This window comes from Bacteroides sp. (assembly GCF_028690125.1).
Lineage (GTDB): Bacteria > Bacteroidota > Bacteroidia > Bacteroidales > Bacteroidaceae > Bacteroides.
Map to the genome: position 1 here is coordinate 173,015 of NZ_JAQVBV010000005.1, position 43,886 is coordinate 216,900.

The 43,886-nt window shown below is 36.5% G+C and carries 34 protein-coding genes and 1 pseudogene (1 of these 35 cut by a window edge); 1 reads left to right on the forward strand and 34 read right to left on the reverse strand.

What is annotated here, in order from left to right; translation table 11 throughout:
- The 34 genes from PHO71_RS05205 to glmS all read right to left on the reverse strand — a co-directional run.
- Window positions 1-571, reverse strand: partial view of a mannose-1-phosphate guanylyltransferase gene (locus PHO71_RS05205; protein ID WP_300199919.1) — the 5' portion only. It extends 485 nt beyond the left edge of the window; 571 of the gene's 1,056 nt are visible here — the first part of the coding sequence; the start codon lies at window positions 569-571; the stop codon falls past the left edge of the window.
- An 81-nt stretch (window positions 572-652) separates the two neighbouring features.
- Complete coding sequence (locus PHO71_RS05210; RefSeq protein ID WP_300199922.1) at window positions 653-871, reverse strand: hypothetical protein; 219 nt, start codon at window positions 869-871, stop codon at window positions 653-655.
- 1,677 nt (window positions 872-2,548) lie between these two features.
- Complete coding sequence (locus PHO71_RS05215) at window positions 2,549-3,667, reverse strand: MraY family glycosyltransferase (protein WP_300199924.1); 1,119 nt, start codon at window positions 3,665-3,667, stop codon at window positions 2,549-2,551.
- A 171-nt stretch (window positions 3,668-3,838) separates the two neighbouring features.
- Entirely contained in the window at window positions 3,839-4,936 is a 1,098-nt protein-coding gene (locus PHO71_RS05220) for a GDP-L-fucose synthase (protein ID WP_300199927.1), read from the reverse strand.
- A 7-nt stretch (window positions 4,937-4,943) separates the two neighbouring features.
- Window positions 4,944-6,032 (reverse strand): GDP-mannose 4,6-dehydratase, encoded by a 1,089-nt coding sequence (gmd, locus tag PHO71_RS05225; protein WP_300199929.1) that lies wholly within the window; start codon window positions 6,030-6,032, stop codon window positions 4,944-4,946.
- 13 nt (window positions 6,033-6,045) lie between these two features.
- Entirely contained in the window at window positions 6,046-6,837 is a 792-nt protein-coding gene (locus PHO71_RS05230; protein ID WP_300199931.1) for a glycosyltransferase family 2 protein, read from the reverse strand.
- Window positions 6,838-6,869: 32 nt separating this feature from the next.
- Entirely contained in the window at window positions 6,870-7,967 is a 1,098-nt protein-coding gene (locus tag PHO71_RS05235; protein WP_300199934.1) for a glycosyltransferase family 1 protein, read from the reverse strand.
- Window positions 7,964-9,322 carry a hypothetical protein gene (locus PHO71_RS05240; RefSeq protein ID WP_300199937.1) on the reverse strand — a complete coding sequence of 453 codons (1,359 nt, stop codon included), beginning with the start codon at window positions 9,320-9,322 and terminating at the stop codon, window positions 7,964-7,966. The genes PHO71_RS05235 and PHO71_RS05240 overlap by 4 nt, the downstream gene beginning before the upstream one ends.
- Window positions 9,306-10,430, reverse strand: a complete 1,125-nt coding sequence (locus tag PHO71_RS05245; RefSeq protein ID WP_300199940.1) for a glycosyltransferase — start codon at window positions 10,428-10,430, stop codon at window positions 9,306-9,308. The genes PHO71_RS05240 and PHO71_RS05245 overlap by 17 nt, the downstream gene beginning before the upstream one ends.
- Entirely contained in the window at window positions 10,427-11,215 is a 789-nt protein-coding gene (locus tag PHO71_RS05250) for a glycosyltransferase family 2 protein (protein ID WP_300199943.1), read from the reverse strand. The genes PHO71_RS05245 and PHO71_RS05250 overlap by 4 nt, the downstream gene beginning before the upstream one ends.
- A gap of 25 nt (window positions 11,216-11,240) precedes the next feature.
- A complete protein-coding gene (locus PHO71_RS05255) occupies window positions 11,241-12,491 on the reverse strand; it encodes a glycosyltransferase (protein WP_300199946.1) in 1,251 nt (416 codons plus the stop codon).
- A 7-nt stretch (window positions 12,492-12,498) separates the two neighbouring features.
- Window positions 12,499-13,638 (reverse strand): polysaccharide pyruvyl transferase family protein, encoded by a 1,140-nt coding sequence (locus PHO71_RS05260; RefSeq protein WP_300199949.1) that lies wholly within the window; start codon window positions 13,636-13,638, stop codon window positions 12,499-12,501.
- Window positions 13,632-14,735 carry a radical SAM protein gene (locus PHO71_RS05265; RefSeq protein ID WP_300199952.1) on the reverse strand — a complete coding sequence of 368 codons (1,104 nt, stop codon included), beginning with the start codon at window positions 14,733-14,735 and terminating at the stop codon, window positions 13,632-13,634. Before PHO71_RS05265 ends, PHO71_RS05260 begins: the two co-directional genes overlap by 7 nt.
- The gene (locus PHO71_RS05270; RefSeq protein ID WP_300199955.1) at window positions 14,704-16,173 is read right to left on the reverse strand and encodes a lipopolysaccharide biosynthesis protein; all 1,470 of its coding nucleotides are present in this window, start codon (window positions 16,171-16,173) and stop codon (window positions 14,704-14,706) included. Before PHO71_RS05270 ends, PHO71_RS05265 begins: the two co-directional genes overlap by 32 nt.
- Window positions 16,173-17,585: an FAD-dependent oxidoreductase gene (locus PHO71_RS05275; RefSeq protein ID WP_300199958.1), complete on the reverse strand. Its 1,413-nt coding sequence runs from the start codon at window positions 17,583-17,585 to the stop codon at window positions 16,173-16,175. Before PHO71_RS05275 ends, PHO71_RS05270 begins: the two co-directional genes overlap by 1 nt.
- A 7-nt stretch (window positions 17,586-17,592) precedes the next feature.
- Complete coding sequence (locus PHO71_RS05280; protein ID WP_300199961.1) at window positions 17,593-18,651, reverse strand: glycosyltransferase family 2 protein; 1,059 nt, start codon at window positions 18,649-18,651, stop codon at window positions 17,593-17,595.
- Between the two features lie 26 nt (window positions 18,652-18,677).
- Window positions 18,678-19,943 carry an NAD(P)-binding protein gene (locus PHO71_RS05285; protein WP_300199964.1) on the reverse strand — a complete coding sequence of 422 codons (1,266 nt, stop codon included), beginning with the start codon at window positions 19,941-19,943 and terminating at the stop codon, window positions 18,678-18,680.
- 30 nt (window positions 19,944-19,973) lie between these two features.
- Window positions 19,974-20,837, reverse strand: a complete 864-nt coding sequence (locus PHO71_RS05290; RefSeq protein ID WP_300199967.1) for an NAD(P)-dependent oxidoreductase — start codon at window positions 20,835-20,837, stop codon at window positions 19,974-19,976.
- 67 nt (window positions 20,838-20,904) lie between these two features.
- Window positions 20,905-21,984 (reverse strand): CDP-glucose 4,6-dehydratase, encoded by a 1,080-nt coding sequence (gene rfbG / locus PHO71_RS05295; RefSeq protein ID WP_300199969.1) that lies wholly within the window; start codon window positions 21,982-21,984, stop codon window positions 20,905-20,907.
- Between the two features lie 2 nt (window positions 21,985-21,986).
- The gene (gene rfbF / locus PHO71_RS05300; RefSeq protein ID WP_300199972.1) at window positions 21,987-22,763 is read right to left on the reverse strand and encodes a glucose-1-phosphate cytidylyltransferase; all 777 of its coding nucleotides are present in this window, start codon (window positions 22,761-22,763) and stop codon (window positions 21,987-21,989) included.
- Entirely contained in the window at window positions 22,760-24,097 is a 1,338-nt protein-coding gene (gene rfbH, locus PHO71_RS05305) for a lipopolysaccharide biosynthesis protein RfbH (protein ID WP_300199975.1), read from the reverse strand. The genes rfbF and rfbH overlap by 4 nt, the downstream gene beginning before the upstream one ends.
- Before the next feature lies 1 nt (window position 24,098).
- A complete protein-coding gene (locus tag PHO71_RS05310; protein ID WP_300199978.1) occupies window positions 24,099-25,232 on the reverse strand; it encodes a chain-length determining protein in 1,134 nt (377 codons plus the stop codon).
- 7 nt (window positions 25,233-25,239) lie between these two features.
- Complete coding sequence (locus PHO71_RS05315) at window positions 25,240-27,654, reverse strand: SLBB domain-containing protein (RefSeq protein WP_300199980.1); 2,415 nt, start codon at window positions 27,652-27,654, stop codon at window positions 25,240-25,242.
- 7 nt (window positions 27,655-27,661) lie between these two features.
- Entirely contained in the window at window positions 27,662-28,039 is a 378-nt protein-coding gene (locus PHO71_RS05320) for a UpxZ family transcription anti-terminator antagonist (protein ID WP_300199983.1), read from the reverse strand.
- Window positions 28,040-28,042: 3 nt separating this feature from the next.
- Window positions 28,043-28,624 carry a UpxY family transcription antiterminator gene (locus tag PHO71_RS05325; RefSeq protein ID WP_300199986.1) on the reverse strand — a complete coding sequence of 194 codons (582 nt, stop codon included), beginning with the start codon at window positions 28,622-28,624 and terminating at the stop codon, window positions 28,043-28,045.
- A 352-nt stretch (window positions 28,625-28,976) separates the two neighbouring features.
- Window positions 28,977-29,924 (reverse strand): tyrosine-type DNA invertase cluster 3b, encoded by a 948-nt coding sequence (locus tag PHO71_RS05330; protein WP_300200045.1) that lies wholly within the window; start codon window positions 29,922-29,924, stop codon window positions 28,977-28,979.
- Between the two features lie 113 nt (window positions 29,925-30,037).
- A complete protein-coding gene (locus tag PHO71_RS05335) occupies window positions 30,038-31,135 on the reverse strand; it encodes a metallophosphoesterase (protein WP_300199989.1) in 1,098 nt (365 codons plus the stop codon).
- A gap of 10 nt (window positions 31,136-31,145) precedes the next feature.
- A complete protein-coding gene (locus PHO71_RS05340; RefSeq protein WP_300199992.1) occupies window positions 31,146-32,612 on the reverse strand; it encodes a lamin tail domain-containing protein in 1,467 nt (488 codons plus the stop codon).
- A 25-nt stretch (window positions 32,613-32,637) separates the two neighbouring features.
- Window positions 32,638-34,008, reverse strand: a complete 1,371-nt coding sequence (locus PHO71_RS05345) for a porin (protein ID WP_300199996.1) — start codon at window positions 34,006-34,008, stop codon at window positions 32,638-32,640.
- Window positions 34,009-34,108: 100 nt separating this feature from the next.
- Window positions 34,109-34,435: an aldo/keto reductase gene (locus tag PHO71_RS05350; protein WP_367279880.1), complete on the reverse strand. Its 327-nt coding sequence runs from the start codon at window positions 34,433-34,435 to the stop codon at window positions 34,109-34,111.
- A gap of 291 nt (window positions 34,436-34,726) precedes the next feature.
- Complete coding sequence (carB, locus tag PHO71_RS05355) at window positions 34,727-37,954, reverse strand: carbamoyl-phosphate synthase (glutamine-hydrolyzing) large subunit (protein WP_300200002.1); 3,228 nt, start codon at window positions 37,952-37,954, stop codon at window positions 34,727-34,729.
- 81 nt (window positions 37,955-38,035) lie between these two features.
- The gene (gene carA / locus PHO71_RS05360; RefSeq protein ID WP_300200005.1) at window positions 38,036-39,199 is read right to left on the reverse strand and encodes a glutamine-hydrolyzing carbamoyl-phosphate synthase small subunit; all 1,164 of its coding nucleotides are present in this window, start codon (window positions 39,197-39,199) and stop codon (window positions 38,036-38,038) included.
- Between the two features lie 28 nt (window positions 39,200-39,227).
- The gene (locus PHO71_RS05365) at window positions 39,228-41,111 is read right to left on the reverse strand and encodes an amidophosphoribosyltransferase (protein ID WP_300200008.1); all 1,884 of its coding nucleotides are present in this window, start codon (window positions 41,109-41,111) and stop codon (window positions 39,228-39,230) included.
- A gap of 33 nt (window positions 41,112-41,144) precedes the next feature.
- Window positions 41,145-42,989 carry a glutamine--fructose-6-phosphate transaminase (isomerizing) gene (gene glmS, locus PHO71_RS05370; protein ID WP_300200011.1) on the reverse strand — a complete coding sequence of 615 codons (1,845 nt, stop codon included), beginning with the start codon at window positions 42,987-42,989 and terminating at the stop codon, window positions 41,145-41,147.
- Window positions 42,990-43,353: 364 nt separating this feature from the next.
- Between glmS and PHO71_RS05375 the strand changes: the two are divergent.
- Window positions 43,354-43,886 (forward strand): annotated as a pseudogene (locus PHO71_RS05375) (glutamate synthase subunit alpha); the annotation flags it as partial.

The window sequence follows — 43,886 nt, forward strand, 5'->3', positions numbered from 1 at the left end:
CTTCTGCCAGATATACTTCGGCGATTTCTTTATCCGGTTTCTCCTTAAAAGCATCAACTGTAAAAATCTCCTTATCAGTCTGGAGCATATTTCCGGCAGCAATATACCCATATCCGGTTTCCGCACGAGTGGGCTTAATTCCCAATGTTACAATCGCACTACTTTTATCTGTATACCGTAATGCTTTCTCTACCACCCGATGAAACTCTGTCGTATTAATTACCAGTGCATCCGAAGGAGTCACCACCATATTAGCATTCGGATGATTCTTCTTTATTTTCCAACAGGCATATGCAATACAAGGTGCAGTGTTACGCGCGCAAGGTTCTGCCAGAATATTACTTTCCGGAATTTCCGGCAATTGCTCCCGGACAATATCAATATATTTTTCGGAAGTCACCACCCACATATTTTCTTGTGGACAGATACCGCTAAAGCGATCAACCGTCAGTTGAATCAACGTTCTTCCACATCCCATCACGTCTATGAATTGTTTCGGACATTCTGGTGTGCTCATCGGCCAAAAGCGGCTACCAATACCGCCTGCCATAATAACAACATGGTTATCCATATCTATTTTTCTCTTTAATATAATATTTATGCAAGGTACGGCAAATAATGCAATTACACAACTTATAAATCAAAATTCTTTTTATGCCGTATTTCCTCCCAACTGGGAACTTCCCCCCCAATCATACACAACACACTTCCCATTTACATGGTGAAGGATTATTCCAATAATTAAATCCCTATTCTCCGTCAATACTTTCCTCGGTTGTTTAAGTTGTCTATTCAAATCAATTTTCAAGTCAATCATCTCCATCGCATATTGATAAGTAACAGATAATGATACATTATTAAATCTCGACATCGTTTCGTAGCACTCAAAAATTCATAATTCATTGGTTCCATTTTCTTTTTATTTATTAATAATATTAGTCCATATATACAATAATGTAATCACCTAATGGTTACATCGGGAGTCTATATCATGCACATTCGGGCTCTGTGATATTTCTTCCTGTTTCGGACCAAATACTAAGAATTTCGGAAACCTATCTAATAATATTGTTCCTAAGAATACTATAGCAAAAGTATCTGAAGAAAAAAAACAAGCAAATCTAATCGTCCTATATTTTCTTAAATCTGCTAATGAATGGACAACGATATACCAACCTCTTCAAACTTGCTTGTGAAACTTGCCGAAAAGGGTAAACGCATGAAAGCATATTACGCGAAGCCAAACCCTTTATCGAGCAAAAAAAATTCCTTATAAAAGAATCAAAAAAAACATTATTATTTGGTTATCAAAAAGTTACATCCAAATCATCTGAACCAAAAACAACTTCTACTTCCTCTTTACAAACTGACAAACTGACAAAAATGCTATATAGTACTTTTTATAAAGACGATGAAGTAAATAAATACTATTGCCAAGGGGAATAATTTCGAAAATAACCCCCTTATTTTGAAAGTTATATGTACTAAAATATTCTCAATATATTAAACGAATGTATATTAGAAGAAGCAGAGAACACTGAAAATATATATCTTTGTAAACCGGACATTATCTGTTGTAAGATATCCAACACTGAATTACCTCTATGATCACTCGAAAAAAGCTTTTCGGATGGCTTGAACCGCACCTTTACTCAGTTATTATTTTCAGTCAGCCAGTAAGGTGAAAATGATTCGCAGACAGTGGTAAAAAGCGACACTTCCCTTGTCATGTGCATGAGTATGATCTAAACACATATCAGGCAGTTATTTTGAAGAGAACAACTTATTATAAGAAATTTATTGTAAAGATACAAATATTGAACATTCCATAAAAATAGTTCTCTGTTACTATGGGCATAGCCGATTACTATTATCTTTTATCACTGCTCCACCATTAATCTATCAAAATATAATAACACACAGCATCATTTAACAGAAGAATTCTGGAAAACTTTCAGTATGTAAGAAGCTATCAAGATCGGCGAAAAAAAGATCTTAGTAATTGCAAGGTATATAGGTCGCTAAATTCTATCAACATATTGAAAATCAACAATATAATTCATGCTTCTACACCAAGGTTCCAGAATAAAAGTACTATATAGCATTTTTGTCAGTTTGTCAGTTTGAAAACCCACTAAAATCATTGGGAAGTTTAAAAAAAACGTCCCAATGATTGAATCCAAACATTGAGAAGATTCAATACAAACTCCCCAATGTTTTTACTCCTCTCCAGTGTGCCCATATGCATCATTATAGCTCGTACTACTTCCATCGTCTTTTTATCTGATAATCGGTGCTTCGCATTAATCGATATTATAATCCTGAATATAGTCCTAAAAAAATAAGAGACACAGCGAAAGTACTGCCTCCCGTATTTATTTAAACATGACTCTCGTTATTCGTTTTAAGAAGCACAAACACTTTTATCAGGAAAATACATTTGCGAAAGTTCTTGTTTATTGCAGCATTTCACTACAAAATCAGATTGGTTCATTGTGTCTTTATATTTAAATTATATGCTATAAAGCACACAAAACAAATCATTAATTTACAATTTATTAGGCGACATTTTATTACATATTTTCTTCTGCCTCACCCTACTCCACCAATAGTTAAGCCCAATCCAAATCATGATATCTCCTACCAACATCAGTGTGTTATTAACATAAGGCATAAATAATATGTTTACGCCACTAAACACACATGATATTAAAAGAATCAGAAGCATAGCCTTACGTGTAGTAAACCCCATCGCAAGAAACTGATGATGAATGTGATTCTTGTCAGGTTCAAAAGGACTTTTACCATTACAAATACGAACAATGACAACGCGAACCACATCAAAGGCCGGAACAATAAGTGTACTGAAAGCTATCACAAATGCCCCTTGTGTTACAGGAATAAATTCTGTATTCTGACTATATTTGATAGCAAGGAAACTCAATATATATCCCAGAGTCAGACTTCCGGTATCTCCCATAAATATCTTTCGGGCATGTTCAGCACTACCAAAAACATTATAATAAAAGAAAGGAACAAGCACCCCAAAGGTACTAAAAGCGAGCATACTGTAAATCCACATTCCTTTTTCAATAAATAAAAAGCCAAAGACCAAAAGAGAAACACTACTTAATCCTGAGGCAAGACCATCTATTCCATCAATTAAGTTAATCGCATTTGTTATAAAAACAACAATCAGTATAGTAAAAGGCATACCAAACCACGGAGATAATAAACCAATACCAAATAAACCGTAAAAATCATTAATCCAAAGCCCGGAAACAGGTAATAAACCGGCACAAATAAGCTGAATGACAAATTTTTGACGATAACGAACCCCCACCAAATCATCAGCAATACCAGTTAGGTACAAAAGAACCATTCCACAAATTAATACTAGAAATTCTGGCAAAATAAAAGATGCCGGTAAAAAAGATATTCCATAACCAGTCAAAGTTCGAATCGTAAGAACCGAACAACATGATAGCAATATTGTCGGAAAGAAAGAGACTCCACCTAAACGGGGAATCGCACGTTTATGTATTTTCCTGTCATCAGGAATATCAAACAGTTTTTTACGAAATGATATTAATAGGATACGTGGAATGATAATCCTAGCGATATAAGCAGAAATAGTGAAAGCTATTATAATAAAAACAATATTCATAATAATATTCTGTGTACGATTCTAACATCTCCTTAGCAAAAAACATTTGATAACACCTCTTACTAAGGATATTTACGTCAATGACTGTTATGTATTAAAATCAATTATTATTTAATTCCGGTAATATTAGATAGCAAGTTAATGATAACTGGCTTTCATTATAAGTCAAAGCTAGACCGTTTGATGATTAATACAAATTCCTTTCAAATACCACTCATACAAACAATGAATCCCCCTATCTATCTCAATTTTATGATGCCAACCCAAAGAATGAAGTTTAGAAGGATCAGTGAGTTTACGTAAAGTTCCATCCGGTTTCGATCTATCCCAACCAATCTCTCCTTTAAATTGAATCTCTTTCATTATTAACTCAGCCACCTCACGAATACTAACTTCCTTACCGGTCCCCACATTAATATGACAGTTACGAACTTCTTTACCACCTTCAGAATACGTATCCTTAAAATCGACTTTCAATAAAATATGTACACTGGCGTCAGCCATCTCCTCACTCCACAAAAATTCACGCATTGGAGTACCGGTTCCCCAAAGTATTACAGATTCAGGAGTAATACCAAATTTCATCAATTTAGCTAGAATGTCACCTTTCGGGCTATTACCATTTACTCCTTCAACAGGGCGAAGATTGATATCTTTACAGACGGCTTCCCAATTATTTTCGTTCAAACATTTTGCCAAGTGTATTTTACGAATCATCGCAGGCAATACATGACTATTTTCCAAATGAAAATTATCATTCGGACCATACAAATTCGTCGGCATCACAGCAATGTAATTGGTTTTATATTGGAGATTGAAGCTCTCACACATTTTCAAACCGGCTATTTTAGCTATGGCATACGGCTCATTCGTATACTCCAAAGGAGATGTCAATAAAGAGTCTTCTTTCATCGGTTGAAGAGCCTCACGAGGATAAATACAAGTACTGCCAAGAAAAAGAAGTTTTTTCACACCATGCCGGAAACTCTCTCCTATCACATTCTGCTGAATCTGTAAATTCTGATAGATAAAGTCAGCACGGTATTGTAAGTTAGCCATAATACCACCAACATGAGCAGCAGCAAGAACTACAGCATCAGGGCATTCTTCATCAAAAAACTGCTTTACAGCTAAACTATCTAATAGATCCAGTTCTTTATGCGAACGACCCACCAAATTCGTATAGCCACGCTCCAACAGATTATTCCAAATTGCAGAACCCACTAAACCACGATGTCCTGCTATATAAATCTTTGAGTTTTTATCCATTCTTTATTTAGCCTTCTTTACTCATTAACTCTTTCATATGAAGTTTCTTCACAAACTTCATATCGTGTACTACCATAATCTTAACTAATTCTGCAAAAGAAGTCTTGGTAGGGTTCCAACCTAGCAAAGTTCTTGCCTTAGTAGGATCTCCCAGGAGTTGTTCCACTTCAGATGGTCGGAAATATTTGGGATCGACTTCTACTAATACATTTCCAGTAGCTACATCTATGCCTTTCTCGTCAACGCCTTCTCCCTCCCAATGAAGTTCAATTCCTATTTCTTTGAAAGCAAGAGTAGTAAATTCCCGAACTGTATGATATTCACCGGTAGCAATCACAAAATCTTCGGGTGTTTCATGTTGGAGAATTAACCACATACACTCTACATAATCCTTAGCATATCCCCAGTCACGAAGTGAATTCAAATTACCAAGATAAAGTTTATCTTGCAATCCTTGAGCTATACGTGCTGCCGCCAATGTAATTTTACGGGTAACAAAGTTTTCACCCCGACGTTCACTCTCATGATTAAACAAAATACCATTGACAGTATACATTCCATAACTTTCACGGTAATTCTTAGTGATCCAGAACCCGTATTGTTTAGCTACCCCGTATGGAGAACGAGGATAGAAAGGGGTTGTTTCTTTTTGAGGAACTTCCTGTACCAAACCGAACAATTCAGAAGTAGAAGCTTGATAAATACGGGTTTTCTTCTCCAAGCCTAAAATGCGGACAGCTTCAAGTACACGCAGTGTACCAATCGCATCGGCTTCAGCGGTATATTCAGGAACATCAAAGCTTACTTTTACATGACTTTGTGCAGCCAGATTATATATTTCATCCGGCTGAATTTGCTGAATAACACGAATGAGTGAACTGGAATCTGTCATATCTCCATAATGAAGATTCACCAAACGATTTTTTTTCATGTCACGTACCCACTCATCCAGATACAAATGCTCAATACGTGCAGTATTAAATGACGAAGAACGACGAAGTATCCCATGTACTTCATATCCTTTTTCTATTAAAAACTCAGCGAGAAACGAACCGTCCTGACCCGTTATTCCAGATATTAATGCTACTTTTTTCATCCTAATTATTTAATTAACTAAAAATCCCAATTTTATTTTTCACAATATGTAAGAATTTGCCATGAAGCAACTCTCCAATTTTCCATCCGTATTTTAACATTATCATTAGAGTATTAGTATAGATACCATATCTTCGACAAGCAAGTACATCTTCTTTATTTATTAATATTCGAGCTGACCAACTCTCCGTGCTAACACCTCCTGTACGCATCACAACTAATGGTGACGAAATATATCCAGTTCGTAATTTGTATCTATATAAGAAACGAACCAGCAAATCAAAATCTGATGCTATTTCGTAATTTAAAGAATAGCCCCCTAACTGTTCATAATAATGACGACGAACATAGAACGTTGGATGAGCCGGCATCAGTCCGAATCTAAATAATGAAGGTCTAAATATTCGCGACGAATAATATCGGACTAATTTGTCTTTCTTTTCAGCATTCACAAATATCACATCCCCATATACCCCATCTATAGCAGATGACAGAAAATGTCGGGCTATCTGATCTACAACTGATTCATTGATAAAAAAGTCATCTGAATTCAAAAAGCCCACAACATCACCAGTAGCAAGAGAAATTCCCTTATTCATAGCATCATAAATTCCACCATCGGGTTCCGAAACGACGCGAGAGATACGATTACCATATTCAGCTATAATAGACAACGTACTATCAGTACTAGCGCCGTCTATAATTATATATTCAATATCATCATAAGTCTGATTAAATACACTGAGAATGGTATCTCTTAGAGTTTTCTCGCTATTGTAGGTTACCGTAATAATTGATATTTTCATAAAAATATTCTTTCCACATTTAATAATCTACTTCAGAAAGATTTTTTTTTTGATGAGAGGGAAGAAACTTCATCATAGATTTCCCTTATATTTGTATACATATTATCCCATGAAAAATGACTGGAATTATGCAATCCTTCATTAATAACAGACTCACGAAAAGAACTATTCTCCAATAATTTAAGCTTTTGAGTAAGCTCTTTAACCGTTAAATGATTCATCAATAGCCGGTCTGTACCAATAATTTCCGGTATTGATGAAGATCGATAAGCAACTACCGGACAACCAGCGCTTTGAGCTTCCAGAACAGGTAACCCAAAACCCTCATAAGCTGAAGGATATAACAAAGCATACGCATTGTTATATAATACATTCAATTCATCATTTGTTATATTACCTGTATAGTAATATCTTTCTTTACCGAGATATTGCAATAACATATGTTGTTCATTATCGGTTAAAGGTGAACCTACGATAACAAGACATAGATCCAAATCAGCTAGCCCCTGAACTACTAAATCAAATTTTTTATAAGAATCACGCGCTCCAACATATAGTACAAAAGATCCTTTTGAATAAGGACACGATAAATACCCCAAACCGGGAAGTAATACTTTATAACTATCTGATATACCATTATAAACTACCCGTATACGTTCCGGTGGATAATCAGGTACAAAACGCAATAAATCCTGCCGGGTATTCTCCGATATACAAATGGCTAACTCTGATTGTCGTATAGCCTGGTATTTCTGCTGACAATGTAAAGTCTTACGCCAACCTTTACAATAATATTCATAAGTAAAATCATGGACAGTGGTAATATTGCGCGCACATCGATTACCACAAACACGGTAATACGAAGAGTGAAAAAGAAAATCCTCTGATCCGGAAACCTGCAAATCAAAATATCGGTCTATAAAAGGTGGCAAGATGCTTGCCGAAAACGAGACCTCATTTGGTATTTCCAATAACTTACGCAGCATATTTTTATTTGACCACCGACTTTCTATAATCCGATATTGTTCAACCCCATGACTAGCAATATACCGCTTTAATAGCTCATACCAAACAACAGATATACCACCTGTACGTTGCAAAGAAAAAATAATGTTATCAAAATAAATCATGACAGAGTATATGTTTCATTAGAATTCATACGCGGCTCATTGTATAAAAAAGAAAATAGAATTCCCATTGCAAAAGCTGAGACTGGCGTTAAATTTGAATAGTAGCATACCGGTATAGCCGATATAATCATAAAAAACTTAGGAAGACTCCACTTCATAGACTTGAAATGATAATAAATTGATGCCAAAAAACCAAGACATCCCACATTTAGTAAACAGCGACCTAATGGAAACGACCAAAATTGATACCGAAACTTTTCACCAACTTCTTTTCCAAATGACATAAAATGATCTAATACAGATGGAAGATTAATAATCTCATATTTTCCAAAAGGAGATATACCGAAAATAAACTCAAGAAAATTATGATTATAGATATAAGATATACTATCTACTGCCACATTTGCCAGTGTGCTGTATTCGCTAAAAGCAATTAAAAGCAATGGATCAGAAAATAAATAGTCAATATAATAAAGAAATAAAAACATAATAAATGTATAAGCGACATAGTATAATTTCAGAAAAAAACTCCCCAAACGATATTCCCGATAATGGAACCAAATCAATAAGAAAAATGATATAAAAATGGGAATACCTCCCTTTCGTTGTGCTATAAGTGTCAATATAAAGATAAATAAAAGTACCTTCATCATTTTTTTCACATCTAAATTTCTCCCTTTTATACACATTATTATAGCAAAAAAGAAGGGAAGAGTCATGTATTCATCCCCGGCAAAAAAGATAATTCCATCTAAACCCAAAATGGTACGATATAGTGGATGCGCATGAGGAATTAGAATAGCTAAAAACATTTTCAATGTCCATGAGAGAATCACTAACTTCGAAAGTTCCAGGTATTGTTTTTTACTAAAATCAATTGTCTGAATAAAAAGTACAAAAAAGAGTAGATAACTTCTCGCAATGAACATGAACTGATCTTTAGCAAAAGTTTCTCTATTCAGAAAAAATATCCCAATTAATGAAGTTAATAGAAAAAAAGACGGCATCCCTTTTATATACAATAACCGTAAAATATTACTCTTAAAAAATTTAGGCAATGATATGGTAAATAAAAAAACGACCAATAAATCCAGTATCTTTAAGCTGCCATACGCTCGTGTATATATACTGGGATATAATGCTCCATCTTCTCTGAATATAGAATCTGGAATTGCATAATGATGTGTACACAATATTGTAGCAAGTAACATTACTACCTGATAATCAATTTTCTTTCTTTTAAAAGTATAGCTGACAAGAAGAAACAACTGAAGCTCAGGTATAAAAGGAATTCTCAGCGAACTACAAAGAGCAAATAAAAATGCGACAATAAAGAAATTAATTCTTAAAATCATTACAGTAAAAATCAATTGCTTTACTAAATTCTCTACAGAAGCAGGTCATTGAATAGAGATTTCTATCTAAATAACTTGCCCCAATCCGTTTATTCCATATTCCCAATAATCTATTTAAAAGCTGATCATAGCACCCAAAAGTAAACAGATGCTCTGAAGATAGTAAATCTCTCACTCCATCTATGTCCGATGCAATCACCGGACATCCTAAATATAATGCTTCCAATATAGTTAATGGCACTCCCTCAAAACGAGAAGGTAGAATTAACGCATTAATCAATGCATAAATTTCTGAAATATTCTGGCTCCAAGGTATAACATAAACATTCTTATATCTTTCTACTTGTTGTAAAAGTAATTCCTTATCACTACCATCACCGACAAATACAAAACCAATATTAGCTGGCAATTCAGAATGATAGCGATCTAGAAAATTAAGAAAAAAATCAAGTCCTTTATGCCAATATTCAAATCTTCCTACGATTCCAAATAAAAACAGTTTTTCCGGAAGTTCGTATTTTTGCCGCATTTCTTTTGGAGAATAAGATGTGTAACGATCATATTTTAGTCCATTGTGCACAATAAGTACTTTCTTTTTCGAAAACCTCTCCTGTATCTGTCGTTTCACCGCCTCATTTAAAGTTATATACCCATTTGGAGCAGAATAATATAAATATTGTATTCTATCTTTCAGCCAACCTATTTGCGGATGTTTTGAAACTCTTGCCAACTTGAAAGCAAAAGGTAAATAAGAGATGGTTTTAATTTTTAAAAATCGGCCAACTAATATCGCTAGAAAACTGGTATCAATAGTTCCCTGTACACTAACAATTAATTCCGGAGACATTCTTCTTATTTGATTATAAAGTAAAAAAAATGTTTTAAGTGAAAAGAAATTCCGAATTATTTGCCGTGAATTTGAAGCATAATGAATCATATTAACCTCAACACCTGATATTTTTTGTAAAATCCGGCACAATTCTGTATTGTAATCTGACACAATCACTGCAACAGAATGTTTGGTAGACAGACTGATAATAGCTTCAATCATCAATTTTTCATGCCCCCCTATTTGTCGAGCATCATTATAAAAAAGCAATTGGCTCATAGCTGAGTGATATGATTACCTTTAAGTAATCTGCTAAAAAGAATACGCTGACGTATACGAATTGGAACTAAAGATTTACACAATTCAATTATAGTCCGTTTTAGTGTAAAAATTAAATATTTAATTTTCCATCCATTCTTTATATACTCACCGTTTATTTGTGACACTTCACGAAATGTAGTTAGAAATTGTCGAGATGAAATACCAGTTTCAGCTTCAAACACAGATACACTCACCGGTATATATTTAAATTGTATACCTTTCTTGTATAACTGATAGAATAGATTGTAATCACTTACTATTTTATATTTCAAATCAAACTTATGACTTCTTAATAAATTTCCTTGCACAAATGATGCGGGATGTGAAAATGGGAAAAAATGCTCGAATTCTTCCAAAGGGAATGGTTTGGCTACAACTCTACCATATACATAAGCTAAAATTACATCACCATACAGTACACCTATCGACTCTGAGTAAAACTGACTAAATATCTTTTCTAAAACCTCTTCATTCGCTAAAGTATCTCCACTATTAATAAACATAATCCAATCGCCATGCGAAAACTCGATTCCCTTATTCATTGCATCATAAATGCCTTTATCAGGTTCGGATATCCACTTGGTAATACGAGTAGAATATTTACGTATAACCTCAACCGTCCCATCCGTTGATCCACCATCAATAAGAATGTATTCAACATCAGAGTAACTCTGATTAATTACCGAACAAATTGTTTCTTCAATACTCTTTACTGCATTATAGCAAACAGTTATTACTGTCACTAAAGGGTACTTATTACTTTTATATTTATACTCTCGTAAACAACTCATATATATCTTTATGGTTTTCAGAAATACTATTATATGATGATTCAGTTTCTATCTTCAATCGAGCATTCGCTTTTAGTTTACTAATATCTGCAGTAAATAATATCCAATTAATTCCGGTACACAAATCGGAACTATCCTCTTTATTTGCCAAATAACCCGTTACTTGATGTTCAACCAATTCTGGTATTCCACCTGTATTGAATCCAACCACAGGTAGTCCGCAAGCCATAGCTTCTAAAATTACATTGGGATAATTATCGGCTAAAGAAGGGGCCACCAGCACATCAGCAGCATTATAAAGTAACATCAACGAATAGTCATCATGAAGTCGCCCCATAAAGTGCAAAGATGCCTTTGTCTCCATTTCTACAGCATTCGAATCGCATCCTCCAAATACCACGTATTCTATAGTATCGGACATATTATGAATAGCTTCTTTTAAATAACTCCATCCTTTATAGGGACTATTTATCGCATCTGCCCCAAACAGAACAAGCTTTTTATTTTCCGGCAAACCCAGTAAATTACGAGCTATAGATTGAGGAACAGAACGATAGCGATTAGTATCAATTACGTTGCGGCTAAGTTGAATTTTCTTATCTCCAAACAAACGACTCTCTTCCACACAATGTCCTAACCATTCACTAGGAGTTAAGATTGTCAAGTTTGAATATGAACTCCATTTTCTCTTTTTCCTTTCAAATTGTTTATAAGATAAATCATATTCACACCGACTACCCATCTTTGCATAAAACATAGGACAAGCCCCACAATGAGTTTTATAACGTTCACAGTCAAAAGCATAGTGGCAACCACCGGTAAAAGGCCACATATCATGCATAAACCAATAAATAGGTTTTCCTGTATTCAATAATTCTTGTATTCCTTGCACAGACAACAAACCAAAATTAGTCCAATGAAGATAAATCACGTCCGCTTCCTGTACAACTTTTTCCTTAGCCAGTTGAAATCCGGTATTAGCATAGGACCATGCCCCGAATGCCTTAATTCTATTAACAGACCAATCTGTCCAATAACGTTTAAATAGCGTCTTCATTTTAATCAATCTCTGCTCAGGTGTAACCACATACTGATTCCCGAAATCTGTTTTATCAGCCACAAGCAGAGTCGAACTCATACCAGCCAAATTCATAGCCTCATTCAGCCGATAGGCAGCAATAGCAGCTCCGCCCATTCGGTCAGAGTAATTTATGTGTACGATTTTCATGCTTGTTTTAGATTGATATCAAACGAATTTTTTCTTTATAGCATCTTAAATAATTACTAAAAGTCCTTTCATTAAATGTAAATCGTTGAATATTTGAATCAATATGAAACATCTGTTCTCGTGATTGTAATGAACAATATCTTTTATGATAAAATGGTAATAATTGAAGTTCATCCAGCATACCGACAATCTTTCCAGTCACCGGATCAGTATAATCGAGTAAATAGTTTTTTCCATTTAGAACTGTTTGAAGTACAATTGAATGAAATCGCATACCCACACACAATAATGAATGATAATAAATATTCATCGTTTCTTCTAAACTCAATGGGTCATGCTGAACAAGTATTTGTTCATTTCCCATTTGTTTCTGTATTTTATCCAATATAATCCGGTCATCTCCACCAATTGTAAATGTATGCATTGGAATTAGTTTAATTGGTACTGATGTCTTTTCAACAAGTTCACTTAACAGCAATTTAAACTGCTTTTCATATACAAGAGAGTCTCCTTTATATTGATCTAGTGCAATATCTCTAAAATTAACTGAAACAAAAGCCTCTTGTCTAAGTACATCTATATTTTTTTGAAGATAATAATCCGCTGCCAGAAAAGCAGGGTCAATTAAATAAGTAGTCTTACTATCTTCTTTACTTAAATAAAGTCTACATTCCTTTTCTGATTGCGAATCTCGAAATATATTCAAATCAGACATTTGAATAATTTTATTTACACAAGATATATATTCTTTTTGATGTAAAGGTCCCCAACCACATCCCAATAAGGCACATTTAACACAATACTTCTGAGCTATCTGGAAAGCATATTCTAACATATATAGAAGTGGCATATCCATCAATGGGCCACCCCCAACAATCAACAAATCAGATGAATATATTTCTTTTTTCAGGATGCGATGATTCAAAGAAGGAAAAACTGACATTGATGAGAGATGTTGTCTTGAGCAACTTTTAAAAAAGTGACCATCTTCAAGCAAAGTTCTCTCTGATAGTACAGGAAAAAGAGATCCTAACTTAATTTCAAAATCATCATACAGTTCTCCAAATATACGTATCAATCCTGCTAAGATAGCACGATCTCCAATTGTTTCTGTTCCGTACCAACCAATAACAGTAATAGTCACCATTTTGATAAAAATTTATATTTATTTCCCCACGACCAACGATAGTTCAATATTTCACACATAAACAACACAACTCCTTTTAGATTTGGTAAATCAACATAATGAATGCAAGTGTTACAATATTGCGATGTCTGACGTTGCATTTCATCAAAACTGCCCTGTTTATATAGCTCCGCAGGAGTCTTTTTCTGCAAATTTTCAATTCGATCACTAGCAGTAGCACACAAAAAGATATCTAAATTTTCATCTATTGTCACATCCCTATTTAGATAGGAACATTGACTTAGTCTGCCATACCCTTTCTTTTTCAAAAAATAATAATTTGCAAAATACCGAAACTTAATTCTCGCCTGCTTCGAAAAAGAGGTCTTTAAAAATTTCCCATAAAAAAATTCTGTAGCCAACAAATTACTACGTTCATCCTCCAATACATAATAATCATAACGGTCAAACGTATAAATACGTTTATTGGGCACAGCCAGATGATAAGTAATAGTAAATGGATAACCACTGAAAAAAGAATCCGTTTGTTGTACATAAGGTATATTATATCTGGATAAAGTACAACCAATATCCATTACATCACAGTAACATTTGGAATTTTGTGCCAGCTCGTCCATCAACTTCTTTGTCCGTTCAAAACAATTTTTAATTCCACGCACTTCATCATGAACACTCCCTACCCCATCAACAGAAAGAGTTAATCCGAGTTTTACATTATGTTTCACCGTTATCTGCTTTATTTTTTCCAACAACGACAACAAACGGTCTGGTAAAAGACCATTTGAAATGATATGTATATAGTCTAATTTCTTTAATACCAAAAGAGCATTAATAATTTCTTCTGGGTGTTTGATTAATGTCAATTCTCCACCATTAATTCCAACACTTCGTACTTCTGAAAAATAGTCATCTTGTAAGACTTTTCTTAAAGTATCGGGATCAATATCACTTTTTTCCTTAATTTCCCAGATATTACATGTTTTACAACGTGAATTACAGCGTGAAGTCACAGGCATTTGAATCACTACCGGCTTTCGGCGAATATGAAACAGACGACAAAGAGTGTCAATTAAAAGACTTTTTATAAGATATAACATTTCGAATAATTTGTATAATAGAAGGCAAATCACGAACTATCCCCAAGGTTTGTAAACCAATAAAACAACCAATGCTTAAAATCAGTTTTAAAAATAAATTCAAAACAACACTTTGTATATCAACAAAATAAGTATAAACCCACAAAATTACAGCTATAATAAGCGCTACTATAAAAGGACGTAATAAAGAATAAAAGAAATGGGACAACGAACTCTTCAATACTAATTGAATTAAAATTTTATGATACACATAAAATGATACATAAAATGCACTTACCAAATATATAGCTAACCTTTCCAGATCTTTACTATATAATCCTGCAATAATAGCAATAACGGTCACAATGAAAGCTATCCCCCCTGCAACAAAGAGTTTTCGCATTTCATTTGTAGCCTGAAACACAGCCCCAACGGCAGATTGAATCAACTGAATACCAATACTTAATGAAAATATTTTAAATACTGGCACTGATTGCATCCATTGTGAACCAAAAAGAATAAATATAATTTCAGTTGAACAAAAATAAAAAACGACAGATAACGTAAAACCTATATAAGCGAAAAAAAGCATCAGTCTTATATATTTTTGATATACAAAAGCCAAATCATTCTGATATTCACACAATAAAGGATGTAAAACCGGCGTAATAACGTTGGATATATTTTCAAGTGGAAGCATCATCAAACGATATGATTTCTCATAATATCCTAATAAACTTATGCTCATAAATTTTCCTATCAACAGCTTATCAAGATTTCGATAAGTAAAATTCATTAAATTAAAAACCACTTGATAGGCAGAATAAGGAAGAATACGTTTAACGGGCTTCCAATCAATTTTAAAACGAAACGACAGATTATAACATCGATAACTAATAATAAAGAGCAGTAATGTTCCTATTATCGGATTAATGAGTAATGCGTAAATCCCAAAACCGGATATAGCAGCAATTACAGAAAAAATGCCCAACAAAAGCTGAACAATGATTGTTCTAATAGCAATAAACCGGAAGCGCTTCTGCTTAAACAGCAAAGCATTTGGAACAATATTAACTATTGAAAAAACAACATTCAAAGAAAGAAAAGCGCAAATATTAAACAATCGTTTATCTGCAAATATTTGAGCAATCAAGGGTGACAAAAACAAGAAAAAGATTCCTGATATAAGGCTTAAATATAGAGTAAATGAAAAAATATGATTCAAATCATTCTTATCTAACTCCTGATTCTGTATAATAGCCGGACTCATTCCCGAGCCTGTCAGTAAAGTTATCATTCCTATAAAGACTGTAGCTATGGCTACAGTACCGAAATCTGAAGGGGTTAAGATTCGGGATAGTACGGCTGTTACTAATATGGAGATTCCAATACTCAAATACTTAGCAACAGCCGTATAAAAAGTTCCAGAGAAAAGTTCAGTTGAAAAACGTTCGTTCATTACTTCATAATTCGTTCCAGTTCAGCCACACTTCCAACAAAATCCGTATATTGAGGTAATTGTAATTGCCTTGCATCAATCTTACGAAAATCATTTTTGGACAAATCACTTAAAAATAGCAAAGATGCCTTGCCGGCAGCCCAACCTAATTGCATTATATCTTTATTAAGCCGAAACGAAGCGGCAGCAATATGAGTAAACCCGGCTCCTCTGGAAGCGACCAAAACATTAGTAAAACATTTAGGCACTAGGCATCCATAAGGTACTCCATAAGGTTTCATGCGACTGTTGATAGATTGCGCATCTATATTAGAACCTGCATCACCATGTATATCCACAGAATGATTACCAACCGCAATTGGAGTATCAAGATTTGATTTTCCCGCTAGCCGTTGAGATGAGATTTGCTCATAAAAATGATTTTCATTCAGCATTCGTTCACAAGATGTCCGATAAGTTTCCCGAATTCCCAACATAGAAGCCGCGCCTATGAATCGCTTTTCTCTTAAATGAAAAAATTGGCAGCGCAGATTATCTCCTTCTTTAATAGTTGCCCAATGTAAATGAACTCGCCGCAACAATTCATCATATGTCTGTTTTTTATCTTTCATAACATCTAGACCAGTCATGCCTAAATATGATATAGTATTAACATATACATATTTACAATTATCTTCGTAGAGCAATGCGTCATTGATAAAAGCCGATACTGGCAATGTTTCGTCGGCGCCTTTAGCGACTCGATACATCAATGTTGGATAATTTAATGCTCTTTCATTATTTTCCAAATTCTTATTACTTTCTTCAATAAAGCCATATTCTGTAAAATACTTATCACGAGCATCTAACCCAATATATCGCTTTCCACCACAATCGCCAATTAAAACAGAATCCGCAGAACAATCAATAAACACATCAGCCTCCAGCACCTCAGTCTTATTAGTCAATAAATCAACAACTTGAATAGATTGTACTTGTCCCTCTCGAAATGAAACAACTTTCTGAAATAAAGTATTATTTCGTATCTGAATACCTCCTTGTTTGAGATCTGCCCGATAAAGTTCAGCTTGTTTTTCAGGTACAAAACAAATATTTACTTCTTTGCCCGATTTCTGATATTTAGAATGAAGTAGCGACATATCGTAACAAATGGATTCATTAGGTTGAAAATCATGATAGTCTGCATTAATATATTTAGCGATATTACTCTGTAACATTCTACTAATTATTGGCTTCAAGAATGGAGGAGCTGGTGTAGAAGCATGTACATTTACCCATCCATTAATATGCGTTCCACCAATTTCCGGGTTACAATCAATCATTAAAACACTAAGACCCGAATGAATAAGAGCATAAGCTGAACCAATTCCTCCAGCACCTGCACCGATAATAACTACATTATATTTTGACATATGATTGTTATTTAAAATTATACAATATATAACCAAGAATCCCTTCAATCTTTTTACCCCAACGATATAATTTTGAAATCATCCGAAAACTCATCTGAGAAAAAAGTCCAAGAGATGTAATGTTCAACTTCGACAAATCATATGTAAAAGATGGTAATAAATCTCGTCTTATTTCATTATAATAATCAAGAGCAGCATAATCTGCATATCTACGTAAAAACAAGAATCTTAACCGAAAATATTTCAACAAATAAGCAACAACAGAATAACGACTATCAATACATTTTATAATTACATCAATATTCAATGAAACATTTTGTCCAATTCGCCTGGCCCCTAATACTTTACAATACAATAACACTTTATACTGCATGGCCATGCGAAGCATAAACATCGTATCAGCACTCGGATACACAGATGGATTGAATCCTCCTTGATCTAAAACTACTTTTCTCAGAAAGATACATCCGGTCGGACTACCAAAATAATTTCCCAAGAAAATATAGTCACGAGGTCGAAGCGGAATTATTGATAAAATCGGAAGTTTTGAACGATAATTTCTTTTTTTAAACGGCATTCCATCATCTAACCAATTCTCCATTTCAGGTTTAAGTACAGCTATGTCACAACTATTATTTTGATGTAAAAAAGCCATTGCTTCCAACAAGAAATTGTCAAACAAGAAGTCGTCATCATGCAAAAGTACAACCCATTTAGAATGGGCTAGTTCAAAACAACGATTCCAATTTCCATATAATCCCAAGTTCTCTCGATTTTTGTAATAACAGATATGACTATATTGTTTATATTCAGTAGTCATCAGTTTCTCAGTCTCACAATTACGCTGCGGATCATTATCGACGACTATGACTCCAAATTTCTCTGTTGGGTAATTCTGTTGTAAAGCACTATCTATCGCTTCACGTATCATATTGCCTCTTCGAAAAGTAGGTATAACAATCGTTACTTCTAAATCGTATTCTAAATGACCAAAAATCAAGTTAGAATCGACAGAATGCTGTTGCGCAAAACAATCATTATACTCAAATCCTTTTATAACATTCATAATCCCTCAATCTTTCTAATTACCAATTAGGCAATGTCCATACCACTTTTTAAACTTTGATCACTCCAAAAATAATCCCATTCACCAAATCGTCCTATAGTTTCTATTCCTATAGAAAATAAATAATCACGAATCACTTTTCTTGAATTATATATATTATGATCAAATACCACGTTGGCATACTTTTCAAATCGAATATCAACAAAAAGGATATCCATTTCTTCAATTATATTTAATTCAACAAGTCTGGTTACCGTTTTATTAAATAGTTCTTCATATGTATATGCGTCTTGCTTGACATAAACTTCTAATTGCAAAGAAGAACAGCCTTCCGGTACATTGTAAGGTGATTTTAAAGAAGGAGAATAAACACGAGAAGCAAGAATATCTTCGTCATAAACATACCACCACAAATAGGGAGGTATGTTTTTTGTTTTCAGTGCTATGGAAATTAAATAGCCTGAAGTATACCTTAACTGTTCACCTGCACTAATAACGTCATCAGGCAAGTCCTTTAGCATACTCAAGATTTCAGGTAAAGGCAAGCTACTAATTAATCTGTCATAGTAATAAACATCTCCCTTTTGAGTCCGAACAGATCTGCCTATTGGAGAAATTTCTACAATTTCCGAATTATACTTTATGTCCAATCCTTCTGTCAAAACTCTCAAAAAAGCTTTGTATCCTCCCTTTTGGGGATAACACATTTCCTGAGCATAATATGTTACAGGAGTATCGGCTGTTTCACATCCTCTAATAACCTCTTCAATTGAAGGCTGATATAATCTGTTACCAATCCATTTCGTTTCTAGCTCCCGAGCCTGACACATCCAATATTTCTGAGTATAAATCATAGGAAAATGTTCAGCAAAATAATCTCCATACTGAGCTCGTAACCATTCTTCATAATTCTGGATCTGGTTTATATCAGACACGATTGGCCGCTTTCTAAAATCAGTTATTATCTGTTGCTTTTCATATGAAGACAACGGATATAAATTGTTCTGAGCCGGATGTTTAATCCATTTCTTGTTATAAATATTATAAGGATTGGGGGTATGTCTTATAATATTGGGAGCAGAAAGTTGAAAGAGACGTTTAACCTCACCATCATTAGTAAAAGAGAAATGAACAAAATGATCAAAATAAAAACCTTTTATTTCAAAGTTATCACATAATCCTCCATATGTAGGATTCTTTTCCAATAAAATGGGATCACAACCATTCTTACGAAATGAATAGCCAGCACCAAGTCCTGATATGCCAGCGCCTAATATAATTATTTTACTCATTTACACAGCATTGAGATAAAACTCCATAATTTACAATTTATCTTCCAATCTATATGTAGATTCCCAACCTATATGAATCAATCTGCCGATAGGGGCAACTGCATACATCACATCACTTTCCCGATAAGGTAATGCTCCCCATGCTATATTGCATTTTCTTTTATATTTATTCTCTACAATTTTGGCAAGATCACGGATAGATGTACCCTTACCAGTACCCAAATGATAATCAATAAAAGGCTGTTCCATAATTAAAGGCATATGATTCATTACGTAATTAATAAAAGATACAACATCGTCAATATGTATAAAATCTAATACCTGTTCACCACCTGACATTTTCACAGGTTCCTGACTATCTAAAGACTCTTTTATATAATCCATTACTTTTTTTTGAGAATCTGCTTCACCATAAATTGTGTATGGAATGATATTTATGTATCTATAATTACTTGATTCAGAATAATATTTCAGAAGTTGTCGAAAGGCAGTTTTAGTCGCTGAATAAAGATAAGCGCTAGAAACATCCATAGGACCCAATCTGTATTCAGTGCAAGTACCAAAATTGATAAAGAGCCGTAGATTTGTACATTTTTTCAAACTGTTTAGTAATAATGTGCCAAACAAAATATTCGTATCTACTAATGTTTTCAGCGTTTCAGGATCATCTTTACTGGAAAGATATGAAGCCAAATGAATAACACAATCTGGAGCATAACTCTCTATTTCATCTAAATTATCTGTTGAAATATAAGTTATATTATTATGTCCAAATAGTTCTATAGCTTTCTCCCTATTCCGAACTACAAATATTAAATGGTTATTTTCTTTTTGTAACTCAGGAATTAAATGACGACCAACAAAACCAGTCGCACCTGTTACCAAAATATTCATCAGTAAATCTCCTTATAATTATGCACAAGTATGGATAAAATATAAGAGAATATGAATTTCACATCTTTCATTTATACAAATATTCTTTTATTTGTTCAATACAAACATTATAAATAGATTCTTCCTTGTATCGTTTATACCAATCAACTGTTAGTTTCACTGTTTGATCAATATTCATCCGTGGCTCCCACCCTAACTGATATTTTGCTTTAGAAATATCCAGCATTAACAGTTTAGCTTCATGCAATGCATTAGTATCGGAAAGATCTCTTAGGTCTCCTTTCCCATAATTGGCTATTACTTTTTCAGCTACATCCCAAACCGTAGAAATAGATTCTGTTCGTGGACCAAAATTCCAACCTTCACTATATCTTGTTGGTTCCACCCACATTTTCTGCGCAAGAAGCATATAACCACTTAAAGGTTCGAGTACGTGCTGCCAAGGACGGATAGCTTTTGGACTACGAATATCTATTGTTTTATCTGATTCCAGGGCTTTTATACAATCGGGTATAATACGGTCCAATGCCCAGTCACCACCACCAATAACATTACCGGCTCTTACACTAGCGATGGATTTCCCATTTTTCTCATACCATTCCGGATTAAAAAAAGAACGCCTCCAAGAAGCGATGGCGATTTCGGTGGCTCCTTTACTACTGGAGTAAGGATCATAACCACCCATCGGTTCATTCTCCCGATACCCCCAAAGTTGTTCTTTATTCTCATAACATTTATCCGTAGTGATCATCACACCAACCTTTACACTTTCTGTAAAACGAATTGCCTCTAAGATATGAATAGTACCCATCACATTCGTTTCATAAGTTTCAACCGGAATGTCATAGCTCAATCGAACTAAAGGTTGGGCGGCAAGGTGAAAGACAATCTCCGGTTGATATTCCTGAAATATAGCTTTCATTCGTTCACGGTCACGAATATCTGCACGGATATCTGACTTTATTTTTTCACCAATACCGGATAGGATGTAGTTATCTCTTTGTGTAAACGGATCTTGGGAAACACCTATAACTTCGGCACCTAATTCATGCAACCAAATCGTAAGCCAGCTACCTTTAAAGCCTGTATGACCGGTTACTAATACACGTTTACCCCGATAAAAGTTATTAAAAATATCTATATCCATATTTACCAAACTTTCCAGGGAGCAATCCCTTTATCCCACATCTCATTCAGTTCTACATTATCTCTCAAAGTATCCATCGGTTTCCAGAATCCGGTATGACGGATAGCATGCATTTTACCATCCTTTGCAATATTCTCCAAAGGTTGCCGTTCAAAAATGGTAGAATCGCCATCTTGGATATAATCAAAAATTTCAGGTTCACAGACAAAATAACCGGCATTAATCCAATTACGGTCTCCATCAGGTTTCTCCTGAAAGGAAAGTACTTTATTAGTATCTAAGTCTATTTGTAAAGCTCCAAATTTGCCACCAGGCTTGTAAGCGGTCAAAGAGAGTAAACAGCCGGATGATTCATGAGAATGAATAGTCTCAGAAATATTCAGATCAGTTACTCCGTCACCATATGTCAATAGGAAATGTTCATTACCAATATATTTCTGTATGCGTTTAATTCGCCCGCCGGTCATGGTATTTAAACCAGTATCTACCATCGTAACTTTCCAATTCTCGGAGTGATTATCGAGAATGGTAGTAGTATTATTCGACAGATCGACTGTCATATCACTGTTATGACGAAAGTAATTGGCAAAATATTCTTTAATAATATATTGTTTATAACCGCAACAGATGACAAACTCATTGATGCCATAATGGCTATAAGTTTTCATGATATGCCAAAGGATAGGTTTACCTCCTATCTCAACCATTGGTTTGGGAATAAGATTAGTAGCTTCGCTCAAACGGGTACCAAAACCACCAGCTAATATAACTGCTTTCATTTTGTACAAAATTCTTGGATGGTAGTTATCATATGATCAAGCATCTCGACAGTCATACCCGGATAAACTCCGATCCAAAGGGTATTATTCATTATAAAGTCAGTTCCTTTCAATTCACCAATAACACGATAACCCTCGCCCGTGGAACGCATCTCATCGAAAGCTGGATGTTTCAAAAGATTGCCGGCAAAGAGATTACGGGTTTGAATTTTCTTATTTTCCAAATATTGAGAAAGCTCATTACGTGTAAAACCGGCATCTTCTTTCACTGAGATTAAGAAACCAAACCAACTTGGATTGGAATTCTTCTGAGGTTCAGGTAAAATGATTCCTTCAGTTCTTGCTAGCCCTTTTTTCAAATACGCAAAGTTTGATCTGCGAGACTCAACTATAAAATCTAACTTTTCTAGTTGGGCACAGCCTATTGCAGCTTGCATATCAGTAACTTTCAAATTATATCCGAAATGGGAATAGACATACTTATGATCGTAACCCAAAGGTAGTTCACCAAATTGCTTGCTGAAACGAAATTTACAGGTGTTATCTACACCACCCATACACCAGCAGTCACGTCCCCAATCACGAAAAGAATTAATAAGTTTATGTAATAATGGATCGTCAGTATAGACTGCACCGCCTTCGCCCATTGTCATGTGATGGGGGGGATAGAAACTGCTGGTACCAATATGTCCGATTGTTCCGGTCTTCTTTTCCACTCCATCTATTATATATGTTGAACCCAAAGCGTCACAATTATCTTCAACCAGCCAAAGATGGTGGTCATCACAAAAGGTCCTGACAGCTTGTAAATCAAAAGGATTACCTAATGAATGTGCAATCATAACAGCTTTAGTCTTAGATGACAAGGCTGCCTCAAGTTGAGTTACATCAATATTATATTCAGGTATAGTTACGTCTACGAAAACCGGAATAGCACCATATTGAATACAAGGAGTAACTGTAGTTGGAAAACCACAAGCTACTGTAATTACTTCATCACCACGTTTTATTCTTCTTTCTCCCAATTGAGGAGAAGTTAAAGCCATGAAAGCTAAAAGATTGGCAGAAGAACCGGAATTAGTCAGAGAACAGTATTTCACCCCTAACCATCCGGCAAAATGTGTTTCAAATTTACGAGCCCAAGGACCAGCAGTTAGCCAAAAATCAAGAGAGGAATCTACCAGATTGACTAATTCATGATCGTTGTAATAGCGACCTCCATAATTAACAAAACTTTTACCCGGTTCAAAATTCTTCTTTTGTGCATGTACCTCCTGATAATATTCTTTTGTTAATTCAAGTATTTGTTGTTTTAGTTTTTCTTTTTTTGACATATCATTTTCTTTTTATTTCATATTTTAAACTTGCCCAGACTTTTCGTCCTATCAACAGCCACCCCATTGTGCATATAACAGACAGGACAGAAAACAGTAAGATATAAATTTTCATCCCTACTCCTGAAGGTTGCAGAGGAATAACAGCCGGTTCTACTACAGCAAATACCGGCTTTTCTTCCTGTACTTTCGCTCGACCAACTTGTAGCTGATTAGCTACTTGACTATATACCTGATAGGCCAAACTCATATCACTCTGTAAGCGTTCTTGTTCAGCACGAACACTTTGCAAAATCAAATTATCATGTGCATCCACATAATTTGCATATTTCTTTTGAGCTGTATAATATTCCTGTTGTCGTTCCTTAAATAACTTTTCCAGATAAGCACAGTCCTCTTTTGCCTTAGATATACGATAAGCGATAATACATTCTTGTAACTTATTAACAATAGAGTCTGCGACGATCGCAGCAACTTTGGGATTCTGCAAAGTAATGGTAACATTTGTTATTGCCGTCTTATTGTCCACTTTTACAGCTATGCTTTTACGAAGAATCTCTATTTTAGTACTTTGCTCTTTAGTTAGTTCAATAGTACCTTGTTCTTCTCCTTTGGAATTCTTTATATCCTCATCAGTGAAAATAGATTTTATACCATTAGTAATCAGATTGGGAAGACCTATCACATAGCTCCACCAAGGAACTGATTGTTCATCCAAATAAGTATTTAAATCCATTGACGTATTAACGTTCATTGTTGGAATATTTATAGCCAATAGTTTAAGCAAAAATGGAGTAGAAGAGACAATATCAGACGAGAGGAAAGCATTTAACGCATCAGTAGCATCGCCTCCGGAAGTAGGACTTCCTAAAAAAGAAGCATCCAATCCGGCAAGACCGTTATTCCCCTTATTTCTACCCATTTCCGGAGAGAGCATGACATTGACTGTATATAGTTTGGGAATACTCAAAGCAATAATAACACCAATCAACAATCCAACTCCTGCAGCCTTATATAATGTCTTACGAATGAAAATAATCTTACGGAGGATTTCCATCAAATCAATTTCGAACTCGTCATGTTGTTTTTTCCTAGATTCCGTAAGTGAAGTTTTATCCAACTGTTGTTCTGGCATAACAATATTATTTCTTTATTAGATTAGCAACAGAAGCAATCATCAAACCAAGTGTGCTGAATGAAGTAGCATACGCTAAAATATTACTGACATTATTACGCTTCTTAGATTTACTTGGCACTATGATCTCACAACCGGGCTCTATCTGTTTCCTACCATTCCCCTTTACTCTCGTTACTTGACCATTCATATAAATAATGAACTTCTTACTCTTCTTCGCATTGTCAGAATAACCACCGGACTGATTCAGATAGTAATCAATGTCTTTTCCTTCTAAATATGATACTGTATTTGGAACCATAACAGCACCATCAATAGCTACCGTATTTGTATTCTTAGGAATAGAGATCACGTCTCCTTCGCGCAAAACCATATTAGCACTACTTGTAGGATTACGAAGAGCTTTCTCCAAATCAATACCTACAGTAAAAGTATTTTCAACCTCAATGCCTAAAGAATCTATCATAGCTTCTCCCAACTGACGACGCATCAAACGAATCACATCTTCCATACGTTTTTTCTCACTCGAATTGGCGACACGGGTTAATTTAGCACCACGTAGATATGCATAATTTGTGGTTCCTCCGGCTTTGTTTACTAAATCGGAAAGACGCTCTTCTTTATTCGTCAGGGCATAAGTGCCGCCAAAAAGGATTTCTCCTCTAACATAAACATTCTGTTGAGCCTGATATCCCGGACTACGACGCACATAGACTTCATCATAAGATTGAAGAATAAAGCCCGGCTGACCATCTATGATAAAGCCATCCTTTAAAGAGAAAGAAAACATTTGACCGATGGTGTCATTATCAATTGTACTATGAGAATTCTTGATTCGTCTTGTTACATCAACACGGACAGTAGAAGCCGCTTCACGTAAACCACCTGCCTGAATTATCAAGTCTTCCAAAGTCATGTTATCAGCGTAAGGATAGGAATCAGGTTTTGCAACTTCGCCATGAACTGTGATATAACCTCTGTCTGCCAAATCATGAATGCTGGGAATATAAAGGATATCGTTTTTCATCAAAGCAATATTGGGAGCAGTACCATTCATGATAGGTTTGATATCAATTGGAAGAACCTCTGTTGTTAAGTCTTCGCGCTGCCGATAAAGAACAGAGCGATTCAGGAAAGCGTCTCCGGTCAAACCTTGGGCTTCATTGACTAATTCACGGACTGTATTAAGTTTACCACTTAATTCATAGATTCCCGGGCGATATACGGCACCACGAATTTCTAATTTATTAGTAAAACGATTTAGAATAGCTTCGGCGGTTACAACATCACCGTTGCGCATCTGGTAGATGCTATAATCTATATCTTTCACTGTATTCACTTCATATTCCTCTCCGTTCTGGCGAACGACACGTAAAGAACGGGTATATGCATCTGAATCAAAACCAGCGGCATACTTTATCAAGGTAGAAAGTGATTCGTCTTTTTTCATTTCAAAACGCATAGGTCGTTTTACCTTACCACTAATCTTTACCAGGACTTCATAGGAAGGAACAATAACAACATCTCCCTCCTGTAAACGAATGTCATCCTGAGCATTGCCTTTCATGATAAACTCATAAACATCGATAGTAGCAAGTTTTTTTCCGTTTCTTACTAATTGGACATTACGCAAACTACCGATATCACTCACACCACCGGCACGATAAAGAGCGTGGAAGACTGTAGAGAAAGAAGAAAGGGCATAAGTGCCAGGCTGAATGACATCACCCATCACATTGATCTGAATAGTACGGATATTGCCTAAAGTCAAACGAATATCTGAACTAGGTTCAGTGGCATTATTTAAACCATTATAGATCTTATTAAGAGACTTTTTGAGATAATCATTTGCTTCGGAAACAGTCATTCCACTCAAATAAACCGGACCGATCTTTTGAATATTAATAGCACCATCAGGAGATATTCGCTGACGGATAGTATTCTGGCTGGCTCCCCAAATATCAATGATTAATTCATCACCGGGGCCCAAACGATAATTAGCCGGAGTAGCAAGATTCACACTGGGCTCGAAAGTAAGATTCTTAGTATTAAAAATATTTCTGCCGAATACTTGATCTTCACGAGCTAAATCCTGGGTAGTAGGCTGATCTTCTAACATGTCAGAAGTATTTTCCTTCATCTCTTCACGCAAACGGGATTCATTAACATCTGTGCCTGTAGAATTCGAAGTGTTTACATTATTCTGACGTTCATACAATTCCTTTACGCGCGTAGCCTGTTCTTTAGTCACACCTTTACGGGCTAATTCAGCAGCCATTTCTTTTTGTTCTTTGCCTTGTTTGATGCCTTCTTTTACGTATTCTAATACTTGTTGATCACTCATGACTTGAGCCATTAGTGAAGTAGTACTTCCCAACAGCAAAACAAATAGAACTACATTAAATAGTTTTTGTACTTTCATCTATTATTCAGAAATTATCAATAGTTTTAAACGATCCTGTCAATTCTTGGCAAACGGTGAGTAACCGTTCTTTTAAGGGAGAAGCAGAGAGAGTTTGGAGGATGCTACGGGAACGAACAAGGATATTATGTTTCTTTGATTCGTCTTCCAGACTGGCATACATAGAGACACTGTATCCCAACAATAGAGCTAAACACAAAACAGCATCCTGTTCTAATGTAATACCTCGACGAGGATATAATTCATTGATTTGATGGTAGATCGTATGATTCAATTCAGAAAAGTCATCGCTATACACATCGCTCATATCACTCCCAACAGGTAGCAATCGATGAACAGAACTTAATAGATTCTCTATTTTTATTTGTAAAACGGCAGTATCCATCCTTTAAACAACACGAGCTTTGATCGATTCTACATATCCGATAGGCATATCGACACAGGCACAGCCAAGCATATTCAGCCGAACGGCTATTTTACTCTTACCATCCATGGTGACAAGCTCACCGATAAGCCCTGACAAGGGACCTTTAATCACGCGGACTTCTTCGCCACGGGACAAAGGAGTACTGTTCATATGAACTGACTCTTCTGAATAATCGAGCATAAAGCGGAAACGTGCCATTTGATCATCAGGAATTACGGTCGGACTACTTTCACCACGCATAACCATATAACGACTAACTGTTGAAAGAGTCAAAACTTCCATACGCTCTTTAGGTGTGGCATAAACGAAAACCATCATTGGAAGAAGAACTGATTCAACCTTTTTACGACGGTCACTCCACTGATGTACTTCTTGTTGAACAGGAATAAAACTGTCAATCCCCATTTTACCTAAACGCTCGGCGACTTTCTTCTCGTGGTGCATACGAACCAACGCAACGTACCAGCGTTTAGGGTGTGCTACGCCTTCCCCTGTCCCATAAATAGGCCCAGCAATTAATGTTTTCTTTTCTAGTGAAATCATGTTTTTTTACCCCATATTTATCTGTTACTTCTTAGGTAACGGATATGAATTCGACGCAAAGATAGACAAAATAGTAAATATATAGCAAATAAAAATCTATTTTTTTTCTTATTCTCTTTCATATAGGGCAAAAATATATTCGGACATGAAATAATCTTATATTCATGTTCAAATCTTATATACCTTGTTTTCAAAAGAATACTCTCCTTCGCTAAAGATGAATACACTTCTATTGCTGTATTTGTCGAGGTTTTTTCCTTTTTTCATTTAGTCCGTTGTAGACTTTGTATTTCCTGTTACCTAAGAAGTAACGCACGTACAATACTATTATATATCAGATAATTAAGTTTATTCACTTAGTCACAAAACAATTTTTAACGTAAACTAAATTCATTCTATTCACTTCTGTACGTTCTTTCAATTCAAAGCCTTTCAAATAGATTTGTGTTGTTTTGATAGAGGTATGGCCCAATGATTCACTAATCATTTCAATAGGAACGCCACGATATTTAGCAGTAGTAGCCCATGAATGACGAAGTGTATAAGAAGTAACGGGAGACTTCAAATGTAACGCCTTTGCCAAGCCTTTCAAACGATTATTAAAATTTCGAAGAGCAGATTGATATTCCCGGTATAAACGTTCATCTTTTCTTTTCTTATCCCCACGAAGAATGTAAAACAAATAATCCGGACAACCCGGCTGTGGTGCCATTCGGTTACGTAGATTATAGATCATTTCTTTAGCAGTATCCAGGACTTCCACACACATAGGAGTCTTAGTTTTAATACGATTATAGTGAAGTATATTTTGTTCTAAAGCTGATTTCTCCAAATGAGCAAAATCGGCAAAAGACATTCCACAAAACTGAAACATAAGAGCGGCAATTGTTTGGGTATGACGTAAACGCTCCGACTGAAGATTTGTATATAAAAGCTTGTGCAACTCGGCAACAGGCAATGCTTTTTTCTGCCGAATATCCACTCCGGTATAAACTTCCCGAAACAGGCGGGGAATATAAGGTGCATTTCCCTGTTCTACCCCCCGATTGTAAATACTACGAAGCATACGCATATAAGTAGAGACCGTATTGAGTTTCAAACCACGTTCATAAAGGTACTGCCCATAACCTCGCAAACGTTCCCGATTTACCCAACTAAAAGACACAACAGAAGTTCCACAAAAAATAGCAAAAGACTTGAGCGCATTCTCATAGATATGCGCTGTAGCATAACGTCCTTCTTTTCTTAAGCACTCAATATAATTAAGTGCACATGCAGTAAATCCATCTTTTTTCATAATTCATTTCTTGTATTAAAGTTTAATTCTAGCAAAATAATACATGAAACAGAACAGATTTACACTTTGAATGATTTAAATTTTTCCCATCTTATGAAAATCTTAACTACTTATCACTAAAAAGTAATAGTAGAGGTACTTCCCCATTGTATAGATGTTTGATCTTTCGTATTCCACAGGCATTCACGGGCTGTCAGCAAACGTTTGTCTAAATCCATAGTCACTACTATAAAAGACAATTTCCGTTCATCATCTGACGAATATTCTCCTTTCATGGGAGAATCAACGCGGAAAACAGGCAAAGATATCGTACTGTTCACACCATGCCAAGTATAAAACTCATTATAGTTCTTATCACCGTGAAAATAAGCTTTAATCATGGGACGGGAATAAATAAACTGTTCCAGCTTCTCCCAATTCTTTTTTGCTTCTTTCTTCACATCAGTAACCAGACACGTATCCACCAGAAGATTTTGGAATTTATCTACGGAGTTAATAGTGTGTTTGCCGTTAGGGTTCGTAAAATGTTTGGTTTCGGCAATGGGAGGATCATGAGTGAACAAAATGACCGGTGTAACGGAATCTGTCCCAATTTCCTGATCGAACCATTGACGTATCCGTGCATCAGGCCACATTCCCATAAAGGCAAAACGTACACCATCCTGAACAAACGAATAATGTACTTTATCCGTTTGGTAATTAAATGTTTCGGCTGTACGTGATACTGTCGGCTTCATCATCCGGTTAAAAATTCCTGCTGCACTTGCAGCATCTTTTTCGGGAGACAGAGGTTTTGGATAGCCGATAGCATTGGATATATCATGATTACCCGGTACAAGATACAAAGGTACACTGATAGATGAATCCCAATCATTACAGAATTGCGTCCATGAAGTAGTAGCAGACTGAACTCCGTCTTCCATGCGATTGGCAATGTCACCAGTGCATACAACAAAATCAGGGGAACCAAATTTCAACCCGGCTCCTACTCCATTATCCTCAGGCAATGGAGTTTCCGGTAACAACTTGAAGGTTTCCAACATAGCACGGCTAACTTCATCACTGCCCGCTTCCTTACCACGAAATTCGCGTTCAAGACCGTAATGAACGTCTGAGCAATATATAAAACGAAGGATTCTTCCTTCGTCTGCACCCACGCTAGTGCAGCTCAAAAGAAGAATACCTACAAATAAAAGAAGTATTATTTTTCTCATCCTATCTATTTTACCATATAATTTCTTCACCCAATTCTGAAGTACTATTATTGTTTATGCCTTGGGTTGATTTCATCATATACCATTTTCCTGTACCGTCAGTTTTACGAGCGTATGCCATACCTGCATTTTCGCCATTGTATTTAGGACTTTTATCTCCCCAAATTTCAGTACCGTCTTCTTTAAGATTCTTAAATACATCTAAAGTTGTTTCTCCATCCGGTGACAATAGCTCTATTTTCACTGTTTTCTTGGCAGAAAATCCGCTAGTAAACCCTGTTGTATAATCTGGCTGATCGGAAAGAAGAACCAAGAATGCATGAGAACCGATCTTTGTACCTTCCGGTGCTACATACACAATTTCTCCATCATCCTTTTTTATCTGTACTCCTGTGATATCTAATTCTGTATCTGAAAAATTATAGATTTCGATATATTTAGGATCATTTCCGTTCAATTCATTCAGTACCAATCCTGTATAAACGTTATCAGAAGGTTCTTCAGGTTGATCGGTTGTCCCATTTGCCAAACCTTTCGTAGCTTGTAAAGCAATAGCCCATCCTCCTGTTATATTGGGAATACGTGAATAGCTACCTCCCAATTCATGACCTATACCTTCACCCACTTCAGCATCTCGATTAAATTCATCTATTTTATCTCCGGAAGGTGCTTGCAAAGTAATAGTGACAGCCTTACTATTCGAAATGCCTTGAGTAAAATCTACATCTTTAACTTTAACCAAGTAAGTTTTACTTGTAATAATAGATCCTTCAGCAAACGTACAAAGTGTCTCAGTCTTACCTTTTTCATCTGTCTTGATCAACTTAATCCCATTCAGATTGATTGGATTATTTGAGTTATTATAAATTTCTATCCAATCACTTTCATCGGTATCTCCTCCGCAAATTTCATTCAAAATTAGTCCGGCATAATCAATATCGGAAGGAACTTCCGGTTCATCATCCGAATTAGCAATTCCTTTCGTTGCTTTTGCCACAATTGCCCAATCACCTGTGCCATCAGGAATACGCGCATAACTTCCTCCTATCTCATGACTACCATTTTCGCCAAACTCACCATCTTTATTAAATTTATCAATCTCTTTACTCGAAGGGGCCTGTAATGTAATAGTAACAGATTTGCTATTCGAAATACCAGCAGAAAGATCATCTTTACCTCTGACCTGGTAAGTCTTACCAGCAATAGTAGTTCCTTTGGTAAACGTATAAATCGTTTCTGAGACTCCACTTTCATCTGTTTTTACAAGTTGAACTCCTTCCAAATTAATTGTATTACCGGAAGTATTATAAATTTCAATCCAGTCATCTTTACTATCAGCATCTCCTCCACAAACTTCATTCAATACAAGCCCGGTATAATCAGCATCAAAAAAGGTCGGAGTATCGGGTTCCGTATCATCTTTACAACCTGTAAAAACTAAAGCGCAAAGTACGCTCATCAGAAAAATCTTTTTCATAATTTTATTTTATTATTGTCTCTGTTTAGAATGAGATCATTGTACGCAATTGAAATACATTAAAGTCAATTCCTGAAGTCATAGCTTCACTCAGTGGTTTGCCTCCTTTGGTTATTTGTCCTTTTGAATCGGCATATTTATCATTGTTCATGTAGGTATAGTTAAGCCCGATCAATACGTTACGTACGGGATACCAATTGAGCGAAGCAGAATAACTAGTGGCTTTACCTCCTGTTATGTATGCCGCAGGATCATGAAAGTCATTCATATTTATATTACTTATGCGAGCAGCAATCTCCAGGTTACCTCCTTTACGACGCATCTTCATCGGACCAAATTCCGCCTCATCCGGAGAATATTGACGGTTCTCTCCCAAGATCATATAAGAAGCTGTGGCATACCATCCGTTAAACTCTGCATTTTTAAGACCTATTTTCTGATTATTTGTACCGTATGCATAACGGGAGATATTGTTGTAGATATATTCTCCATAAGTCAGAAATTTACGATAGCGAAATCCAAGTTCAAGTCCTGTAGTATAATAGTGGTTTACATTTGAGACTTCTGCCTGTACAAAACGCCGGCGGTCCACTCTGCTTTCGGGAAAGGTACGGAATTCCACTGTTTTGTCTTCCAAACCAGATCCGGAAGGAGTTTGGTAGTTGAAATACCCTCCCACATGAATAGTCATATCATCATTGTAAACAGGTGATATAGCAACGCGAGTGGCTAAGGCATAGCCATCATTTCCTCTGTTACGTTCTTTTTGAATAATATCTACTTCGCGACCGAAGACTCCGGCAGAAGCCCACCAATGTTTACCCCAGCCTGTTCCGGCTATACCCAGACGACGACCGTCAGTAAAAGCTTCTACAGGCATAGGTCTTTCGGATGCTATGAGGTATTTGGAACTGGTGGTACGCTCCATACTCATCGGAACCTTAAAGTTACCTGCCTTCACAAAGAAATGGTCATTGAATTTATAACCTAAATACATATCCTTAATTTCGACTTCATTATAAGCAAAATCGAGATCTAACTCCGCAAACCATTTATTATATAATGTAGCTTTTACTCCGAAGCGTGCCCGGCGAATACTTACACCATTGCTAAAACGAAATTGGTTATCGTCACTTTCTAGATCTTTATTTGTTTTAGAAGTCAGATCGGATATGTCCGACGTGGGAGAATAAATTGCGGCATCCAAATAGATACGATTATCAAACCATAGATGAAAATTTTCATTCTTAGAAGAAAAATGAAGTTTCCCCTTTTCAAAATAAGCTTTCACAGGAACTTTACCTGTTTCCTCTTCCACGCTGGAAGAAGTATTCTGTGCACATAAGGAACTAACGATTAATAACCCGGACAACAGAATCATGTTTCTTTTTCTCATACTAAAATATTTCTATCATTTTACGAATGCAAAATAATGAAGATAGAAATACATTAGCGTGACGGAGGTATTACATTTCTGATACAGAAAATAATCCGTTTTAATATCCAACTTGCTTTTGTTGTTCCTTATTATAACGGTCACCTGTTATTGGGATTGTTGCAATAACATTTTCCAATTCTTTCCATTCCTCGGAAGAGCCAGCAAATTCAAGAGTCCGCAGGTTTTCTTCCAGATGTGACAACTTAGTTGTTCCTGGAATAGGAACAATCCATGGGGCTTTTTGTAGCAACCACCGAGAAAGCCGCGAGTAAAGTGAAGCATATAAATCTTTATCAGAATTTAGCAATACATAAACATCTTCTACCATTTTTAATTTCAATATCTCTTCAGAGGGTATTATATTTGATTCTGGCAAGAAATACATTAGAGTAATCCAAAACTTTTAATGATTCCATAACTGTCAGGCATAAAATGGTTTAAGAAATACGGTAATCACTACAATTCTGATACAAAAGTAAAAATAAATAGTAATATTCCTTTTGTTATCCAGCCCATTTTAGTTTGTTAATAGGTTCATATTCATTATTAATACTCGAAATATAATTTTTACGAGCAATAATAGTTGAATATTACCATCCAACAATAACAAAAAAAGGTCGCCTCCGAATAAACGAAAACGACCTTCACTACTTTAAAACAAAAAATTATCTTTTTATTATTTGTATTCTTCCCAACTCTTGATAGCGATATCATCAATGCTCATGGTACAGAAGGCTTGGATAAATGCACTTGCCAAACGCGCATTAGTAATCAATGGAATATTCAGGTCAATGGCTGCACGGCGAATTTTATACCCATTATCAAGCTCTCCGGCAGTCAAGTTCTTCGGAATATTGACTACCATATCTATTTCTTTTTTATGAAGCATATCCAAAGCTTGTGGATGCCCTTTCTCACTTGGCCAGTAAACAAGGGTACTTTCTATTCCATTCTCGGCAAGTGCTTTGTGAGTACCACCGGTAGCGAAAAGTTTATAACCTTTGTTCACCAACATACGAGCTGCGTCCATCATATCGGCTTTCTGCTTCATGGTTCCAGTTGATAGCAGAATGTTTTTCTTCGGAATACGATACCCGACAGAAAGCATAGCTTTAAGAACAGCACAGGAAGTATCGCTTCCAATACAACCAACTTCTCCGGTGGAAGCCATATCTACTCCCAATACAGGGTCGGCCTTTTGCAAACGATTGAATGAGAATTGAGAAGCTTTGATTCCTACATAATCCAATTCGAACAGATTTTTGTTCGGCTTTTCTACAGGCAGACCAAGCATTACTTTCGTTGCCAGTTCGATGAAATTTATCTTTAGAACTTTGCTGACGAATGGAAAGGAACGGCTGGCACGCAGGTTACATTCAATTACTTTAATATCATTGTCTTTTGCCAGATATTGGATATTGAACGGACCGGATATATTAAGTGCTTTCGCAATCTCACGGCTAATACGTTTGATGCGACGTACTGTTTCTACATACAGTTTCTGTGGAGGAAACTGGATTGTTGCGTCACCGGAGTGCACTCCTGCAAACTCGATATGTTCGCTGATCGCATAGGCTATGATTTCTCCGTTTTGCGCTACAGCATCCATCTCCACTTCTTTAGCATGTTCTATAAACTGGCTTACTACTACTGGGTGTTTCTTTGAAACATTTGCCGCTAACTTTAGGAAACGTTCCAGTTCTTCCTGATTAGAACAAACATTCATTGCTGCTCCGGAAAGCACGTAAGAAGGACGAACCAACACGGGGAATCCAACTTCATCTACAAACTCATTGATATCATCCATAGAAGTCAGTTCACGCCAACGTGGCTGATCTACTCCAATACGGTCGAGCATAGCAGAGAACTTCTCGCGGTCTTCAGCATTATCAATGCTCTTGGCACTTGTTCCGAGAATATTAATATTTTGTGCATCCAGACGTAGAGCAAGGTTATTTGGAATCTGACCGCCAGTAGAAACGATTACTCCATGAGGATTCTCCAGTTCGAGAATATCCATCACACGTTCAAACGTCAATTCGTCGAAATAAAGGCGATCACACATATCATAATCGGTAGATACAGTTTCCGGATTATAATTGATCATGACGCTGCGCCAGCCTTCCTTACGGATAGTATTCAGAGCTTGAACGCCGCACCAGTCGAACTCTACAGACGAACCGATACGGTAAGCACCGGAACCGAGAACAACAATGGATTTATGATCACCCAGATAATGTACATCATTTGCTACGCCACTATAAGTAATATACAGGTAATTAGTTTGCGCCGGATATTCGGCTGCCAATGTATCAATCTGTTTCACTACCGGAAGAATACCCACTTTCTTACGATGATTACGGACATAAAGAATACCATCTTCCATATCGCCTTCAAAACCAATGGCACGAGCTATCTGGAAATCAGAAAAACCTTGTACTTTCGCTTTTTTCAGCAATTCATCAGGAAGCTCGACCATCTGTTTATGATTCTTGCCCCAGCTATGCAATTCTTCAGAAGTCCTCATTATATTCATCAACTTCTGGAGAAACCATTTGTCGATCTTTGTCAAATCATGAACTTGATCGATCGTATATCCGGCACGAAAGGCTTTAGAGATGACAAAGATACGTTTATCAGTCGGTTCACGGAGTGCTTTATCTATATCAGAAATGACAAGTTCTTTATTCTCCACAAATCCATGCATTCCCTGCCCAATCATACGAAGACCTTTTTGAATTGCTTCTTCAAAGGTGCGTCCAATTGCCATAACTTCACCGACAGATTTCATGGATGAACCTAACTCTTTATCGACTCCATGGAATTTTCCTAAATCCCAACGAGGTATTTTACATACAACATAATCCAAAGCCGGTTCGAAGAAAGCGGAAGTGGTCTTTGTTACTGAATTTTTCAGATCAAACAGTCCGTAACCAAGTCCTAGTTTGGCAGCGACGAAAGCCAGCGGATAACCGGTTGCTTTAGACGCGAGTGCCGATGAACGGGAAAGTCGGGCATTCACTTCAATAACACGATAATCTTCCGATTCAGTATCAAAAGCATATTGAACATTACATTCACCGACAATACCAATATGGCGAATAATACGGATAGCAAGCTCGCGAAGTTTATGATATTCTTTATTGGTCAATGTTTGCGATGGAGCAATTACAATAGATTCACCGGTATGAATACCCAGCGGATCAAAATTTTCCATATTACAAACGGTGATACAGTTGTCGAAACGGTCACGTACTACCTCATATTCTACTTCTTTCCATCCTCTCAACGACTTTTCTACCAATACTTGAGGTGAGAAAGAGAAAGCTTTTTCTACCAGAATATCCAGTTGTTCCTCATTATCACAAAATCCCGATCCTAAACCTCCAAGCGCATAAGCCGCACGAACAATCACCGGATATCCCAATTCTCTAGCTGCACGACGAGCCTCTTGCGCATTTTCTACTGCTTCACTCTTGATTGTTTTTACATTAATCTCATTCAGTTTCTGTACAAAGAGTTCACGGTCTTCTGTATCTATAATAGCTTGTACCGGAGTACCGAGCACTTTCACATTATATTTTTCAAGGGTTCCTTCTCTATACAATGCCACACCACAATTCAACGCTGTCTGACCGCCAAATGCAAGCATAATACCTTCCGGTCTTTCTTTCTGAATGACTTTTTCAACAAAATAGGGAGTCACAGGAAGGAAATAAATCTGATCCGCGACTCCTTCAGAGGTCTGCACAGTAGCAATATTCGGATTGATAAGGATTGTCTCAATCCCTTCTTCTTTCAAGGCCTTGAGTGCCTGCGAACCGGAATAGTCAAACTCACCGGCTTCACCGATTTTCAAAGCACCGGAACCTAACAGTAATACTTTCTTTATATTTTCTTTCATTGATTCTATTTTCTGGATCGCCACATATTAACACAGCATCAAACGATCTATAGGCCGCGCAATAGAGTGGCAAAAGTCTATTTATAATAATTTCACGAACTCGTCAAACAAGAATTCCGTATCTGTTGGACCACTAGCAGCTTCAGGATGAAATTGTGCTGAAAACCAAGGATTCTTTTTGTGTTTTATTCCTTCATTCGATCCGTCGTTCATATTAATAAACAGTGGTTCCCAATCTGCACCTAATGTATTATTATCGACTGCATAACCGTGGTTTTGAGAAGTTATGAAACAACGTTCAGTACCAACCATACGTACAGGCTGGTTATGACTGCGATGTCCATATTTCAATTTATATATTTTAGCTCCTCCGGCTTTAGACAATAACTGATTACCCATACAAATTCCAAAGATCGGAAGTTTTTCATTCTTCATTGCTTTACGAATATTCTGTACCGCAGAATCACAAGTGTCAGGATCTCCAGGACCATTGGATATAAACAATCCATCAAACTCAAGCCCATTAAAATCATAATTCCAAGGAACACGAATCACTTCTACATTCCGTTTCAACAGACAACGAATGATATTAGTCTTCACCCCACAATCCACCAAAACTACTTTTTTTAATGAAGAATGAGGAATAAGGAATGAAGAATCGGCTGCGCTATAATTGCTGGTTCCATCAGGCAAATAATGAATAATTTCTTTGCAAGATACTTGATCAACATAGTTTATGTCAGCATAAGACGGAAATTCTTCATTCATCATTCTTAATTCTTCATTTAACCCGCCATTTCGTTCTTCATTTAATCCGTCAAACACGATTTTTCCCATCATTACCCCATGTTCACGAAGAACTTTAGTCAGTTCTCGGGTATCGATACCAGTAATACCGGGTATCTTTTCGCGTTTCAACCAGTCTGCAAGGTCTTCTACCGCATTCCAATGGCTGTACTCGTAAGAATAGTCACTTACAATAATCGCCTCCGCATGAATCTTTTCGCTTTCCATAAAAGTAGCGAGTCCATTCGGTTCGATAGTAAAAGGAGGAATTCCATAATTACCTACCAATGGAAAAGTAAGAGTCATCAACTGTCCGGCATACGAAGGGTCAGTCAGACTCTCCGAATATCCGGTCATAGCGGTGTTAAACACTACTTCACCCGCCACCGGCTTCTCGTAGCCAAACGACTTACCGCTGAAACGGCTCCCGTCGTCAAGGATTAATGTCACATCTCTCATTCTTATTATTGAATCGTTGTATGGTTGTTTAAAATTGATACATTTGTTCGATATAGTTGATAAACGCTTGATTTACCATCTTTACACCACCCGGAGTGGGATAATCACCACTAAAATACCAGTCTCCCGTATGGTTCGGACAGGCTTCATGTAGTCCCTTTAATGGTTGGTAGACAATCTCAACTTTTGCTTTTGTCCCTTTTGGAATCAGCAGTTCCACCATCTTAGCAGAAATCTCTTCATCAGTAAACGGAGCATAGATTTCTTTCACATAATTCACCATTTGTTCTTTTGGCAAATCGACCTGATCTTTAGACTTCCGGTACGCAGCAGCAATTACATCTTTCATATCACGCTCTTTCAACAGTTCGACGGCCGCTTTAAAAGCAATAAACTCACTCATTCTTGCCATGTCGATACCGTAATAGTCGGGATAGCGGACTTGAGGAGAAGAAGAAACGATGACAATCTTCTTTGGACCAAGACGGTCGAGAATGCCGATAATACTTTGCTTCAATGTCGTTCCACGTACAATGCTATCATCAATAATCACCAGATTATCGACACCGGAAACAAGACTCCCATAGGTGATATCATACACATGGGCAGCAAGGTCGTTGCGACTATTGCCTTCTGCAATGAAGGTACGAAGTTTGATATCTTTAATCGCTACTTTCTCACTACGAATCCGACGAGAAAGAATAGCTTCCAGTTCCTGCAAATTCGGATTATGTCCTAATGCTGCTATCTGTTGTACTTTCTCTTCATTCAGATGATTGTCCAAACCTTGCAACATTCCATAAAAGGCTACTTCAGCCGTATTAGGGATGAAAGAGAAAACAGTATGATCTATATCGTTATCAATAGCTTTCAAGATGTTAGGCACAAGTTTTTCACCCAACAGTTTCCTTTCTTTATAGATATCCACATCACTGCCACGAGAGAAATAGATACGTTCAAATGAACAAGCTCGTTTTTCACGCGGCTTATTAATTTGCGAGGTTCGCAATTTACCCTCCTTATTTATTAGCAATGCCTGTCCAGGCAGCAGTTCCTTAATCTCTTCTACCGATACATTTAAAGCTGTCTGAATGACCGGACGTTCAGAAGCCAACACCGCAATCTCATCATCCTGATACCAAAATGCAGGACGAATCCCCCAAGGATCACGGATTGCAAATGACTCGCCACTCCCGTTCAAGCCACAGATTACATAACCTCCATCCCACTCTTTACTGGAAGTACGTAACACATTGCTCAAATCTATATGGTCCTCGATATAATGCGTAACTCCCATTCCAGTCAGTCCTCCGGCTTCGGCTAGGTTAAACAATCGCTCTACTTCACGGTCCAACCGATGTCCTACTTGTTCCAACATGATATAAGTATCAGCATACTTGCGCGGATGTTGTCCGATAGCAGTAATTCGGGCAAATATTTCATCAACATTCGTCATATTGAAATTACCACAGAGAGCTAAGTTTTTGGCACGCCAATTGTTTCTTCTTAAAAACGGATGGACATACGAAATCCCGGTTTTTCCGGTAGTCGAGTAACGTAAATGTCCCATATAGACTTCACCGGCAAAAGGTAAAGAGCTTTTAGCAAAATCCGCATCATGCAATTGTTCGGGAGTGAGATCTTTAAAATTACTTTGAATGTTTTCGAAAATCTCTGTGATGGCACCAGAACCTAAAGCACGTTCACGAAACATATATTCTTCACCCGGATTCGCTTCCAGTTTCACACATGCCAATCCCGCGCCTTCCTGTCCGCGGTTATGTTGTTTCTCCATCAGCAGGTAGAGTTTATTGAGACCGTACATCCACGTTCCGTACTTCTTCTCATAATACTCTAACGGTTTGAGTAAGCGTATCATGGCAACGCCACATTCATGTTTCAATTGTTCCATTGATAGATTTGCAATTTATAAATTACCAGATTCTTATTCTACTGTTACCGACTTGGCCAAATTTCGTGGCTGATCTACATCCATTCCTTTACATACCGCAATGTGGTAAGCAAGGATTTGAAGAGGTACCGTAGTTATTAACGGGTCAAGGCACTCGATTGTTTCGGGAAGTTCGATACTACAATCTGCTATTTTACTGATTACCGTATCTCCCTTAGTCACAAATGCAATTACCTTTCCTTTCCGAGCTTTGATTTCCTGAATATTACTCAACACTTTCTCATAAAGTCCATTTTGAGTAGCGATCACCACTACCGGCATTTCTGCATCAATCAGAGCAATGGGACCATGTTTCATTTCCGCAGCCGGATAGCCTTCGGCATGAATATACGAAATTTCCTTCAATTTCAATGCACCTTCAAGAGCTACAGGATAACTATATCCGCGTCCCAGATAGATAAAATTATGAGCATAGGTGAAAGTCTTCGATAATTCAGCCAATGTATCATTCAGTTTTAATACTTCTTTCATTTTCTCAGGAATATGATTCAATTCCTTTACGATAGTCAAATATTGTTCTTCGCCAATCGTACCTTTCTCTTTAGCAAGTGTCAAAGCCAACATAACCAATACCGTAACCTGACCGGTAAATGCTTTGGTAGAAGCTACCCCAATTTCCGGGCCGACATGGATATATGAACCTGTGTAGGTAGCACGAGGTATGGAGGAGCCGATAGCATTACATATACCATATATAAATGCTCCGCGGCTTTTTGCCAAATCAACGGCTGCAAGCGTATCCGCTGTTTCACCACTTTGCGAAAGAGCAATCACTATATCGTGTTCATCAATCACCGGATCTCGATAACGAAATTCGGAAGCATATTCTACTTCTACCGGAATGCGACAGAAACTTTCAATCAAATGCTTGCCGATCAATCCCGCATGCCAAGAAGTACCACAAGCAACAATTATAAATCGTTTTGCATTTAGCAAACACTCTTTATGATCGATAATTGCTGATAGTACTACATTATTCGCTTCTACATTGATACGCCCACGCATACAATCACGAATACAATCCGGCTGCTCAAAAATCTCTTTCAGCATAAAATGCGGATATCCTCCTTTCTCCAACTGTCCGAGATTTAGCTCTACCTTCGTTATTTCAGGAGTTGTTTCCACATTATTCAAATCAACGACTTTCAGTTCTTTTCCCGGATGAATGACAGCTATTTCTCCGTCTTCCAGATAAACAACCTTATCCGTATATTCTACTATTGGTGTAGCGTCTGAAGCCAGAAAAAACTCATCTTCCCCAATTCCAACCACCAACGGACTACTTTTACGGGCAGCTATGATCTCGTCAGGATGTTCTTTATCAAGAATAGCAATCGCATACGCTCCAATCACTTCACCCAATGCCAACTGAACGGCCGCAAGCAAATTAACTTTATTGGTTACTTTAATATATTCGATTAATTGAACGAGTACCTCTGTATCAGTACTACTTTTGAAAGTATAGCCTTTGGCTTGAAGTTTTTCTTTGAGAACAGCGTAATTTTCAATAATGCCGTTATGAATGAGAGCGAGTTTTTCGGAAGAAGAGTAATGAGGGTGAGCGTTAGCAGAACAAGGTTCCCCGTGAGTAGCCCAACGGGTATGGGCGATTCCGACTGTACCGGAAATATCTTTCTGAGTGACGAAATTTTCAAGATTCGAGACTTTACCTTTCGTCTTATACACATTCAATTGTTGGTTATCACTGATCAGTGCTACCCCCGCGCTATCATATCCTCGATACTCCAGCCGCTTCAGTCCCTTTATAAGGATGGGGTAGGCTTTTCTTTTACCAATATAGCCTACGATTCCACACATATATTATGATATTTTTATTTCGTGTGCAAAGATACATATTTTAAATAACATAAAGACAACCATTTCTATATTTATTTGACATAAGCACATAAAAAAGTTGTAAACACATCAAAAAGTTAAATAATATATTATTTTTACCTCAAAAAGAAACAAATTACGATCGCATTCAAATAACTATTCAGATACTATCAATTTAAAACTAAACCAAAGTATTCTGATTACAAATTAAAAGAATAAGAACAAGGTTCCTTATTTAGTGTCACACAAAAGCAACAAAACAATATCATTATGAAATTAAATAATTAACTTTGCCAAACATTTTGATATCTTAAACAGATATTACTATACAATAAAGCTATAAAGAATGAAGAAAAAAGAACTTTTTAACAGCGAAACAAAAAGATCCATTTACCAACAGCAACCCCAAGAAGCGGGTCTCTACGACTCAGCATATGAACATGATGCTTGTGGTGTCGGTATGTTGGCAAATATTCACGGAGAAAAGTCACACGACGTTGTTGAGTCGGCTTTAAAAGTATTAGAGAACATGCGTCATCGTGGTGCTGAAGGTGCGGATAACAAAACAGGGGACGGTGCAGGTATTATGCTACAAATTCCACATGAATTTATATTATTACAAGGTATTCCCGTTCCTGAAAAAGGACGTTATGGTACCGGATTACTCTTTCTACCTAAAAAGGAGAAAGATCAGGCCTCTATTTTAAGTATCATTATTGAAGAGATCGAAAAAGAAGGACTTACATTGATGTATCTGCGTAATGTACCTACTTGCCCGGAAATTCTAGGTGAGTCGGCTCTTGCAAATGAACCGGACATCAAACAAGCATTTATTACCGGATTTACAGAAACCGAGACTGCAGACCGCAAACTATATTT

Coding starts and splice junctions, on each gene's coding strand:
- PHO71_RS05210 (WP_300199922.1), bottom strand. CDS start 871: ATGTCGAGATTTAATAATGTATCATTATCTGTTACTTATCAATATGCG.
- PHO71_RS05215 (WP_300199924.1), bottom strand. CDS start 3,667: ATGAATATTGTTTTTATTATAATAGCTTTCACTATTTCTGCTTATATC.
- PHO71_RS05220 (WP_300199927.1), bottom strand. CDS start 4,936: ATGGATAAAAACTCAAAGATTTATATAGCAGGACATCGTGGTTTAGTG.
- gmd (WP_300199929.1), bottom strand. CDS start 6,032: ATGAAAAAAGTAGCATTAATATCTGGAATAACGGGTCAGGACGGTTCG.
- PHO71_RS05230 (WP_300199931.1), bottom strand. CDS start 6,837: ATGAAAATATCAATTATTACGGTAACCTACAATAGCGAGAAAACTCTA.
- PHO71_RS05235 (WP_300199934.1), bottom strand. CDS start 7,967: ATGATTTATTTTGATAACATTATTTTTTCTTTGCAACGTACAGGTGGT.
- PHO71_RS05240 (WP_300199937.1), bottom strand. CDS start 9,322: ATGATTTTAAGAATTAATTTCTTTATTGTCGCATTTTTATTTGCTCTT.
- PHO71_RS05245 (WP_300199940.1), bottom strand. CDS start 10,430: ATGAGCCAATTGCTTTTTTATAATGATGCTCGACAAATAGGGGGGCAT.
- PHO71_RS05255 (WP_300199946.1), bottom strand. CDS start 12,491: ATGAAAATCGTACACATAAATTACTCTGACCGAATGGGCGGAGCTGCT.
- PHO71_RS05260 (WP_300199949.1), bottom strand. CDS start 13,638: ATGGTGACTATTACTGTTATTGGTTGGTACGGAACAGAAACAATTGGA.
- PHO71_RS05265 (WP_300199952.1), bottom strand. CDS start 14,735: ATGTTATATCTTATAAAAAGTCTTTTAATTGACACTCTTTGTCGTCTG.
- PHO71_RS05270 (WP_300199955.1), bottom strand. CDS start 16,173: ATGAACGAACGTTTTTCAACTGAACTTTTCTCTGGAACTTTTTATACG.
- PHO71_RS05275 (WP_300199958.1), bottom strand. CDS start 17,585: ATGTCAAAATATAATGTAGTTATTATCGGTGCAGGTGCTGGAGGAATT.
- PHO71_RS05280 (WP_300199961.1), bottom strand. CDS start 18,651: ATGAATGTTATAAAAGGATTTGAGTATAATGATTGTTTTGCGCAACAG.
- PHO71_RS05285 (WP_300199964.1), bottom strand. CDS start 19,943: ATGAGTAAAATAATTATATTAGGCGCTGGCATATCAGGACTTGGTGCT.
- PHO71_RS05290 (WP_300199967.1), bottom strand. CDS start 20,837: ATGAATATTTTGGTAACAGGTGCGACTGGTTTTGTTGGTCGTCATTTA.
- rfbG (WP_300199969.1), bottom strand. CDS start 21,984: ATGGATATAGATATTTTTAATAACTTTTATCGGGGTAAACGTGTATTA.
- rfbF (WP_300199972.1), bottom strand. CDS start 22,763: ATGAAAGCAGTTATATTAGCTGGTGGTTTTGGTACCCGTTTGAGCGAA.
- rfbH (WP_300199975.1), bottom strand. CDS start 24,097: ATGTCAAAAAAAGAAAAACTAAAACAACAAATACTTGAATTAACAAAA.
- PHO71_RS05310 (WP_300199978.1), bottom strand. CDS start 25,232: ATGCCAGAACAACAGTTGGATAAAACTTCACTTACGGAATCTAGGAAA.
- PHO71_RS05315 (WP_300199980.1), bottom strand. CDS start 27,654: ATGAAAGTACAAAAACTATTTAATGTAGTTCTATTTGTTTTGCTGTTG.
- PHO71_RS05320 (WP_300199983.1), bottom strand. CDS start 28,039: ATGGATACTGCCGTTTTACAAATAAAAATAGAGAATCTATTAAGTTCT.
- PHO71_RS05325 (WP_300199986.1), bottom strand. CDS start 28,624: ATGATTTCACTAGAAAAGAAAACATTAATTGCTGGGCCTATTTATGGG.
- PHO71_RS05335 (WP_300199989.1), bottom strand. CDS start 31,135: ATGAGAAAAATAATACTTCTTTTATTTGTAGGTATTCTTCTTTTGAGC.
- PHO71_RS05340 (WP_300199992.1), bottom strand. CDS start 32,612: ATGAAAAAGATTTTTCTGATGAGCGTACTTTGCGCTTTAGTTTTTACA.
- PHO71_RS05345 (WP_300199996.1), bottom strand. CDS start 34,008: ATGAGAAAAAGAAACATGATTCTGTTGTCCGGGTTATTAATCGTTAGT.
- PHO71_RS05350 (WP_367279880.1), bottom strand. CDS start 34,435: ATGTATTTCTTGCCAGAATCAAATATAATACCCTCTGAAGAGATATTG.
- carB (WP_300200002.1), bottom strand. CDS start 37,954: ATGAAAGAAAATATAAAGAAAGTATTACTGTTAGGTTCCGGTGCTTTG.
- carA (WP_300200005.1), bottom strand. CDS start 39,199: ATGAGAGATGTGACATTAATCCTTGACGACGGGAGCCGTTTCAGCGGT.
- PHO71_RS05365 (WP_300200008.1), bottom strand. CDS start 41,111: ATGGAACAATTGAAACATGAATGTGGCGTTGCCATGATACGCTTACTC.
- glmS (WP_300200011.1), bottom strand. CDS start 42,989: ATGTGTGGAATCGTAGGCTATATTGGTAAAAGAAAAGCCTACCCCATC.